This window comes from Aeromonas caviae, assembly GCF_000819785.1.
Taxonomy (GTDB): domain Bacteria; phylum Pseudomonadota; class Gammaproteobacteria; order Enterobacterales; family Aeromonadaceae; genus Aeromonas; species Aeromonas caviae.
On the sequence record NZ_CDBK01000050.1, the window covers coordinates 1 to 56,448 of the forward strand.

At 62.9% G+C, this 56,448-nt stretch carries 47 protein-coding genes and 1 tRNA gene; 22 read left to right on the forward strand and 26 right to left on the reverse strand.

What is annotated here, in order from left to right; genetic code table 11:
• Positions 1 to 137: 137 nt before the first annotated feature.
• Positions 138 to 902 (forward strand): substrate-binding periplasmic protein, encoded by a 765-nt coding sequence (locus BN1120_RS08545; RefSeq protein ID WP_042015628.1) that lies wholly within the window; start codon positions 138 to 140, stop codon positions 900 to 902.
• Between the two features lie 101 nt (positions 903 to 1,003).
• Here BN1120_RS08545 and asnC read toward each other — a convergent pair whose 3' ends face one another.
• Positions 1,004 to 1,465, reverse strand: a complete 462-nt coding sequence (gene asnC / locus BN1120_RS08550; RefSeq protein ID WP_041214272.1) for a transcriptional regulator AsnC — start codon at positions 1,463 to 1,465, stop codon at positions 1,004 to 1,006.
• 154 nt (positions 1,466 to 1,619) lie between these two features.
• On the opposite strand from asnC, the gene asnA reads away from it, so the two are divergent.
• Positions 1,620 to 2,612, forward strand: a complete 993-nt coding sequence (gene asnA, locus BN1120_RS08555; protein ID WP_042015629.1) for an aspartate--ammonia ligase — start codon at positions 1,620 to 1,622, stop codon at positions 2,610 to 2,612.
• Positions 2,613 to 2,840: 228 nt separating this feature from the next.
• Here the strand turns inward: asnA and BN1120_RS08560 are convergent, their stop codons facing one another.
• The 4 genes from BN1120_RS08560 to rluD form a co-directional block, all read right to left on the reverse strand.
• The gene (locus BN1120_RS08560) at positions 2,841 to 3,665 is read right to left on the reverse strand and encodes an MBL fold metallo-hydrolase (RefSeq protein ID WP_042015630.1); all 825 of its coding nucleotides are present in this window, start codon (positions 3,663 to 3,665) and stop codon (positions 2,841 to 2,843) included.
• Positions 3,666 to 3,725: 60 nt separating this feature from the next.
• The gene (gene clpB / locus BN1120_RS08565) at positions 3,726 to 6,299 is read right to left on the reverse strand and encodes an ATP-dependent chaperone ClpB (RefSeq protein ID WP_039039623.1); all 2,574 of its coding nucleotides are present in this window, start codon (positions 6,297 to 6,299) and stop codon (positions 3,726 to 3,728) included.
• 249 nt (positions 6,300 to 6,548) lie between these two features.
• Entirely contained in the window at positions 6,549 to 7,286 is a 738-nt protein-coding gene (gene pgeF / locus BN1120_RS08570; protein WP_042015631.1) for a peptidoglycan editing factor PgeF, read from the reverse strand.
• A 119-nt stretch (positions 7,287 to 7,405) separates the two neighbouring features.
• Positions 7,406 to 8,386 (reverse strand): 23S rRNA pseudouridine(1911/1915/1917) synthase RluD, encoded by a 981-nt coding sequence (gene rluD / locus BN1120_RS08575; RefSeq protein WP_010675991.1) that lies wholly within the window; start codon positions 8,384 to 8,386, stop codon positions 7,406 to 7,408.
• A gap of 116 nt (positions 8,387 to 8,502) precedes the next feature.
• On the opposite strand from rluD, the gene BN1120_RS08580 reads away from it, so the two are divergent.
• Positions 8,503 to 9,258, forward strand: coding sequence for an outer membrane protein assembly factor BamD (locus tag BN1120_RS08580; RefSeq protein ID WP_042015667.1), 756 nt, complete (start codon positions 8,503 to 8,505; stop codon positions 9,256 to 9,258).
• A 72-nt stretch (positions 9,259 to 9,330) separates the two neighbouring features.
• On the opposite strand, the gene BN1120_RS08585 is transcribed toward BN1120_RS08580, so the two are convergent.
• From BN1120_RS08585 to yqhD, 5 genes are all read right to left on the reverse strand, one after another.
• Positions 9,331 to 10,638: an L-cysteine desulfidase family protein gene (locus BN1120_RS08585; RefSeq protein ID WP_042015668.1), complete on the reverse strand. Its 1,308-nt coding sequence runs from the start codon at positions 10,636 to 10,638 to the stop codon at positions 9,331 to 9,333.
• Between the two features lie 26 nt (positions 10,639 to 10,664).
• Positions 10,665 to 11,336: a helix-turn-helix transcriptional regulator gene (locus BN1120_RS08590; protein ID WP_042015632.1), complete on the reverse strand. Its 672-nt coding sequence runs from the start codon at positions 11,334 to 11,336 to the stop codon at positions 10,665 to 10,667.
• 328 nt (positions 11,337 to 11,664) lie between these two features.
• Positions 11,665 to 13,149, reverse strand: coding sequence for a Re/Si-specific NAD(P)(+) transhydrogenase subunit beta (gene pntB / locus BN1120_RS08595; protein ID WP_010675995.1), 1,485 nt, complete (start codon positions 13,147 to 13,149; stop codon positions 11,665 to 11,667).
• 11 nt (positions 13,150 to 13,160) lie between these two features.
• A complete protein-coding gene (locus tag BN1120_RS08600; RefSeq protein WP_010675996.1) occupies positions 13,161 to 14,687 on the reverse strand; it encodes a Re/Si-specific NAD(P)(+) transhydrogenase subunit alpha in 1,527 nt (508 codons plus the stop codon).
• A 506-nt stretch (positions 14,688 to 15,193) separates the two neighbouring features.
• The gene (gene yqhD, locus BN1120_RS08605; RefSeq protein WP_025202522.1) at positions 15,194 to 16,354 is read right to left on the reverse strand and encodes an alcohol dehydrogenase; all 1,161 of its coding nucleotides are present in this window, start codon (positions 16,352 to 16,354) and stop codon (positions 15,194 to 15,196) included.
• 118 nt (positions 16,355 to 16,472) lie between these two features.
• Here yqhD and BN1120_RS08610 point away from each other — a divergent pair, with 118 nt between their 5' ends.
• From BN1120_RS08610 to BN1120_RS08620, 3 genes are read left to right on the forward strand one after another with little or no spacing between them, the layout of a single operon-like run.
• A complete protein-coding gene (locus BN1120_RS08610; protein WP_010675998.1) occupies positions 16,473 to 17,396 on the forward strand; it encodes an AraC family transcriptional regulator in 924 nt (307 codons plus the stop codon).
• A gap of 1 nt (position 17,397) precedes the next feature.
• Complete coding sequence (locus tag BN1120_RS08615; RefSeq protein WP_042015635.1) at positions 17,398 to 17,919, forward strand: lipocalin family protein; 522 nt, start codon at positions 17,398 to 17,400, stop codon at positions 17,917 to 17,919.
• Positions 17,916 to 18,359, forward strand: coding sequence for a GNAT family N-acetyltransferase (locus BN1120_RS08620; RefSeq protein ID WP_042015636.1), 444 nt, complete (start codon positions 17,916 to 17,918; stop codon positions 18,357 to 18,359). The genes BN1120_RS08615 and BN1120_RS08620 overlap by 4 nt, the downstream gene beginning before the upstream one ends.
• A gap of 128 nt (positions 18,360 to 18,487) precedes the next feature.
• On the opposite strand, the gene BN1120_RS08625 is transcribed toward BN1120_RS08620, so the two are convergent.
• Positions 18,488 to 20,377, reverse strand: coding sequence for a methyl-accepting chemotaxis protein (locus tag BN1120_RS08625; protein WP_042015637.1), 1,890 nt, complete (start codon positions 20,375 to 20,377; stop codon positions 18,488 to 18,490).
• A gap of 400 nt (positions 20,378 to 20,777) precedes the next feature.
• On the opposite strand from BN1120_RS08625, the gene BN1120_RS08630 reads away from it, so the two are divergent.
• Positions 20,778 to 21,296 carry a class IV adenylate cyclase gene (locus BN1120_RS08630; protein WP_042015640.1) on the forward strand — a complete coding sequence of 173 codons (519 nt, stop codon included), beginning with the start codon at positions 20,778 to 20,780 and terminating at the stop codon, positions 21,294 to 21,296.
• 57 nt (positions 21,297 to 21,353) lie between these two features.
• Here BN1120_RS08630 and BN1120_RS08635 read toward each other — a convergent pair whose 3' ends face one another.
• Complete coding sequence (locus BN1120_RS08635) at positions 21,354 to 22,724, reverse strand: phosphatidylserine decarboxylase family protein (RefSeq protein ID WP_042015642.1); 1,371 nt, start codon at positions 22,722 to 22,724, stop codon at positions 21,354 to 21,356.
• Between the two features lie 209 nt (positions 22,725 to 22,933).
• Positions 22,934 to 23,010, reverse strand: a tRNA-Trp gene (locus BN1120_RS08640).
• Positions 23,011 to 23,212: 202 nt separating this feature from the next.
• On the opposite strand from BN1120_RS08640, the gene BN1120_RS08645 reads away from it, so the two are divergent.
• The 4 genes from BN1120_RS08645 (at position 23,213) to BN1120_RS08660 (ending at position 26,141) form a co-directional block, all read left to right on the forward strand.
• Positions 23,213 to 23,755 carry a hypothetical protein gene (locus tag BN1120_RS08645; RefSeq protein ID WP_042015644.1) on the forward strand — a complete coding sequence of 181 codons (543 nt, stop codon included), beginning with the start codon at positions 23,213 to 23,215 and terminating at the stop codon, positions 23,753 to 23,755.
• A 274-nt stretch (positions 23,756 to 24,029) separates the two neighbouring features.
• Positions 24,030 to 24,950 (forward strand): aspartate carbamoyltransferase, encoded by a 921-nt coding sequence (pyrB, locus tag BN1120_RS08650; RefSeq protein WP_010676005.1) that lies wholly within the window; start codon positions 24,030 to 24,032, stop codon positions 24,948 to 24,950.
• Positions 24,951 to 24,966: 16 nt separating this feature from the next.
• Entirely contained in the window at positions 24,967 to 25,431 is a 465-nt protein-coding gene (gene pyrI / locus BN1120_RS08655) for an aspartate carbamoyltransferase regulatory subunit (protein ID WP_010676006.1), read from the forward strand.
• A 218-nt stretch (positions 25,432 to 25,649) separates the two neighbouring features.
• Positions 25,650 to 26,141 (forward strand): arginine repressor, encoded by a 492-nt coding sequence (locus BN1120_RS08660; protein ID WP_039039633.1) that lies wholly within the window; start codon positions 25,650 to 25,652, stop codon positions 26,139 to 26,141.
• Between the two features lie 154 nt (positions 26,142 to 26,295).
• Here BN1120_RS08660 and BN1120_RS08665 read toward each other — a convergent pair whose 3' ends face one another.
• From BN1120_RS08665 to arcA, 4 genes are all read right to left on the reverse strand, one after another.
• Entirely contained in the window at positions 26,296 to 27,702 is a 1,407-nt protein-coding gene (locus tag BN1120_RS08665; RefSeq protein WP_010676008.1) for a YfcC family protein, read from the reverse strand.
• A 121-nt stretch (positions 27,703 to 27,823) separates the two neighbouring features.
• The gene (gene argF / locus BN1120_RS08670) at positions 27,824 to 28,828 is read right to left on the reverse strand and encodes an ornithine carbamoyltransferase (RefSeq protein ID WP_010676009.1); all 1,005 of its coding nucleotides are present in this window, start codon (positions 28,826 to 28,828) and stop codon (positions 27,824 to 27,826) included.
• Positions 28,829 to 28,906: 78 nt separating this feature from the next.
• Complete coding sequence (locus BN1120_RS08675; protein WP_041214259.1) at positions 28,907 to 29,833, reverse strand: carbamate kinase; 927 nt, start codon at positions 29,831 to 29,833, stop codon at positions 28,907 to 28,909.
• A 62-nt stretch (positions 29,834 to 29,895) separates the two neighbouring features.
• Positions 29,896 to 31,116 (reverse strand): arginine deiminase, encoded by a 1,221-nt coding sequence (gene arcA, locus BN1120_RS08680; protein ID WP_010676011.1) that lies wholly within the window; start codon positions 31,114 to 31,116, stop codon positions 29,896 to 29,898.
• A gap of 746 nt (positions 31,117 to 31,862) precedes the next feature.
• Here arcA and BN1120_RS21560 point away from each other — a divergent pair.
• The gene (locus BN1120_RS21560; protein WP_010676012.1) at positions 31,863 to 32,039 is read left to right on the forward strand and encodes a hypothetical protein; all 177 of its coding nucleotides are present in this window, start codon (positions 31,863 to 31,865) and stop codon (positions 32,037 to 32,039) included.
• A gap of 742 nt (positions 32,040 to 32,781) precedes the next feature.
• Here BN1120_RS21560 and BN1120_RS08685 read toward each other — a convergent pair.
• The 6 genes from BN1120_RS08685 to BN1120_RS08710 all read right to left on the reverse strand — a co-directional run bounded on the left by BN1120_RS08685 (position 32,782) and on the right by BN1120_RS08710 (position 43,117).
• Positions 32,782 to 34,515: a methyl-accepting chemotaxis protein gene (locus BN1120_RS08685; RefSeq protein ID WP_042015646.1), complete on the reverse strand. Its 1,734-nt coding sequence runs from the start codon at positions 34,513 to 34,515 to the stop codon at positions 32,782 to 32,784.
• A 57-nt stretch (positions 34,516 to 34,572) separates the two neighbouring features.
• A complete protein-coding gene (gene mglC, locus BN1120_RS08690) occupies positions 34,573 to 35,583 on the reverse strand; it encodes a galactose/methyl galactoside ABC transporter permease MglC (protein ID WP_010676014.1) in 1,011 nt (336 codons plus the stop codon).
• A gap of 15 nt (positions 35,584 to 35,598) precedes the next feature.
• Positions 35,599 to 37,119, reverse strand: coding sequence for a galactose/methyl galactoside ABC transporter ATP-binding protein MglA (gene mglA, locus BN1120_RS08695; protein ID WP_010676015.1), 1,521 nt, complete (start codon positions 37,117 to 37,119; stop codon positions 35,599 to 35,601).
• 53 nt (positions 37,120 to 37,172) lie between these two features.
• The gene (gene mglB, locus BN1120_RS08700) at positions 37,173 to 38,159 is read right to left on the reverse strand and encodes a galactose/glucose ABC transporter substrate-binding protein MglB (RefSeq protein ID WP_010676016.1); all 987 of its coding nucleotides are present in this window, start codon (positions 38,157 to 38,159) and stop codon (positions 37,173 to 37,175) included.
• 219 nt (positions 38,160 to 38,378) lie between these two features.
• Positions 38,379 to 41,465: a beta-galactosidase gene (locus tag BN1120_RS08705; RefSeq protein ID WP_042015647.1), complete on the reverse strand. Its 3,087-nt coding sequence runs from the start codon at positions 41,463 to 41,465 to the stop codon at positions 38,379 to 38,381.
• 647 nt (positions 41,466 to 42,112) lie between these two features.
• A complete protein-coding gene (locus BN1120_RS08710; RefSeq protein WP_010676018.1) occupies positions 42,113 to 43,117 on the reverse strand; it encodes a substrate-binding domain-containing protein in 1,005 nt (334 codons plus the stop codon).
• A gap of 216 nt (positions 43,118 to 43,333) precedes the next feature.
• Here BN1120_RS08710 and galE point away from each other — a divergent pair, with 216 nt between their 5' ends.
• The 6 genes from galE (at position 43,334) to bacA (ending at position 49,909) form a co-directional block, all read left to right on the forward strand.
• Complete coding sequence (galE, locus tag BN1120_RS08715) at positions 43,334 to 44,347, forward strand: UDP-glucose 4-epimerase GalE (RefSeq protein WP_042015649.1); 1,014 nt, start codon at positions 43,334 to 43,336, stop codon at positions 44,345 to 44,347.
• Between the two features lie 49 nt (positions 44,348 to 44,396).
• A complete protein-coding gene (locus BN1120_RS08720) occupies positions 44,397 to 45,455 on the forward strand; it encodes a UDP-glucose--hexose-1-phosphate uridylyltransferase (RefSeq protein ID WP_042015653.1) in 1,059 nt (352 codons plus the stop codon).
• Positions 45,452 to 46,600: a galactokinase gene (galK, locus tag BN1120_RS08725; protein WP_042015656.1), complete on the forward strand. Its 1,149-nt coding sequence runs from the start codon at positions 45,452 to 45,454 to the stop codon at positions 46,598 to 46,600. The genes BN1120_RS08720 and galK overlap by 4 nt, the downstream gene beginning before the upstream one ends.
• Positions 46,601 to 46,627: 27 nt before the next feature.
• A complete protein-coding gene (locus tag BN1120_RS08730) occupies positions 46,628 to 47,695 on the forward strand; it encodes a galactose-1-epimerase (protein WP_268877502.1) in 1,068 nt (355 codons plus the stop codon).
• A gap of 148 nt (positions 47,696 to 47,843) precedes the next feature.
• The gene (locus tag BN1120_RS08735; RefSeq protein WP_010676023.1) at positions 47,844 to 48,839 is read left to right on the forward strand and encodes an aldo/keto reductase; all 996 of its coding nucleotides are present in this window, start codon (positions 47,844 to 47,846) and stop codon (positions 48,837 to 48,839) included.
• A gap of 254 nt (positions 48,840 to 49,093) precedes the next feature.
• A complete protein-coding gene (gene bacA / locus BN1120_RS08740; protein ID WP_010676024.1) occupies positions 49,094 to 49,909 on the forward strand; it encodes an undecaprenyl-diphosphate phosphatase in 816 nt (271 codons plus the stop codon).
• 112 nt (positions 49,910 to 50,021) lie between these two features.
• Here bacA and BN1120_RS08745 read toward each other — a convergent pair whose 3' ends face one another.
• From BN1120_RS08745 to BN1120_RS08755, 3 genes are all read right to left on the reverse strand, one after another.
• Positions 50,022 to 50,687, reverse strand: a complete 666-nt coding sequence (locus tag BN1120_RS08745) for a ChrR family anti-sigma-E factor (RefSeq protein ID WP_010676025.1) — start codon at positions 50,685 to 50,687, stop codon at positions 50,022 to 50,024.
• Entirely contained in the window at positions 50,680 to 51,249 is a 570-nt protein-coding gene (locus BN1120_RS08750) for a sigma-70 family RNA polymerase sigma factor (RefSeq protein WP_010676026.1), read from the reverse strand. Before BN1120_RS08750 ends, BN1120_RS08745 begins: the two co-directional genes overlap by 8 nt.
• Positions 51,250 to 51,373: 124 nt before the next feature.
• Positions 51,374 to 51,940, reverse strand: coding sequence for an LON peptidase substrate-binding domain-containing protein (locus BN1120_RS08755; RefSeq protein WP_010676027.1), 567 nt, complete (start codon positions 51,938 to 51,940; stop codon positions 51,374 to 51,376).
• A 314-nt stretch (positions 51,941 to 52,254) separates the two neighbouring features.
• Between BN1120_RS08755 and argS the strand changes: the two genes are divergently transcribed.
• The 4 genes from argS to hslU form a co-directional block, all read left to right on the forward strand.
• Positions 52,255 to 54,000, forward strand: a complete 1,746-nt coding sequence (gene argS / locus BN1120_RS08760) for an arginine--tRNA ligase (protein WP_010676028.1) — start codon at positions 52,255 to 52,257, stop codon at positions 53,998 to 54,000.
• A 3-nt stretch (positions 54,001 to 54,003) separates the two neighbouring features.
• Positions 54,004 to 54,852: an SPOR domain-containing protein gene (locus tag BN1120_RS08765; RefSeq protein WP_042015660.1), complete on the forward strand. Its 849-nt coding sequence runs from the start codon at positions 54,004 to 54,006 to the stop codon at positions 54,850 to 54,852.
• A gap of 186 nt (positions 54,853 to 55,038) precedes the next feature.
• The gene (gene hslV, locus BN1120_RS08770) at positions 55,039 to 55,572 is read left to right on the forward strand and encodes an ATP-dependent protease subunit HslV (RefSeq protein ID WP_005340772.1); all 534 of its coding nucleotides are present in this window, start codon (positions 55,039 to 55,041) and stop codon (positions 55,570 to 55,572) included.
• A 95-nt stretch (positions 55,573 to 55,667) separates the two neighbouring features.
• On the forward strand, positions 55,668 to 56,448 hold a 781-nt coding region (gene hslU, locus BN1120_RS21700), incomplete at its 3' end, for an HslU--HslV peptidase ATPase subunit (RefSeq protein WP_042015662.1).

The following is a 56,448-nucleotide window of genomic DNA, read 5'->3' on the forward strand; positions in this document are numbered from 1 at the left end:
CCCCCCTCCCACCGGCACCGTTCGTTTGTCCCCTCCCCATTTCAGGGTTTGCCATCCGTGGTCGTCTCTAGTTAGATAGGTGCCGGTCACAGTCCCTGCCGGATGCGACCCCGTCCCGAGTGCTCAGGAGATGTAACGTGCGACGCTTGCTCGTATTCTGCTTGCTGCTGCCCTGCTGGCTGTCAGCCAGGGAGCTGGTCATTGGTGGCATCCTGGAGCCCCCTCTCAAGTGGCTGGATGCACAGGGACACCCTCGCGGGCTGGACGTTGATCTCGTCACCGCCATCTTCGGCACGCTCCATACCCCCATCAGGATTGAACTCATCGATTCGGGAGCCAGGCTCACCCGCAATGCCGAAAGCGGCTTCTATGACCTGCTGCTGACCCACTCCTACAAACCGGAGCGGGAGGCCTATCTGCTCTACCCCAAACAGGCCCATATGCTCCATAGCTGGCACTTCTTCATACGCAAGGAGTCCGCGGGCCGGATCCACTATGACCATCTGACGGATCTCAAACCCTGGCGTATCGGTGTCACCCGGGACTTCTCCTATACCCCCGAGCTCGCGGCAGCCATGACAGACCCGAGCTATCACTTCCAGGAGATCCCCATCAACCAGCTGCAACTGCGCAAACTCATCGCCGGTCGCATCGACGTGGTGCCCATGTCCCTGGTCACCGCCTTCACCCAGATAAGAGAGGAGGGACTGGAAGGCAAGCTCGACTACCTGCCAAAACCCCTCAAGACCAGCCCCTACTTCAATGTCTGGACCCGTTCCCGGGCCAATGCCGACACCCCGGCCCTGATGGCCGCCTATGATGCCGAACTGCTGCACATGAAGCGGGACGGCCGGCTCAAAGCCCTCTACGACAAATACGGCATCCCCTATATCGAACCCTGATCCACCGTTCAGGGTGTCATCTCCCGCAGGGTCGAATTCTGCTGCGCGGACAGGGTCTATCACGGGAGAGGGGTCTCTACGCCCCCCTCAGACCACCCGACTCAAGGCTTCACATCCCGCAGGATCGGGTTTTGCAGCGAAATCAGCGTCTCGGTGGACTGGATCTCGTCGATGGTCTGGATCTTGTGGATCAGTACCGTCTGCAACTCGTCGATGGAGCGGGTCATCACCTTCATGAAGATGCTGTAGTGGCCCGTGGTGTAGTAGGCCTCCACCACCTCGTCCAGCGCCTGCAGTTTGGCGAGGGCCGACGGGTAATCCTTGGCGCTCTTGAGGTTGATCCCGATGAAGCAGCAGACGTCGTAGCCCAGCTTCTTGGGGTTCACCTGCACCCGCGTTCCCTCGATGATGCCCGCCTGCTTCATCTTCTCTACCCGCACGTGGATGGTGCCCGGGCTCACCAGCAGTTGTTTGGCCAGCTCGGCGTAAGGCAGGCGCGCATTCTCCATCAGGGCGGAGAGGATGGCCTGATCGAGATTATCGATCCGATAATTTTCTGACACTTTTTTGCGCTCCTTTTAATGATTCATCATTAATTGATGGCTTATTTTGAAGAAAAAAACACACAAAGCCTATTTCAATTATCGAATATTGAATTTAGTTGGCATTCTGTTGAAGAATCACCGCATTCAACGGATTCACGACAGGTAATTCAGCATGAAACAGCACTACATCCGCAGCCAACAGCAGATCAGCTTCGTCAAAGAGATGTTCTCCCGCCAACTCGCACTGCAACTCGGCCTGATGGAGGTACAAGCCCCCATTCTGAGCCGGGTCGGTGACGGTACCCAGGACAACCTCTCCGGCTGCGAGCATGCAGTGCAGGTCAAGGTGAAAACCCTGCCGGAGCACAGCTATGAGGTGGTCCACTCCCTGGCCAAGTGGAAGCGCCAGACTCTGGGTCGCTTCGGTTTCGGCCCGGGTGAAGGCATCTACACCCACATGAAGGCACTGCGTCCGGACGAGGATCGTCTCAGCCCCATTCACTCCGTCTACGTCGACCAGTGGGACTGGGAGAAGGTGATGCCGGGCGAGCGCCGGGATCTCGCCTATCTGCAGGAGACGGTGCGCGGCATCTGGGCCGCCATCAAGGCCACCGAGCGCGCGGTCTGTGCCGAGCATGAGCTGACCCCCTTCCTGCCAGCGGATATCCAGTTCCTGCACAGTGAAGAGCTGCTGACCCGCTACCCGGACCTCGATGCCAAGGGACGCGAGCGCGCCATCGCCAAAGAGCTGGGAGCGGTCTTCCTCATCGGTATCGGTGGCGCCCTCTCCCACGGCGAACGCCACGACGTGCGAGCCCCGGACTACGACGACTGGAGCAGCGAGAGCGAGCTGGGGCTGGCGGGTCTGAACGGTGACATCCTGGTGTGGAACCCGGTGCTGGAAGACAGCTTCGAGATCTCCTCCATGGGGATCCGGGTGGACGCAGAGGCCCTGCGCCGCCAGCTCGCCACCACGGGGGACGAGGATCGCCTGCAATGTGACTGGCACCAGGCGCTGCTGGCGGGCGAGATGCCCCAGACCATCGGTGGCGGCATCGGCCAATCCCGCCTCGCCATGCTGCTGCTGCAAAAAGAGCACATCGGTCAGGTCCAGGTCGGCGTCTGGCCATCTGAAATGAAGGCTGCCATCCCAGGCATGCTGTAACGAATTGATTTGATTGCCTCTGTCCTCCTATCGCGGCAACACGGCGGGGGACAGACGCGATAGCGAAGCTGGTCAGCCGGGGTGGAGAGCGTATCCCGACTGACTGTAAGGCGGGCATGGTCGCTGACTGTGCCTGCCGACCCTGGGGCTTGCCCCTGCGATCCGCTCAACCCACGTCAGATCGCATCGAATACATTCCTCCCGGCAATCTTCGGATTGCCGCTTTTTTTACGCCGAAAAACTGTGCTCAAAACCCGCCCCGATCTGGTGCTGGCGCGGCAGCCCCGCCTTTCTGCTGCCGGTGCAGTGGCAGGCAAACAACCGCTCCACCGCCTCTTCCTGCAGATAGGCTCCGAGCGCCACCGCCCGCTGCGGGCCGGAAAACTTCAGGTGCAGGCCGCCGATGACGGCGTGGATCCGCTCGTCGCCACACACCTCCTTGGCACACTCGATGATGTTCTCGACCCCGGCGTGACCGCAGCCGATAAAGACGATGAGCCCCTGCTCGCTCTTGTAGGCCAGCGCCGAGTCGTCGCTGATGAGGTCTTTCTCCACCCGCCCACCCCGCACTATGTAGCCGAGTAGCGAAGGCGCAGCCCGGTCGCGCCGCACAATGCTGCCGAGGAACACCAGACGATCCGAGAGCCACATCGGCTCGGACGAGCAGTGGGGAAGCAAGCCTCTGGCCGACAGCGACTCCCGATCCAGCGCCCCCGACAGGCGATAGAGGTTGCGCCGCCAGAAGGGCAGCGACAGGAAGTAGCCCCGCTCGCAGAACACGTCCGGACAGGCGATGAGCGGGATGGGTCTTGGATAAGCGGGCAGCGAGCCGACCCCGCCCACATGGTCGTAATGACCGTGAGAGAGCACCACATGGGTGAGAGAGGCGAGATCGATCCCCATCACGGCGGCGTTGTGGCACAGCGCCCGGCCACGGCCGCTGTCGAACAGCACCCTGAGGCCGTCACACTCCAGCAGCAGCGCCAACCCTCGCTCGGGCAGACAGCCAGGCAGATGAACGTCGTCATCCACCAAAACGGAAAACGTCAGCATCTCAATCCCTCAGAAAACAAAACGCAGGCACGAGGCCTGCGTTTTTCATCGACAATCCCATTACTGGGTCATGGTGAGGCCGTTGCTGTCGGCCCCCAGCCGCAGTGTCTTGCCCGGGATGACCCGACCGCTGAGCAGGGCCTGGGCCAGCGGGTTCTCCACCTTCTGCTGGATCGCCCGCTTGAGGGGGCGCGCCCCGTAGACGGGATCGAACCCGGCATGAACCAGCTTGGTCAGCAGCTCCTCGCTCACCTCCACCTCGAAGCCCTGGGACTCCAGACGGCTCATCAGGCTCTTGAGCTGGATGCGGGCGATGGACTTGATGTGCTCCTCACCGAGCGGGTGGAACACCACGGTCTCGTCGATCCGGTTGATGAACTCCGGCCGGAAGCTGCGGGTCAGCACCTCCATCAGCATGGCCTTCATCTCGTCGTAATCCTTCTCGGAGTGGTGCTCCTGAATGAGATCAGACCCGAGGTTGGAGGTCATGATGACGACCGTGTTGCGGAAGTCCACGGTACGCCCCTGACCGTCGGTCAGGCGGCCATCGTCCAGCACCTGCAACAGGATGTTGAACACGTCCGGGTGGGCCTTCTCCACCTCGTCCAGCAGGATCACCGAGTAGGGGCGACGGCGCACCGCCTCGGTGAGATACCCCCCTTCCTCGTAACCCACGTATCCCGGAGGCGCCCCCACCAAACGGGCCACGCTGTGTTTCTCCATGAACTCGGACATGTCGATCCGCACCATGGCGTCCTGGGTATCGAACAGGAACTCCGCCAGCGCCTTGCACAGCTCGGTCTTGCCCACCCCGGTCGGACCGAGGAACAGGAAAGAACCGATCGGCCGGTTCGGATCGGACAGCCCGGCACGAGAGCGGCGAATGGCGTTGGAGACGGCGTCCACCGCCTCTTCCTGGCCGATCACCCGGCTGTGCAGCTGATCCTCCATCCGCAGCAACTTCTCCCGTTCCCCTTCCAGCATGCGGGCCACCGGAATGCCGGTCCAGCGGGCCAGGACGTCAGCGATCTCCACGTCGGTGACCCGGTTGCGCAGCAGGCTGGTCTCCTGCATCTCGGCCTGGGTGGCGAGATCCAGCTGTTTCTCCAGTTCAGGGATGCGGCCGTACTGCAACTCGGACATGCGGCCCAAGTCCCCTGCGCGGCGCGCCACCTCGAGATCCTGACGGGCCTGCTCCAGCGCCGCCTTGATGTGCTGAGTACCGGCGAGGGCAGCCTTCTCGGCCTTCCACACCTCTTCCAGCTCGTTGTATTCCCGTTCTTTTTCCGTCAACTCCTGATTGAGCAGATCGAGGCGCTTGCGGCTGGCGTCATCGTCCTCCTTCATCAGCGCCTGCTGCTCCAGCTTGAGCTGGATGATGCGCCGCTCGAGCCGGTCCAGGGATTCCGGCTTGGAGTCGATCTGGAGCCGGATGCTGGCCGCCGCCTCGTCGATGAGGTCGATGGCCTTGTCAGGCAGCTGGCGATCCGCGATGTAGCGGTGGGAGAGCTGGGCCGCCGCGACGATGGCGGGGTCGGTGATCTGCACATGGTGGTGCAGCTCGTAGCGCTCCTTCAGGCCACGCAGGATGGCGATGGTGTCCTCCACCGAGGGCTCCTCCACCAGCACCTTCTGGAAACGGCGCTCCAGCGCGGCATCCTTCTCCACGTACTGCCTGTACTCATCGAGGGTGGTGGCCCCGACGCAGTGCAGCTCGCCGCGGGCCAGGGCGGGCTTGAGCATGTTGCCCGCATCCATGGCACCCTCGCCCTTGCCGGCACCGACCATGGTGTGCAGCTCGTCCACGAAGAGGATGACGCTGCCCTCCTCCTTGGCCAGATCGTTCAGAACCGCCTTGAGCCGCTCCTCGAACTCGCCGCGATACTTGGCTCCGGCCACCAGGGCCCCCATGTCGAGCGACAGCACCCGCTTGTTCTTGAGCCCTTCCGGCACTTCGCCATTGATGATGCGCTGGGCCAACCCCTCGACGATGGCGGTCTTGCCGACGCCGGGTGCGCCGATCAGCACCGGGTTGTTCTTGGTGCGGCGTTGCAGCACCTGGATGGTGCGGCGAATCTCGTCATCCCGGCCGATCACCGGGTCGAGCTTGCCGAGTTCGGCCCGCTCGGTGAGATCGATGGTGTACTTCTCCAGCGCCTGGCGATTCTCCTCGGCGTTGGCATCCTCCACCTTCTTGCCGCCACGGACCTTGTCGATGGCTGCCTCGAGTTTTTCCTTGGTCAGCCCCTGGGCACGCAGCAGCTCGCCCAGCGTCCCCTTTTCATCCAGGGCCGCCAGCACGAACAGCTCGGACGAGATGAACTGATCCTTGCGCTGCTGGGCCAGCTTGTCGCAGACGTTGAGCAGGCGGCCGAGGCCGTTGGAGAGCTGTACGTCCCCTTCCACCCCGCTGACGCGGGGCAGGCGATCCAGCTCCTCGCCGAGGCGCGAGCGCAGGGTATTGATGTCGAGCCCGGTCAAGGTGAGCAGCGGACGAATGGATCCGCCGTCCTGATTGAGCAAGGCGCTCATCAGATGGACGGGTTCGATGAATTGGTGGTCACGACCCAGTGCAAGAGACTGGGCATCGGAAATGGCAATCTGGAATTTGCTGGTCAGGCGATCGAGGCGCATTGCACTCCCCCTTCAAGACAGACGCCGCATGCGCGGCAACAACATCGCTTTCTGACAAGGAAGATGTGGTCTTGAAGGGCAATTTCAAGGGGTGGCTGTTTATTTTTTCCTCAATAGCGGTGACCGGGGGAAAACGACCTCGCAATGGCAGCCTGCACCCTGAGCCTGCTCGGCAGCAAGACATGGTCGCGGAGGGCCATCACCAGAGAGTGAGGAGGCGCTTGTGGCAACGCGCCAGCGCCTCTTCGGCTATTTTTCCAGCCACACAAGGGAGGCCATGCGACCCGTCTGCCCGTCGCGGCGATAGGAGTAGAAGCGCTCGCTGTCGTTGAAGGTGCAGTATTCGCCGCCATAGATGGCGGTGACGCCGGCGCGGGCGAGGCGCAGTCGGGCCAGCTGGTAGATATCCGCCAGCCATTTCCCTTCGTTGAGGGATGGCACGAATGCAGTCGCCGCCTCGGCCTGCTCCGCCATGAAGGCCTCACGCACCTCGCCACCCACTTCGAACGCGGCGGGACCGATGGCCGGGCCCAGCCAGGCCAGGATCTCGCCAGGCTCGCAGCCCATGGCGGCGATGCTTGCCTCCAATACGCCCCCCTGCAGTCCGCGCCAGCCGGCATGGGCCGCCGCCACTACGGTGCCTGCCCGATCGCAGAACAGCACCGGTAGGCAGTCGGCAGTCATCACGATGCAGGCCTGCCCCGCCTCATGAGCACAGGCGGCATCGGCATCCGGTGCGCGCTCATAACGGTCGCTCACCGGATGGACGGCGATGCCATGTACCTGGTTGAGCCAGTTGAGAGTGCCGGGGATCCCCGCCACCTGCTGCAGTCGGGCGCGGTTGGCCTCGACCCTGGCCGGTGCATCGCCCACATGGGCCCCGAGGTTCAGGCCGGCAAAAACCCCTTCGCTGATACCGCCGTCCCGGGTGGTCGAGAGAGCCCTGACATTGCCCGGCGCGGGCCAGTCGGGTGTGATCCAGTTCATCTGTGGCTCCTTTCGTTCATATGAAAACGGGGCCCCTTGGCTGCAACCAGTCAAGGGGCCCCGCATCAGATCATGGAGGGCAGGTTACGGCAGGAATCGTCGCAAGGCCGCCCTCGGGATCAGTTCCAGACCAGATCGTCCGGATTGGCCAGGGTATCCGCCCGCAGCACTTCCATCAGCGCCACCATGTCCTGCGGCGTGGGAGAGTGCCACTCCATCACTTCACCCGTGATGGGGTGCGCCAGCTTCAGCATGGTGGCGTGCAGCGCCTGACGGTGGAAACCGCGCAGGGCCTCGGTCAGTTCGGGGGTGGCGTTGCGCAGCAGACGCAGACGGCCACCGTAGGCGGGATCCCCCACCAGCGGATGCTTGATGTGGGCCATGTGGACACGGATCTGGTGGGTACGGCCGGTTTCCAGGCGCAACCGCAGACGGGTGTGACCACGGAACTTCTCGTGCACCCGGTAGTGGGTGACGGACTCGCGCCCGTTGGGCACTACGGCCATGTGGGTACGCTGGGTCGGGTGACGACCGATGGGGGCATCGACGGTGCCGCCGGCGGTCATGTGACCGATGGCAATCGCCTCGTACTCACGGGTGATCTGGCGTGCCTGCAGGGCTTCCACCAGGTGGGTCTGGGCGGGAATGGTCTTGGCCACCACCATCAACCCCGTGGTGTCTTTGTCCAGACGGTGCACGATACCGGCGCGGGGGACCTCGGCGATGCCGGGGTAGCGGTGCAGCAGGGCGTTGAGCACGGTGCCGTCCGGCGTACCGGCGCCCGGATGAACCACCAGGCCGGCCGGCTTGTCGATCACCAGGATGTGTTCATCTTCATAGACGATGTTCAGCTCGATGTTCTGGGCATCCCAGCGGGTGTCGTCTGCCAGTTCCACATTCACATGTACCTGCTGCCCGGCCACCACTTTCTCGCGCGGGGTATTGGCAACCTGACCGTCCAGGGTCACTCTGTCCTGTAAAATCCACTCCTTGATGCGGGTCCGGGAGTAGTCGGGAAACAATTCGGCCAGGGCCTGGTCGAGTCGTTGCCCGAATTGGTGATCCTGAAATTCGCCTGTCAGTTCAATATGCTGGCTCATGTATGGTCTCTTGAGCGGGGGTATCAATTCGAAATAATCCGGGTATTCTAGCTTTTCTTTTAGCCAAGCATAACGGATACTTTGCCAATTTCGTGGAAATGGACCGGATGTTGTTGATGGGAAAGAAGTCTCACCTGCTGTTGTCGCTCGCCTTGGTCGCTACCCTGATCACTGGCTGTTCCAGCACCAAACCCAAGGTTCCCGACGAACCGCCGGAAGTTCTGTACCAGAAAGCCCGCATCAAACTGGATACCGGCAACTACCTCAATGCCATCGAACTGCTGGAAGCGCTGGACTCTCGTTACCCGTTCGGTGCCTACTCCAACCAGGTTCAGCTCGATCTCATCTATGCCTACTACAAGCAGGATGATACCGCCCAGGCGATCGCCAACATCGACCGTTTTATCCGCCTGAACCCGGCGCACAAGAACATCGATTACGTCTTCTATATGCGCGGCCTGACCAACATGGCGGCGGATTACAACTTCTTCCAGGATTTCCTCGGCATCAATCGGGATGACAAGGACCCCTCCTACGCCCGTCAGGCCTTCCAGGACTTCAAGACCCTGCTGCAAAACTACCCCAACAGCAGCTATGCAGCCGATGCCCGTGCCCGCATGATCGGCCTGAAGAACCGTCTTGCCCGCTATGACCTGGGGGTAGCCGAGTACTACGTCAAGCGTGACGCCCTGATCGCCGCCGCCAACCGCGCCAAGCTGATCGTCGAGACCTATCCCGACACGGTGGAAACCGAGAAGGCGCTGGAGATCATGGTCAACGCCTATGACACCCTGAAGATGCCGACCCTGGCCCAGCATGCCCGAGAAGTGCTGGCCAAGAACTACCCGGACAACCGTCTCGGTCGCGGCTGAGTAGCGAACGGACAATGAAAAACCGGAGCCACTGGCTCCGGTTTTTTTATGGCCGACGGCGGCACTCCGGGGTCACTGGTCCTTACCCTGCTGCTTGGCCCGCATGATGTTGATGATCTCGATGTCGGTATCCAGCATCCCCTCCCTGGAGAGGCGACCCAGGTTGGCGATGGTCTGATCCACATCGTCCGAGACGATCCCCTCGCTCTGGGGCACGCGCAGGTTGTTGATGGCCATCAGCGAGGATTTCACCGCCGCCGAGGTGGAGGTGGAGACCTTCATGGAGCAGGCGCTGCCGGCGCCGTCGCAGATGATGCCGGAAACATCCCCAATCATGTTGTTGATGCAGTGGCTGATCTGCTCGAACTGGCCCCCCAGCAGCCAGGTGATGGCGGCCCCCGATCCCATGGCGGCGGTACTGGCGGCACACAGGGCGGAGAGCTTGTTCTGGTAGGCCTTGATGTAGATGGCCACCAGGTGGCTCATCACCAGGGCACGGGCCAGCTGCTCGTCATCGGCCTTGAGAAAGCGGGCGGCGGCGACCACCGGCATGGTGGCGGCAATGCCCTGGTTGCCGGAACCGGAATTGGACATGGCGGGCAGCATGGCGCCATCCATCCGCGCATCGGAGGCGGCAGACGACAGGCGCATGGCCAGGGTCATCAGATCGTCGGAGAGTAGCTTGCGCTCCACCTGATCGGTGAGGATCTTGCCGATGCGCAGGCCATAGCCCTGCAGCCCTTCGTCCGCCAGCGCCTGGTTCATGGTGGCCGCCTCGCGGATGAAGTCGATCTCGACCAGCGGCACCTCCAGGGCGAAGGCCACGATCTCCTTCAGGGTCATGGCGGGCTTGTCGGCCTTGGCGGGCTGGATCTGCACCCCGGGGGCGCTGTCCTGCACCATCAGCACCTCGCCATCCTTCTCCATCAGCACGATGCGGGTGTGGTCGGTACAGATCACCACCCGGGCGCTGTGCCCCTCCACTTCGGCCAGCACCTCGGCGTAGAGCACGTCGGGCACATCCTTCACATCCACCTCTATGGTGGGCAGCAGCCCCTTGGCCGCCTCGACCTGATCCGGCGTGAGGCTCTTGAGCACCTCCAGCCCGGCATCCGGGTTGCCACCGGTGATGCCGACGGCGGCGGCCACCGGCAGGCCGATCATGCCGGTGCCGGGCACCCCGACCCCCATGCCGTTCTTGAACAGATTGCCGCTGACCCAGACGCGGGTGCGGGTCGGTACCTGCCCCAGCAGCTTGCGGCAGTTGGCCGCCGCCAGGGCGACCGACATGGGCTCGGTGCAGCCGAGGGCCGGCACCACTTCACGCTTGAGCAGGGTAATAAAGTCGGTCCATTGTGCGTTCATTGCGATGTGTCTCATGTTCATGGCGCCCGCGTGCGGGCTCGTCATTGTTGTTCGGCCAGTTCCGCCTTGTGATTGCGGATATGCAGGTAAACGGTATGGCGGGAGATGCCGAGCAGCTCGGCCACCAGTTGGGCGGCATCCTTGATCTCGAAGATGCCCATGTCGTAAAGCCGGTGCACGATCGCCTTGTTGCGCACGCTGCTGCCCAGCCCGGGATCCCTGTCCACCTTGGTGATCACCTGCGCCACCAGATCATCCACCGAGCTGGCGAAGGTTTCGGTGCCGTGGGCAGGGGGCACTGCGGGCGGGGCAAAGGTGTCGAGCAGGCTGCCAAGGGGCGTGTCCAGACTGAAATTCACGCACAGCATACCGATGGGTTTGCCCTCGCGGTTGCTGATGGTGATGGACGAGGACTTCAGCAGGGAGCCCTCCCGGGTGCGGGAGAAATAACTGCTCCACTGACTGCCGGCGGCACTCTGCAACTTGTCGAGCGCGAAGTCGGTGACCGGCTCTCCCTCCTGGCGGCCGGTGATGTGGCCGTTGGCAATCTTGATGACGGAGGCATGCAGGCTGTCAAAGGCGTGCAGCACCACCTCGCAGCCCGGGCCAAACAGGGCGGACAGCGCCGCCACCGCAGGCTCGAAGCTGGCGATCAGATGGCGCTCTTCATCGGTCAGTGTGCTGGCGTCGCGCAAGGGGGCTACCTCGATCATGGGGTCATCCGGTCAACGTTGGGCAAGGATAATCAAAGCGGACTCAAATAAAATTGAGCAAAATCGCTTTTTGCGCGGGCATTATGCCCGACTGGTGTGACAACACCACAAAATGTGAGCAAAATCACGGAGAAAATGACAAAAAGGCCCCATAGGAGGCCTTTAAGGTGGTTTTTTTGGTGCTTTTGCTCAACTTTAATTGAGCCAGGACTCGTCAGTCAGTCCGGACAGGCAGGCACCACCGCCTGTCTGTTCCCTGCCACGGTCATCCACTCTGGTCATAAAAAAAGGGGGCCGAAGCCCCCTTTTTGTCTCATCCGGTCAACGCTTACAGCGCCTTCAGGATGGCCTCGACGCTGGCCTTGGCATCGCCAAACAGCATCTGGGTGTTCTCCTTGAAGAACAGCGGGTTCTGGACACCGGCGTAGCCAGTGTTCATGGAGCGCTTGAAGCCGATGACATTCTGCGCCTTCCACACTTCCAGCACCGGCATGCCGGCGATGGGGCTGCCCGGATCTTCCATGGCGGCCGGGTTGACGGTGTCGTTGGCACCGATCACCAGCACCACGTCGGTGTCGGCGAAGTCATCGTTGATCTCGTCCATTTCCAGCACGATGTCATAGGGGACTTTCGCTTCCGCCAGCAGCACGTTCATGTGACCAGGCAGACGACCGGCCACCGGGTGGATGCCGAAGCGCACCTTGACGCCGCGATCACGCAGCTTCTGGGTGATCTCGGCCACCGGGTACTGGGCCTGCGCCACCGCCATGCCGTAGCCCGGGGTGATGATGACGGAGCTGGCGTTCTTCAGCATGTCGGCCACGTCTTCGGCGTTGGTCTCGCGGTATTCGCCCAGCTCCTGCTCGGCGGTGGAGGCCACGCCGTCGGAGCCAAAGCCTCCTGCGATCACGGAGATGAAGGAGCGGTTCATCGCCTTGCACATGATGTAGGAGAGGATGGCACCGGAGGAACCCACCAGGGCACCGGTGACGATCAGCAGGTCATTGGAGAGCATGAAGCCCGCCGCCGCCGCCGCCCAACCGGAGTAGGAGTTCAGCATGGAGACCACCACCGGCATGTCCGCACCACCGATGGAGGCGACCAAGTGCCAGCCGAAGGCGAAGGCGATCAGGGTCATCACCAGCAGGGCGAAGGTGGAGCCACCGGCGTTGACGAAGTGGATCATCAGTGCGATGGAGACCACCACGGCCAGCAGGTTCAGCTTGTGGCGGTGCGGCAGCATCAGCGGCTTGGAAGAGATGAGGCCACGCAGCTTGCCGAACGCCACCACGGAACCGGTGAAGGTCACGGCACCGATGAAGACGCCCAGGAACACTTCCACCAGGTGGATGTTCAGCATGGCGCCGGAGAGGTGCTCGACCTGGGCGACGCTTGCCGCCTGCTCGAACGCCGCCCGGGCGGCTGCCAGGGTCGCATCCAGGTTGGAACCGACGGAGACCACCACTTCAGCGGGGGCGGAGGGGTGCAGATCGATGAAGCTGTTGAAGCCCACCAGCACCGCTGCCATGCCCACGAAGCTGTGCAGCACGGCCACCAGCTCGGGCATCTCGGTCATCTCGACCTTGAGGGCCAGCCGCACGCCGATGGCGCCACCGATGGCCATGGCCAGGATGATCCAGTGGACGCCACTGGTTTCCGGGTTGAAGACGGTGGCGAGCAGGGCGATGGCCATCCCCGCGATACCGAACAGGTTGCCATGCTTGGCCGTTTCTTGCTTCGACAGTCCCGCGAGACTGAGGATGAAGAGCACGGCGGCAACGATATAGGATGCTGTTACCAGTCCTTGAGACACGTTAAACCCCCTTAATCCTTACGGAACATCTTCAGCATGCGCTGAGTGACGGTGAAGCCACCGAAGATGTTGATACTGGCAATCAGCACGGCGACAAAGGCCAGCACGGTGACCAGGGTCGACCCTTGTCCAATCTGCAACAGCGCACCGACCACGATGATGCCGGAGATGGCATTGGTGACCGACATCAGCGGCGTGTGCAGGGCGTGAGAGACGTTCCACACCACGTAGTAACCGACCACGCAGGCCAGGATGAAGACGGTGAAGTGGGAGAGGAAGGCGGCAGGCGCCACGGCAGCCACCCAACCGAAGGCGGCGATGCCGAGGGCACCGAACACGAACTTCTTGTTGGAGGGCTTGGCCTCTTCCTTCTTGGCGGCCGGTTTGGCGGCAGCCGGTTTCTGCGGGGCGGCAGAGACGGAGATGGCGGGGGGCGGGAAGGTCACTTCACCGGCCTGGACCACCGTCATGTTGCGCTGTACCACGTCTTCGAAGTCGATGGCGACGTTGCCGTCCTTCTCCTTGCACATCAGCTTCATCAGGTTCACCAGATTGGTGCCGTAAAGCTGGGAGGATTGGGCGGGCAGGCGGCCCGGCAGATCGGTGTAACCGATCACCTTGACGCCGTTGTCGGTGACATGCAGTTCACCCGGTACCGTGTATTCGCAGTTGCCGCCGGCCTGGGCCGCCATGTCCACGATGACGGAGCCCGGCTTCATGCTGTCCACCATTTCCTTGGTGATGAGCTTGGGTGCCGGTTTGCCCGGGATCAGGGCGGTAGTGATGATGATGTCCACTTCCTTGGCCTGCTGGGCGAACAGCTCCATCTCGGCCTTGATGAACTCTTCGCTCATCACCTTGGCGTAACCGTCGCTGGAAGCGCCATCTTCGCCGCCGAAGTCCAGCTTGAGGAATTCCCCACCCATGGACTCGATCTGCTCGGCCACTTCCAGACGGGTATCGAAGGCACGCACGATGGCACCGAGGGAACCGGCGGTCCCGATGGCGGCCAGACCGGCCACACCGGCACCGATGACCAGCACCTTGGCGGGCGGAACTTTACCGGCGGCGGTGATCTGGCCGGTGAAGAAGCGACCGAACTGGTGCGCGGCTTCCACGACGGCGCGATAGCCACCGATGTTGGCCATGGAAGAGAGGGCGTCGAGGGACTGGGCACGGGAGATCCGCGGCACCATGTCCATCGCCATCACATTGATGTTGCGCTCGGAAAGCTTCTTGACCAGCTCGGGGTTCTGGGCGGGCCAGATGAAGCTCACCAGGGTGGCACCATCCTTAATTTGTGCGATTTCGGCCTCGGTCGGCGCGTTGACCTTGAAGACAAGGTCGGCTTGCCAGACGTTCGGTACCACGCTGGCACCGGCAGCCTCGAAGGCGGCATCATCGAAGCTGGCTCGCAGGCCGGCACCGGCCTCGATGGCAACCTCGAAGCCGAGCTTTTTCAGCTGCTCGACAGTGGCCGGGGTCGCTGCGACCCGGGTCTCACCGGCGAGACTCTCTCTCGGTATTCCAATCTGCATGACTATTCCCTGATGGTTAATAAACAATCATCGCCAAGTCTCTCATGTCTGAGGGGACAAGGCATGATCAAAGTGCAGGTCACGGGCCCTTTGTTATGAAAATCAGCAGGCTTCACCTCGACCTCCTGTCACGGTCAGGCCCCCGCTTTTCAGGCGCGAGGGTGATTAGTATCAAATTTTGGAGTTTTATTACAACCACGGCCCCGGGCGGGCGGGTACAGAATTCAGCCCATCCCGGACCATGATTAAAAAAAACAAACCAAATTAGGGGCTTATACCAGCAAAAAGCGCTAAAAAAAGTGATCCAACCAGTCAAAAAAAATGTTTAACCCGGCCTCTACCTTAGCGTTTTTTGTTCTTACGAAATCTGCCGTTGGCTCATCTGATGAGATGAAAAGGGAAAAAGTAACCATTTTGCAACGATCAGGGGGCCGCGTCCCCGCCTGCTGGCGGGTTCGGGCCCCCTGGTGCAACCGGGCCTTGGGCCCGGTTCAGGCGCGCTCTGCTTACCAGGCCGCCTCATAAATATGCCGGCTCTGGGCCAGGTCGATGTCGCCGTGCTCACCCAGGGCGGTCATGCCGTGCTCTTCGAGCTTGGCCAGCAGGGCGTCGATCCGGGCGTCGGCCACGTAATCCCGCAGCCGGGTCTTGATCCCCATCCGCTCGAAGAAGTCGCGGGTGGCGGCGATGGCCCCGTCGATACGCGCCTCGTCACTGCCGCTGCGCAGATCCCAGACCCGCTCGGCGTATTGCAGCAGCTTGGCGCGCTTCTGCTCGCGCTTGGCCTGCAGCAGGGCGGGCAGCACCACCGCCAGGGTCTGGGCGTGGTCCAGACCGTGCAGGGCGGTGATCTCGTGGCCCAGCATGTGGGTGGCCCAGTCCTGGGGCACACCGGCTCCGATCAGGCCGTTCAGTGCCAGGGTGGCGCTCCACATGATGTTGGCACGCACGTCGTAGTTTTCCGGCTCCACCAGCGCCTTGGGCCCCTCTTCCGCCAGGGTCAGCAGCAGCCCTTCTGCGAAGCGATCCTGCACCTTGGCATCCACCGGGTAGGTGAGGTACTGCTCCAGGGTGTGGATGAAGGCATCCACCACCCCATTGGCCACCTGACGGGCGGGCAGGGTGTAGGTGAGCACGGGGTCGAGCACGGCGAAGCGCGGCATCACGAAGGGCGAGAAGAAGTGCTGCTTGTCCCCTGTGCTCTTGCGGGTGATGACGGCGCCCATGTTCATCTCGGAACCGGTGGCCGGCAGGGTCAGCACGCTGCCCAGAGGAATGGCGGAGGCCACCTCGCCCCCGACGGTCTCGAGGATGTGCCAGGGATCCCTGGCCGGATCGTAGTGAGCGGCCGCGGCGATGAACTTGGAGCCGTCCAGCACGGAGCCGCCACCCACCGCGAGCAGGAAGTCGACCTTCTCGGCGCGGGCCAACTCGACCGCTCCCATCAGGGTCTCGTAGGTGGGGTTGGGCTCGATGCCGCCAAATTCAAACAGGGTCAGGCCGGCCAGCTCGCTGCGGATCTGGTCCAGCAGGCCGCTGCGCACCACGCTGCCACCGCCGTAGGTGACGAGGATGCGGGCGTCGCTGGGGATCTGGCCGCGCAGCTGGGCCACCTGGCCCTTGCCGAACAGCACCTTGGTGGGGGTGTGCAGGATGAAGTTGTTCATGGGATCTCCCGGGGTGGTCGTAGTCGGTAAGGTATGGGTTGCATTTTTCTCTTATAACCCCCTACCATCAAGGTAGCTTTCTGCCGATTTCTTGCCTATTTCTACTGAGCCTGGATAAATGAGTACAAATCAGCCCATCGCGGCGACCCACCAGTCCGCCCTCGCCAGCCGACTCGCCGCCCTGGCACCCCACCCGGGGATCACCGCCGCCCCCGTGCCCGGCGTGCACCTCATCTACACCACGGAGCATCACGACCGCATCCCGGTGCTCTACCGCCCGCGCATGATCATCATCCTGCAGGGGCACAAGGTAGGCTATCTCTCGGACTTCACCTTCCGCTACGACCCCGAGCACTACCTGATGATGACCCTGCCGCTGCCCTGCGAGTGCGAGTGCTTCGCCTCCCCCGAATCCCCTCTGGTGGGGCTCTCGGTGGAGATCGACGTGGCGGCGCTGCAGGCCCTGCTGCTGGAGATGGGGGACGCGGCCCCCGCCCCGGCGGAGCCGGGTCGCGGCGTCGTCTCCGTGCCCCTCTCCGAGACCATGCTCTGCGCGGTGGAGCGCCTCATCGACGTGATGGACAAACCGCTCCACGCCCGGGTGCTGGGGCCCCAGATCGTGCGCGAGATCCTGTTCCACGCCCTGCACGAAGGGGGGGCCCCCGCCCTGCTGGCCATGGCCAGCCGTCACAGCCAGGTGAGCCAGATAGCCCGGGTGCTGCGTATCATGGAGCAGCGCTTTACCGAGAACCTGACGGTGGAGGAGCTGGCCCGGGAGGCAAACATGAGCGTCTCGGCCTTCCACCACCACTTCAAGGCGGCCACCGCCACCTCGCCCCTGCAGTACATCAAGACCCTGCGCCTGCACCGGGCGCGGCTGATGATGCTGCACGACGGCCTCAAGGCCGGGGTGGCGGCGGACAAGGTAGGCTACGAGAGCGGCTCCCAGTTCAGCCGCGAATACAAACGCTTCTTTGGCAACACCCCGAGCGAACACGCGGCACGCTTCCGCTCGGGACAACTGCGTATCGTGGAGGGATGACATGCGCACACTGATCCTGCTCGTTCTGACCCTGCTGGCCACCGCCTGCACCGGCATTCCACCGGGACACCAGGTGGTCAAGCCCTTCCAGCTCGACCGCTACCTGGGCACCTGGTACGAGGTGGCCCGCCTCGATCACGGTTTCGAGCGCGGCCTGAACCGGGTCACCGCCAGCTACAGCCTGCGGGATGACGGCGGTGTCAGGGTGATCAACCGGGGGCAGGACGAACAGGGGGAATGGCGCGAGGCCGAGGGGCGCGCCTACTTCGTGGGCGACAGCGACGAGGGGCGCCTCAAGGTGAGCTTCTTCGGCCCCTTCTACGGCAGCTACAACGTGCTGGCGACGGACTATGAGCTCTCCCTGGTGAGCAGTTACAACCTCCAGTACCTCTGGATCCTCTCCCGCACGCCCCATCCTCCCAAAGAGAAGGTAGAGGCCCTGGTCGAGCGGGCCCGGGGGCTCGGCTTTGCCACCGACCGGCTGATCTGGGTCAGCCAGGATCCGGCGGGGAACGCCCCATGAGGATCTTCCAGGCCACCCCCGGGGACATTCCCCGGGTCACCCCCCTGTTCGTGGAATACCGGGCGTTCTACCGGCTGCCTGCCCGGCCCGAGGCCGCCGAAGCCTTCCTGCTGGAGCGCTGCACCGCCGGGGAGTCGGTGCTCTTCGTGGCCCAGAGCGAGGCGGGAGAGGTGCTGGGATTTGCCCACCTCTATCCCCTGTTCTGCTCCCTCGCCCTGAAGCCCATCTGGCTGCTGTACGATCTGTTCGTGGCGCCGGCGGCCCGCCAGCAGGGGGTGGCCCAGGCACTGCTGGCGCGGGCCGATCGCCACGGCCAGGAGACGGGCGCCGCCTTCCTGATGCTGAGCACCGCCACCGACAACCGGCAGGCTCAGGCCCTCTACGAAGGGCACGGCTACCAGCGGGACAACGAGTTCTACAGCTACATCAAGCCCCTCTGAGCCCCTGGCCTGGCCGATTGCAGGGCCAGGACCCGGCATTATTCAGCGGGTGCATGGCGAAATAATATCCATACACAGGATGAATAAAGGCGACCCCGGAGTCGCCTTTGTCACATCCGGGTCCCAGCCTAGAGCCGGAAGCGCCCGATCTCCTGCTCCAGCCGCTCGGTGAGAGACTTGAGCTGGGCCGCCTGGGCGGCCTCTTCGCCAGCCTGGGCCGCCAGCGCCTGGGAGACGTGGCGGATATTCTCGGTGTTGCGGCTGATCTCGCCGGTCACCGAGGTCTGCTCCTCGGCCGCCGCCGCGATCTGGGTCGCCATGTCGCTGATGGCGCCGATGGCCTCGTTGATCCTGCCCAGGCTGAGATTCGCCGCTTCGGCGTCCTCCACGCTGGTGCCCGCCAGCTGGCGGCTGGTCTCCATGCCGCCCACCGCCTTGCGGGTGGTCTGCTGCAGCGCCTCGATCATCTGCTGGATCTCGGCGGTGGAGTCGTGGGTGCGGCGCGACAGCACCCGCACCTCATCCGCCACCACGGCAAAGCCGCGCCCCTGCTCCCCGGCCCGAGCCGCCTCGATGGCGGCGTTCAGGGCCAGCAGGTTGGTCTGCTCGGCGATGCCGCTGATGGTGGCCAGAATGCCGCTGATCTGCTGGGCGTGGCCATCCAGCTCGTGGATGGTCTGGCTGGCGTCGGAGACCTCCCCCGCCAGCCCCGTGATACTGCGCTGGCTCTGGCCGACCTGGGACTGGCCGGCCACCGCGAGGCGCACCGCATCGCCGGCGGTGTTGGCGGCAAACTCGGCGTTGCCGGCGATCTCCTGGGTGGCGGAGGCCATCTCGGTCACCGCGGTGGCCACCATGACGATCTCGTCCTGCTGCTGGCGCACCCGCTGGCTGCGGGCCTCGGCCCCCGCCGCCTGGGTGCGGGACTGGGCCGCCAGCTCGACGGTGACGTCCCGCAACCGGCTGACAATGCCGTGCAGTCGCGCCACGAACTGGTTGAAGTTCTGGGCCAGCTGCCCCACCTCATCCTGGCTGCGGGTGGCGATCTGCACCGTGAGATCCCCCTCCCCGTGGGCGATGTCGGCGAGCGCCCTGGAGACCCGTCCCAGATCCGCGAACAGGTAGTTGAACATGGCGATGAGCAGGGCACCGAACACCAGCAGCAGCACCAGGGTCAGCCCCACCAGTTGCCACAGCAGGGAGGCGAGCGGCGCCTCCAGCACCTCCTTGTACATCACCATGGCGAGCAGCCAGTCGGTGCCGGGCACACCCTGCACCGAGAGCAGCACCTCGCGCCCGTTCAGGTTGGCGCCGTGCAGCTCGCCGTCGCGGCTCCACGCATCCAGCGCCGCCCCGGTGAGGCCGGGATCCAGCTCCGCCACCTGCTTGAGCGCCAGCTCCTTGTTCGGGTGGCCGACGATGAGGCCGGTGCGGTCGAGCAGCATGGCGTAGCCCTCTCCCTGCACCTTCATGGCCAGCACCTCGTCGATGAGGGCGTCGAGGGAGAGATCCGCCCCGGCCACCCCGATCACCCGGCCCTGATGGCTCACCGGCTCGGCCAGGGTCACCACCATCTGCTGCATGGTCACGCTGACATAGGGCGGCGTGACGATGAGCTTGCCCGCCTTGTCGGCGTTCTGGTACCAGGGGCGGGCCCTGGGGTCATAGTTGGCGGTGTTGAGGGCGGGATCGTGGCGGGTCATCTCCCCCTGCGCCGAACCAAAATAGGTGAGGCCGAAACCGCCGGAGGTGCGGGTCTGCAACAGGTGGGGCACCAGGGCCGTGTCGGGGTCGCGCGCAATGACGGCGGCCAGGGCGTCGACCGCGTGCTTGCGATCCTCAAGCCAGTTGCCGATGGCCACTGAGTGGGCGTGGCCGTAGTTGACCGCCTCGCTCTGGATGGCGTCAAGGGTGCGGGATTTGAGGGTGTGGAAGGCGACAATACCGAGCAGGGCTGCCATCAGCAGCACTACCCCCAGGCTGGCCGCGAGCAGCTTGCCGCGCAACGAGAGAGTCATGACAACGAATCCTTGTGGTAGCCGGGGGCCGGGAATACCCCCATCTTGGTAGTTCTATCGGCACAATCATGAACGGTCTTTAGTGAATCCTGATATTTTTTCATCTATCAACAACAGAACGCACTACCAGCAACAGACTGTTCACTATTCCATGCTGACACCCGCAGGCACCACAAGGCGGCCATGAGGTCAGGTCGCGGATGACGGGCAGGCACCGGCAGAGCAGGCCAGCACCCGCTGACCTGTCTCTTGAGGGCGGTTTCAGGCGTCTGAAAAGAGGGTTGGCGGGCAGGGTTGAGCATCCATCAGGAACCGAGCTGGTGCTCCCCCTGTTGCCCCCCTCTCGACAACGTGGGCTGTGCTAGATTGGGTATCCCGTTTTCAAGGAGAACCCGCTGCCATGCCACGAAATATCGAGATCAAAGCCCGCATAGCCGGGGTCGATGACCTTATCCCCAGAGCCGCGGCCATCGCCGACAAGGGCCCCGTCGACATCGCCCAGGACGATACCTTCTTTCGCTGTGAATCGGGCCGCTTCAAATTGCGGACGCTCTCCCCGTCGGCAGGCCAGCTCATCTTCTACCGCAGGCCTGATCAACAGGGTCCGAAGGAGAGCTACTACCACATCACGCCAACGAACGAGCCGGACAAGCTGCGGGAAACGCTCACCCTGGCTTGCGGCCAGATTGGCAGAGTGCGAAAACAGCGGACCCTGTTTCTGGTGGGCAGAACCCGGATCCATCTCGACCGGGTTGAAGGGCTGGGTCACTTCCTCGAACTGGAAGTGGTGCTGGAAGATGACGAGCCGCGCGAGGTGGGGATGCAGGAAGCTCACGACATCATGGCGCGTCTCGGTATCGAGCACTCCCGGTTGATCGAAGGCACCTATCTGGATCTCCTGCTGCAACGACAACCCTGAGGGATTCACAACAACAAGGCCGCCTCAAGGGCGGCCTTTTACTGTCCGGCGGCTGGGTTATTTGACCCGCGCCAGCGCCGTGTTGATCCTCAGGTTGGTCGCCTCCAGCCCCGGCTGCTGGCCGTAGAAGTCGAACGCCAGCTCGACACCGGGGCGAAACAGCAGGCAGTGGGTGGAGCCGCCGAAGTGGAACATGCCGAGCTGCTCCCCCTTCGCGATCCGCTGCCCCGGCTGCACCGTCACCTCGCAGCTCGACACCTCCGCCATGCCCACCGGCACCACGCACATCAGGCCGATTTTGGGGTTGTCCGCCTCGATGAAGATGAGTGCCCGGGTCGCCACCGCGGTGAGGAAGGGCTGCGACTGGTTCGGGGCGCTGGGGTCGGGCCCCGCCGGGCTGTCGAAACCCTGGTGGCGGTTGGCCAGGTAGTAGCTGCCGTTGACCACCTTGACCGAGCGCACCGTGCCGCTCACCGGGCTGTGCCAGCGGTGATAGCTGAGGGCGCTGAGGAAGGCCTGATAGAGGGTGCCCCCCTCGAACGCGGCGGCGCGCGGGTCGAAGTCCAGCAGGTTGTCCAGGGAATAGGGCTGCCCCTTGAGCCAGAAGGCGTCCTGCCGTCTTACCCCGGTCACCACCTGCAGCGGGGCCGACTCGCAGGCGTTGGCGATCACGCTGTCATCGTCCGGGGCCGTCACCGGCCGCACGCCGGGGCAGAAGCGGCGGGTGAAGAAGTCGTCCCAGCTGGCGAAGCCCTCGTATTCCTCTCCCGGCGCGGTGTGGAAGATCCCCTCGAAGCGCTCTGGGGTGGGGTTGTCGCCGGCCCCGAGCGCCCCCTGCGCCACCTTGACCATCTCCCGTTTCGCCACCTCCCCGAGCCAGGGGACGATCAGGGTCTGGCGATCCAGGGGGCTCACCGACTCGGTCAGCACATAACGGGACGCGGAACTTTGCAGGAAGTCGGCCCAGTAACCGAGGATCTTGCGCAGTTGCTGGTTCACCAGCGCATTGGCAAAGAAGTCATACCCGGCGGCCGTCGCCATGGGCCAGTTGAGCAGGGCATTGATGGGGAATCCGATCAGCCCGGCGGGCTCCTGGGTCTGCACATCCTGATAGGCTTCCGGGGCCGTGGTCATGATGCCGTTGAGCAGTTGCAGGAACTCATCGAAGCTGCGCACCTGGACCTGACCGAGCGGCGTGCTGTGCTCGTGCTGCCACGCCTCGTCAAACATCCCCTGGGCCTGCTGATGCAGGAGAGGATCCTGCTCCACCAGCGCCTTCAATCCGGCGATCGGGGCCACCAGCGGGCGAGGCTGGCGGGTGACCGCCTGACGCAGCCGCTGTACCCAGCGCGCCACATGGGCCTGATCCCGGGGGACCCAGCCACCGGCATGGGCATGGGGGTGACGCGTATCCACTGCCTTGTTCATCGCTCTCTCCTTGTTGAAGCGCCTTGGGCCCGCCGGATGCGATGCGCCTGAGGGCGCCATCTGGCAGGAAGCAAGGTGTAGCACAGGGGAAAAGCGGCCTCCATTGGCAGAAATGGCAGCGGCGAAGCGGGGAAAAAGAGGCTAACGGAGGCGGTGGCAAACGCCGGAAATGCGAAAGGCCAGCTCAATGAGCTGGCCTTTCTGAAAAATGGCAGGGGCGGCAGGACTCGAACCCGCAACCATCGGTTTTGGAGACCGCTGTTCTACCAATTGGAACTACGCCCCTGCAACAAACGAGGCGTAGTATACAAAGCGGAGGTCAAAGGTAAAGGCTTTTTTTCTCACTTTCGATGCGATCGAACAAATGACGAGCAGATCCCCGCAATTCCAACAAGGAGCGGGGGTAAGCTGCTGTATTTGCAGCCCCGACGGGGTAGGAATGGGACACAAATGGGGGTAGGGTGAAACCAGGCTCAGGGAGGCTGCCCATGCTCAATTACCGACTGCTGCAACAGCTTGCGCCCCTCAACTTCCGGGATGAGCGCAAGACGGAGACCCTGGCCGACTATCTGGACAGAGTCTCTCCCCTGGTGCCCTCCATTCCCTCCAATGTGCTCGCCCAGTGGATTTACCGTCATTGGCGCGGTTTTGAATCCAACTGGAGCTTTATCGATCTCGCCAGCCACCAGTTCGAGTGCGAGCACTGGCCCACCGCGCAGATTATCGAGCAGATAGACTCCCGCCACATGGAGGTGATCGATCGCTGGGGCGAGATGCTGCGCAGCAACCGCTACGTGCGCCGCTCCTGGCTCGGCGATGACATGCTGCACCGGGGCACCTGGTCCGAGCCTGTCATCGTCCTCGCCACCGCCCCGGGCACCTGCTACCCGGACGGTCACCCCCTGCCCCATCCCTACTGCCTGCTGGAGGGGCACCACAGGCTCGGCTACCTGCGCAGCATGGCCGCCGATGGCGCCCCCTTGCAGGCGCAGCACGCACTCTGGATTTGTCGACCCGTTCGCGACACTTAAACGTTTTTCCGACCAAATCCTGCCTCTGAAATAAATTTTTGACAATTCAAAAACCAGCCCTATAATCGGTGCGGTTTTGAAAAAGGTCGGGACAGGACAATGCCGTTTTTGATGAAAAAAGCAGCCTTGCAGACGGGTGGAACGCACCAGAGCGGCCCCGTTGTTTCCGGTTCCCGTCCCACAGATCCCCCGTTTTTTTTGAAAAGAGCCCCTGTTTCAGGGGCTTTTTTTTGTGCCGGAAAAACCTTCATTGATGCCAAAGGGAATGCAGACGATGACCAATCCACTCTATAACAAACACGTCATCTCCATCTCGGATCTGACCCGGTCCGACATGGAACTGGTGGTCGCCACCGCACAGCGGTTGAAGGCCGAACCCGACAGCCGCCTGCTGAAAGACAAGCTGGTCGCCAGTTGCTTCTTCGAAGCCTCCACCCGCACCCGTCTCTCCTTCGAGACCGCGGTCCAGCGCCTGGGCGGCAACATCATCGGCTTCGCCGACGGCGGCAACACCAGCGCCAAGAAGGGCGAGACTCTGGCCGACTCCATCAAGATCATCAGCTCCTACACCGATGCGGTGGTGATGCGCCACCCGAAGGAAGGGGCAGCCCGTCTGGCCTCCGAGTTCTCCCGGGTGCCGGTCATCAACGGCGGTGACGGCTCCAACCAGCATCCCACCCAGACCCTGCTCGACCTCTTCTCCATCCACGAGACCCAAGGCAAGCTGGACGGCCTCAACGTCGCCTTCGTCGGTGACCTGAAGTACGGCCGCACCGTCCACTCCCTGGCCCAGGCCCTGAGCCTGTTCAACTGCCGCTTCTTCTTCATCTCCCCGGAGGCGCTGGCCATGCCGGACTACCTCTGCGAGGAGCTGGAAGAGAAGGGCATCCGCTTCAGCGTGCACGAGACCATGGAAGAGGTGATGCCGGAGCTCGACATCCTCTACATGACCCGCGTCCAGAAGGAGCGCTTCGACGAGACCGAGTACAAGCACATGGCCGCCAAGTTCGTGCTGGAGCTGGCGACCCTGGAAGGGGCCAAGCCCACCATGAAGATCCTCCATCCCCTGCCCCGGGTTGACGAGATCGAGGTCGCCGTCGACAAGACCCCCCACGCCTACTACTTCCAGCAGGCGGAGAACGGGGTCTATGCCCGCCAGGCACTGCTGGCACTGGTACTGAACGAAACCGTCTAAGGGAAAGGGGAACATCATGTCCGAGAAGAACCAACTGCAAGTCGAAGCCATCCGTCACGGCTCCGTCATCGACCACGTCCCCGCCGGCCAGGGCATCAAGATCCTCAAGCTGTTCCAGCTGATCGAGACCCAGGAGCGGATCACCGTCGGCTTCAACCTCAAATCCGGCGCCCTCGGCAAGAAGGATCTCATCAAGATCGAGAACACCCGTCTGACCGAGCAGCAGGCCAACCAGCTCGCCCTGTTCGCCCCCAAGGCCACCGTCAACATCATCGAAGACTTCGTGGTGGTGAAGAAGCACCAGCTGGCGCTGCCGGAGTTCATCGAAGGGGTCTTCCACTGCCCCAACTCCAACTGCATCTCCCACAACGAACCGGTGGAAAGCTACTTCCGGGTGCGCGAGGTGAAAGGGGCGGTGCGGATGAAGTGCAAATACTGCGAGAAGTCCTTCACCCAGGACATCGTCAGCGAACGCTACTGATTTCCTGCCGACAAAAGATATCCATGTGGGCCCCATCGGGCCCATTTTTGAACCCTGTCACATCACTTATTCCCCCTTTGGTTATAATTTGCCATCCCGTAATGGATATACCTCGCTCATCCCCTGCTTGAGTGCTCCTCATTAGTGTTTTTCGCTATGAAAAGCCGGAACGACAGACTGGGCGAGACCGCCATCGCTCATCGCCAAAGGAAGTCGCCATGGTCAACACCCTCAGCCGCCCAGCAGAACCAGAGTCCGACCTGGCCCAGCTCGACGCCTGCCGCCAGATCATCGGCCAGCACTGCTACAGCACCCAGGAGGAGATCCGCCGCGAGCTCTCCGCCCGCGGTTTTGCGGACATCAGCCAGTCCACCATCTCCCGCCTGCTGCGCCGTCTCGGGGTCGCCAAGGCCCAGAACGCCAACGGCAAGAAGGTCTACACCCTGGTGGACGAGCAGCTGGAGCCCGCCGGCAGCACCCGCTCCATCCACGACATGGTGCGCGCCGTGGTCCACAACCAGCAGATGGTGCTGGTGCATACCACCCCGGGGGCCGCTACCGTGGTGGCTCGCCTGCTGGATCGCAACGCCAATCCCGAGATCCTGGGGGCCGTGGCCGGCAACGACGTGGTACTGATCGCCCCGCGCCACATCAGCCGAACCCGCCAGGCTCACGCTGCCGTGGTGCGCACCCTGGAAAACGCCCGCTGACCCCTGCTGGATGCCAGAAGGCGACCCCGGGGTCGCCTTTTTGTTGCCCGCGCGGCAAGGAGTCAGACCACGGGAGAGGCCGGGCGCCCCGCCTTGCCAGCCATAAAAAACGGGAGCCCCAGGCTCCCGTTGTTGTCCCTATCTCTGTCGGCATTCATGCCAGCACGGCGCCCAGGCTCAGGCAGAGCACGATCAGCACGGTCAGCATGCCGAGCAGCGGGGCCACCCACTTCAGCCAGCGCACATAGGGCACCTTGGCAATGGCCAGCCCCCCCATGACCACGGCGGAGGTCGGGGTCACCAGGTTCACCAGGCCGGAGGCGGACTGGTAGGCGGTGACCACCAGCTCGCGGCCCACGTTGGCGAAGTCGGCGAGCGGCGCCATGATCGGCATGGTCAGCACCGCCAGACCGGAGGAGGACGGCACCAGGAAGGAGAGCACCACTTCCAGCACGAACATCACGTTGATGAAGACGATGGTGGAGAGGCCGGTCACTATCCCCTCTGCACTGTGCAAAATGGTGTGGGTGATCATGCCGTTGTCCATCACCACCACGATACCGCGGGCGATACCGATGATGAGGGCCACGCCGAGCAGGTCACGAGCACCGTCGATGAAGTTGGAGGTCAGCTCCTCCTCGCTCATGCGGGAGATGACGCCGACGATGATGGCGGCAGCCAGGAACACGCCGGAGATCTGCGCCATCCACCAACCCAGCACGGCCACCCCGTAGATCATCACGGCGAAGGCGGCGACGAAGATGCCCAGCACGATCTTGCGGGTGGTGGTGAACTCCAGCATCTGGTCGCTCTTGTTGCCGAGGAAGTGGGCACGGTTCTCTTCCCACTTGTCGGCCACCAGGGACTTGCTGGGATCACTTCGCACCATCTTGGCGTAACGCATCACATAGGCCACGCAGATCAGCCAGCCGGCCACCAGCATGGCGACCCGCAACCAGATGCCGTCGGTGAAGGAGATGCCGGCCGCGTTGGCGGCGATCACGGTGGCGAACGGGTTGATGGTGGAGCCCAGGGTACCGATACCGGCTCCCAGCAGCACGGTGGCGGCAGCCACGACAGGGTCGAAGCGGGCCGCCATCATCACCGGCACCAGAAGGGTGTAGAACGGCAGGGACTCTTCGGCCATGCCGTAGATGGTGCCCCCTGCGGCGAACAGCGCCATCAGGATGGGGATCATCCACTCTTCACGGCCACGCAGGCGATCGGTGACGCGCTCGATACCGGCATCGATGGCACCTGTCTTGGTCACGATGCCAAGGAAGCCACCGATGATCAGGATGAAGAGGGAGACGTCGATGGCGCCAGCCTCATAGGTGTCGTGGTTGTAGAGACCGTCGATGGGTGCCAGCAGCACGTCGACGATCCCCTGGGGATTGGCATCCACCAGTTTGTAGGTACCGGCCACCGGCACTTCCTTGCCGAGGGCCTCGTTCATGGTCATTTCATATTTGCCGGCCGGCACTATCCAGCTCAGGGCGGCCACCAGGGCGATCAGCACAAACAGTATCGTGTAGGCTGACGGGAACTTGAATTTGGTCATGGTCCAGCTTCCTTCTGTGGGTGTGGTATCCATGCAGGCTGCGGGTCGTAGGGTTGGAGGTATTATGCCGCTGTCACATGGTTGAAAAGCCGGGGGTCACCCCCCGGCACCACTGACGACGTCAGTCGCCCAGCGTAGCCACCATCACTGCCTTGATGGTGTGCATCCGGTTTTCCGCCTCGTCGAACACGATGCTGTGCTCGGATTCGAACACGTCCTCGGTCACTTCCAGGCCCTTCATGCCATATTTGTCGGCCACTTCCTTGCCCATGGTGGTCTCATCGTTGTGGAACGCCGGCAGGCAGTGCATGAACTTCACATCCGGGTTCTTGGTGGCGTTGATGACGTCCATGTTGACCTGATACGGGGTCATCAGTTTCACCCGTTGATCCCAGGCTTCCTTCGCTTCACCCATGGAGACCCAGACGTCGGTGTAGAGGAAGTCGGCACCCAGCACACCCTCTTTCACGTCTTCGGTCAGGTGGATGCGCGCACCGGTCTCTTCGGCGATGAGGCGGCAGGTGGCAACCAGCTCCTCTTCCGGCCAGAAGGCTTTCGGCGCCACCAGACGGATGTCCATGCCCATCTTGGCGGCACCCACCATCAGGGAGTTGCCCATGTTGTTGCGGGCGTCACCCAGGTAGGCGAACTTGATCTGATCCAGACGTTTGCCCTTGCCGTGCTCCAGCATGGTCATGAAGTCCGCCAGGATCTGGGTCGGGTGGAATTCGTTGGTCAGGCCGTTCCAGACCGGCACACCGGCGTGGGCCCCCAGCTCTTCGACGATCTCCTGGCCGTAGCCGCGGTATTCGATGCCGTCATACATGCGGCCCAGCACCCGGGCGGTGTCCTTCATGGACTCCTTGTGACCGATTTGGGAACCGCTCGGGCCGAGGTAGGAGACCTGGGCGCCCTGGTCGAAGGCCGCCACTTCGAACGCACAGCGGGTGCGGGTGGAGGTCTTCTCGAAGATCAGGGCAATGTTCTTGCCGACCAGATGCTTGCGCTCATAGCCACCGTATTTGGCTTTCTTCAGGTCGATGGCCAGATCGATCATGTATTGGATTTCGCGCGGGGTGAAGTCCAGCAGTTTCAGGAAGTTACGGTTACGCAGATTAAAAGCCATGATGAGTTCTCTCTATATTTGTTCAGACCAATTTGGCAGTGTTATTGACTACGCAGTTGTTCAGACCAGAGCCTTGGCTCAGGCATTGACGGTATTGGTGGCGACGATGTTGGTGCCGGCTTCCCCCTTGAGGATGGCGAGGCCATCTTCCAGGGCGCCGATGCCGACCATGCCGCCGGTCGCCTTGACGAATTCGCAGGAGGCTTCGACCTTGGGCCCCATGGAGCCGGCATCGAACTTGACCCCGGCCAGCTCGTCCGGGCTGGTGACCCGCAGCGGACGCTGGGTCGGCTTGCCCCAATCCAGATAGACGGCATCGGCGTCGGTCAGGATCAGCAGGGCGTCGGCCTTGATCTGCTTGGCCAGGTAGGCGGCAGACATGTCCTTGTCGATGACGGCCTCGATGCCGGTCAGGCTCTGGCCATCCCAGGTCACCGGGATGCCACCACCACCGGTACAGATGATGAGGTGACCCTGGGCAATCAGGGTTTCGATGGCGTCGCCTTCGACGATGCGCTGGGGCAGCGGGGACGGCACCACGCGGCGGAAGAACTTGCCGTCTGCCTTGACCACCCAGTGCTTCTCGGCAGCCAGGGTGCGGGCTTCCGCCTCTTCGTAGACGGGACCGATGAACTTGGTCGGGTTGGCAAACGCCGGATCCTGGGGATCGACCTGCACCTGGGTCAGCAGGGCGGTGACGTTGCGGCTCGGCATCAGGTTCTTCAATTCCTGGATCAGCATGTAACCGATCATGCCCTGGGACTCGGCACCCAGCACATCCAGCGGATAGGGGGATACCTTGGTGTAGGCGCTGTTCTGCAGGGCCAGCAGGCCGACTTGCGGGCCATTGCCGTGCACCAGCACCACGTTGTAATCCTCGGCGATGCGGGCGATGGTCTTGGCGGCGGTAGCGATGTTCTTGCGCTGGATGTCGGCTTCCAGAGGTTCACCGCGGCGGAGCAGGGCATTGCCCCCCAGGGCGACGACGACAGTTGGTTTTTTCATGGGTGTTACTCTCGAGTTCGGGTGTGTGTGGCGCCAGCCTCTGCCGGCGCCACGCCGTCTTGTCAGATGCCGTCGCGTTCCATCGGGCAGCTCATGCAGCGGGCGCCGCCGCGGCCACGTCCCAGCTCTTCACCCGGGATGGGCAGCACAGTGATGCCGGCCTTGTCGTACTTCTCGTTGGTGTAGGTGTTGCGCTCGTAACCCACCACCACGCCGGGGCGCACGGTCAGCACGTTGTTGGCGTCGTTCCACTGCTCCCGCTCGGCCTCGAAGCTGTCGCCGCCGGTGGTGATGAGCCTGAGCTGATCCACCCCCAGCGCCTTCTCGATGGCGGTCACGAAGTAACCCTCTTCCTTGATGTTCATCCCGGTGGCACCGCCCGGGGTCAGGCTCCAGCAGTTCACATCCTTGCGGATGACTTCCGGATAGACGGAGAAGGTGTCGACATCCATGTGGGTCATGACGGTGTCGAGGTGCATACAGCTGCGGTGTTTTGGCAGCTCCATGGCGATGACCTGCTTGGCCTGACCGTGCTTGAACAGGCTGCGGGCCAGATGCTCCACCCCTTGCGGCGTGGTGCGCTCGGACATGCCGATGAGCACGGCGCCACGGCCGATGACCAGGACGTCGCCCCCTTCGATGGTGGAGTTGTCGTAGTCGCGCTCCTCGTCACCGAAGTACTTGATGAACTCCTGACCGGCAAACTGCGGGTGCCAGCGGTAGATGGCCTTCACGTGGTTGGTCTCGCGACGACGGGCGGCCTTGGCCATGGGGTTGATGGAGACGCCGCCATAGACCCAGCAGGAGGTATCGCGGGTGAAGAGGTGGTTGGGCAGCGGTTCGATGATGAAATCGGTCGGGGCATGCATGCCGACCACCATGTTGACGCCGCTGTAGGGCATCTCGGAGTAGGTGAGGCCGCCGGAGAGGATGCGGGCCAGCTCGCGGTGAGGCATGTCCGCCAGGAAGCAGCGCACGTCGTTGGCCAGGGCAGTGCCGAGGCGATAGTCGGAGACCTGGTGTTGCAGCAGCCAGGCTTTGGCTTCCGGCACGTCCAGGGTTTCCGCCAGCAGATTGGTCAGGAGGAAGACTTCGACATTCTGATCGCGCAGTACCTGAGCGAATTTGTCGTGCTCCTGACCGGCACGTTCCACGGACAGGACGTCGTCAAACAGCAGATCCTGGCAGTTGGAAGGGGTCAGACGCTTCAGACTGAGGTTGGGGCGGTGCAACATGACACGGCGCAACTGGCCAACTTCAGAACCCACATAAAATTTGCTCATGATGATATTCCGTCTAGCAGTGGTCCCTGCGAGTGATTGAATAGATTCCTTCTATTCAGGCTCGTGGCTAAGGCGGGATATTCTTTATGTAGGGTACTCGGCTTGTGTTCTATCCTGCCCTTGCCTTTCGACGCAGAGATTAGGTCTGGCAACTCCACCAAACTTGGACATTGATCACATTCACCCGAGACTGCATAAATTCAGAAGTTAATTTATGATGGAGTTTACATATCTGACATTTCCCTCACCCTCCATCCGGCATAAATACGCAATAAAGCCCCAATATATTCCACAAAGAGCGCAATTTCATTCATCTACGGTATCCACAAATGGATAGCCACCAATAAAAAACATCAAATAAATCAATGCATTAAAACCAAAACACTCATTTTTTGAATAAAGTTCACCCACCTTTGAATTTATCCTCGCTTATCATCCCGTTTGCTTCCACATAAATAATCACCTGCTCCTTTATCGCTGAATAATCCATCTCTTGTCCCAGATCATGGCGGCCCGTCCGGGCCAGATGGCGAGCCTCATCGCCAAGTCGTGTGCACTATCTCTTTTATATGGATATGCATTTTGCACGCATCCTGATGGCGACTTTTTCACCGACCGGTGTGCAACCGGGATTCAAAGTTTTTTCATTAGTTGAATTTTTTCAGTCACCTTGCACCGATTTCGGGTTCGCCTTAACTCAAAAAGTGATGCTTGTCACATTCGTTCCCGTCACCAAGGAGATAACCATGAAGATCCCGTCGCTGTTTCTGCTCGTCGCCCTGGTCCTGCCCATGACACCGGCCCTGGTGCATGCCCAGGGAGCCCCCGCCATGCCGCTGGTGGTCTGTCACGTTGACCAGGCACCCCAGATGCTGGTACCCGCCTACCTATGCCAATGGTACGGTGGCAGCCAGCACCCCTGACCCTCTCGCCCAAGGGGAGGCGATCTCCTCTTGGGTCACCCCCGCTTTCCCTCCTTTATCTCCTGAATGGGATCCGGACCACGCCACCTGCATCATGCCCGTTGCCCTCCTCCACCCTCATCTGCGATCGACACTGACCGGTCTCCCCGGATTCTGAACCGCAGTTAAACGCCTTGTGAGATATTCGCCATCGACTGCGTAAGCAAAGTGCCAACAAAATTCTCGCCATAGTCGGAAGATGCGCGTAAAAAAACAGCATGAGAGATCATTAAAACCATGATTTTAAAAAAGATAACTTCATTATCCTTTCGCGGGAAACCAGTTTGAATAAAACGTTTTTCAGCATGTCATTGTCGCCCTGCGCGAAATCCTTATAGTTACTCCTGCACGGACGCAATGAAGTCGGTCAGGAAGACTGGCTGCCAGGGTTGGGCAAATGGACTCACCACAGGATGTGGTAAAGGACACCTCCCAGGACGGAGAAAGTGCGACGGGAACGGATGACTCGTCAGGCCATGATGGCTAAAGGACACCTCAAAGGATTGGGAAGGGGAAACCTAAAGGAAGAGGTATAGTCAGGGATTGCAGGGAGCAACTTCGTTCAAGGATATGAGCGATAAGACTATCGGGGGCGACGCAAGTCGCCCCCATCTTTTTTGGGTATTTTTCACGTCTGCCCGCTGATGGGTCACCCCGGCCACGATATTGCTGGCCAGGGTACCCGGGACTCGCCCAGCCGGCGCTATTCCAGCCGGAAGTGCCCCACTATCTCCCGCAGCCTGTCATAGGTGCGCTGCATGGCATTCGAGCTGTCCACGGTGCGCTCGCCATTCCCCTTGAGCTGGGTGATCACCTCGGCGATGGCACTCATGTTGCGATTGATCTCCTCGGCAACGGCACTCTGCTCCTCCGCGGCCGTGGCGATATGGCTGATGAGATCGTTGATCTCCACCACTTCTCCCGCCATCAGATCCAGCGACGCATTCACCTTGCTGGTGTTTTCCGCCGCATCCTGGCAGCTCTGCCGGGTGTTGCCCATGGCGGCCACCACGGTCTGGGTACCCCGTTGCAGCCGGGTCAGCATGGTCTGGATCTCGGCAGTGCTCTTCTGGGTGCGTCCCGCCAGAGAGCGCACTTCGTCCGCCACCACCGCAAACCCCCGCCCCTGCTCACCAGCCCGGGCCGCCTCGATGGCGGCGTTGAGGGCCAGCAAGTTGGTCTGCTCTGCGATGCCACCGATGACCCCGAGAATCGAGCCTATCTGCTGCACATCCTGCTGCATGGCTTCGATGGAGTGTGCCGTGGCCTCCACCTCCGTCACCAGCGCAGTGACGCTGGCCATGGCCTGATCCACCACCTGACGCGACTGGTTGGCCAGTTGCTGGCTCTGGCCGGTCAGCTGGGCAGTATTGGCCGCGCTCTCCGATACCGAGACGGCAGTACGGCTCATCTCGTTGATGGCGGTGACAACCTGTTCGGTCTCCCGCACATGCTCCGCCAGCAGGCCCTGGGCTGACCCCGTCTGCCTCGCCAATGCCGATATCCCTTCATTGAGCTGGCCGCTCGCTTGTCTCACCTCCCCCATCATGCCCTGCAACTGCTCGATGAAACGGTTGATGCCCGCCGAGATCTGGCCGAGATCATCCTTGCTGGTCACAGTGAGCCGGCGGGTCAGATCCCCATTGCCCTGGGAGAGCTCCTGCACCAGGTCGCGCAAGGAGAGGATGGGTCTATAGGCTAGGTTGAGGGCCCCCATGGAGAGGGCCAGTACCAGCGCCGCCACCCCGAGCAGGGCCAGGGTGATCTTGCCGTTGAGCGCCTGGGTCATGGCCCGGATATAGTCGAGATCCACATAACCGGTCAGGGTCCACTCGCTGCCGCGAATATCCAGCTTGTTGGGGCGGCTCTCGCTCTCTCCCTGGGGCTTGCTGCTGTAGAGCACCTGTCCCTGACTGTCGGTGAGGGAGAAGTAACGCCCTTCCCCGCTTACCTTGGTCAGCAGCGTCTTGAATTCGCTCATGTCGAGGTAGTAGAGGTAGGCGGAGTCGGCACCGCGCGGCACCAGGATGGAGATGACGGGTTTGCCGTCCAGCTGCTCCAGCGGGCTGACGGTGATCTGGTTGTTGGCGGCGGGGATCAGCTTGCGCAGGGCGTCAACCCTGGCCTTGTCGTCGATGACCCCGTTCGCGTCGAATGCCATGTCGCCAATGAGCTTGACGATGTTGTGAAAGCCGGTCTCCTGCAGCGCCTTCTTGACGCTGGTCACCCCAAGGTTGAGGTTGGCGGCCAGCAGCACCTTCTGGTTGATGTCACCCGCCAGCTTCTCCCTGACCAGGGTGATCTGCTCGTTGATGTTCTGGGTGGCCTGGGTGCGGATGTAGCCGCTGATGAAATGGTTGACGCTGAACCAGGCGGTACCGATGGTGACCAGAATGGCGAGCAGCAACAGCACGTTGATTTTGACTTTGAATGCCATGGTATGGGTCCCTCCAAAGAGAAAGGGCCGGGATGACCCGGCCCTCCCTGCCAATGCTTACTTCTTCTTGGCGTACTTCATGGAGTCCAGGGCTACCGCCAGGATGATGATGCCGCCCTTGATGATGAACTGCCAGTAAGGGCTGACACCGATGTAGGTCAAACCATAGTTGATCAGCGTGAAGATAAGTACGCCGGTGATCACACCCGCGACAGTTCCCACACCGCCGGCAAACGAAACGCCCCCCACCACGCAGGCCGCGATGGCATCCAGCTCGTACATGAAGCCGAGGTTGTTGGTGGCACTGCCGATCCGCCCCGCTTCCAGCATGCCGCCGAAGGCGTAGAAGACACCGGCCAGGGCATAGATGACCACCAGGTTGACGGCGACGTTGACGCCGGACACCTTGGCCGCTTCCGGGTTGCCACCGATGGCGAAGATGTTCTTGCCAAAGCGGGTCTTGTTCCACAGCACCCAGACGAAGACGCTGGCGATGGCCGCATAGAAGGTCAGGTACGAGAGTTTGAACCCGCCAATCCGGATGAAGCCCTGCGCAAAGTTGGAGAAGCGAGGGTCAAACCCGGCCACCGGGGAAGCCCCAACGGAGTCGAAATAGAGGGAGTTGATGCCGTAAACGATGATCATGGTGCCCAGGGTGGTGATGAAGGGCGTCACGTTCAGGTAGGCGACGATCAGGCCGTTGACCAGACCAATCAGGGCCCCCACCACGCACACCAGCAGGATCACCGCCGGAATGGGCACCTCCCCCAGGGTGGGGAAGACCTTGTTGACGTTGGTCAGGGCCTGCAACATGGTGGCCGCGATCAGCGCCGCCAGACCGACCTGACGACCGGCGGACAGGTCAGTACCCTGGGTGATGATGATGCCCGCCACCCCGAGGGCGATGATGACCCGTACCGAGGACTGGGTCAGGATGTTGCTGAGGTTGGTGAGGCTGAGGAAGGAGGGCTCCTTGATCACGATGATCATGAGCAACACCAGCAACACCACATAGATGCCGTTCTCTTTGAGCGCCTGCATCAGATTGAAATTTTTAGCCGACTCCATAATGTCTTCCTGTCTTTATAGGTACAGAGATGCCAGGCGCAGGATCTCGCTCTGGTCAGTTTCTTTGGTGTTGACGATCCCCGCGACCCGGCCATTGCTCATGACCATGATGCGGTCCGTGATGCCGAGCAGTTCCGGCATTTCGGAGGAGATGATGACGATGCCCTTGTCCTTCTTCGCCAGCTCCAGGATGAGCTGGTAGATCTCGAACTTGGCGCCGACGTCGATACCCCGGGTCGGTTCATCCAGCATCAGGATCTCGGGCTGGGTCAGCAGCCAGCGACCGATGATCACCTTCTGCTGGTTGCCACCGGAGAGGGAGCCGATCTGGGTCTGCTGGGTCGGTGTCTTGACCCGCATGGAGTCGATGACCCACTGGGTATCGCTCTTCATCTTGTTGTCGCTGAGCAGCCCCATGGATCCCTTGTAGTTGTCCATGTTGGCGATCAGGGAGTTGAAGGCGATGTCGAGGCGTGAATAGATCCCGGTGGAGCGGCGCTCCTCGGTCACCAGGGCGAAGCCGTTCTGGATCGCCTCGTGGGCGTTGTGGTTCGCCACCTCTTTGCCGTGCAGCTTGATGGTCCCTTCGCTGCGATCGCGGATGCCGAACAGGGTCTCCACGATGTCGGTGCGCTTGGCCCCCACCAGACCGGCGATGCCGAGGATCTCCCCCTTGTGCAGGTTGAAGGTCACGTCCTTGATGGAAGGCTGGTTCTTGGCCGTCAGGTGCTCGACCTCGAGGATCACCTCTTTGGGCTGGTTGGTTTTTTCCGGGAAGCGCTGGGTGAGCTCGCGGCCGACCATCATGCCGATGATCTGATCCATGGTCATGCCCTTGAGGGGCTGGGTCGCCACCCACTGGCCATCCCGCAATATGGTGATCTCGTCACAGAGCTGGAAGATCTCTTCCATCTTGTGGGAGATGTAGACGATGCCGCACCCCTTCTCCTTGAGCTTGTTGATGATCTTGAAGAGGTGGTTGACCTCTTTCTCGGTCAGGGAGGAGGTGGGTTCGTCCATGATGACGATCTTGGCGTCATAGGAGAATGCCTTGGCAATCTCGATCATCTGCATCTGGGAAACCGACAGGGTGCCGACCTTGACCCTGGGGTCGATGTCGATGTCCAGCTCCTCGAAGATATGCTTGGTGTCCTGATACATCTTGCCGTGGTCGACAAACAGTCCCTTGGTGGGATAGCGGCCGAGCCACATGTTGTCCATCACGGTGCGTTGCAGTACCAGGTTCAGCTCCTGGTGCACCATGGAAACGCCATTCTCCAGCGCCTCTTTGGACGAGGTGAAGTTGATCTCCTGTCCCTTGAAGAAGATCTTGCCCTGATCCTTCTCGTAGATGCCGAACAGGCACTTGAGCAGCGTGGACTTCCCTGCGCCATTCTCGCCCATCAACGCATGCACAGAATGAGGACGGACCCGTAAATTGACATTATCGAGTGCCTTGACGCCAGGAAAGCTCTTACTGACGTCAATCATCTCCAACAGCCATTCTGATTGTTGCCGTGTTGTCATATCAGCCATCACATCTGGTTGAAAAAAGGGCAAGGGGATCTCCCTTGCCCTGAGGGGAGGAATTACTCGAATTGGGACAGGTTGTCTTTGTCTACGCCCACGTAGGCAACGCGGACGACCTTGTTGTCGATCTTCCAGTTGGTGCCTTCACCGGCCGGCTTGCCTTCGGCCAGGTTCTTGGTCAGCTCGAAGGTGGCCTTGGCCTGGTTGGCCGCATCGTTCAGCACGGTACCGGCCATGGCACCGCTCTTGACCATGGCCAGGGCTTCCGGCAGGGCGTCAACACCGAACACCGGGATGGCGGTCTTGCCCTGGGCCTTCAGGGATTCCACGGCGCCCATCGCCATGCCATCGTTGTTGGCGATGACCACTTCGATCTTGTTGGCGTTCGGACCGGAGATCCAGGCGTCCATCTTGTCCTTGGCCATGGCGGTATCCCACATACCGGTATCCATGTGCAGCTGCTCGGTCTTGATGCCGCCATCGTTCAGGGTCTTGACGACGTAGGTGGTGCGGGCTTCCGCATCCGGGTGGCCAGGCTCCCCCTTGAGCAGCACGAACTGGATGACGCCATCCTTGTTCAGATCCCACTCGGGGTGCGCTTTCCAGTGCTTGGCGATCAGCTGGCCCTGGATGATGCCGGACTCCTTGGAGTCGGTGCCAACGTAGTAGGCCTTGTCATAGCTGGCCAGGTCGGCCGCGCTCGGTTCCTTGTTGTAGAAGACCACGGGGATCTCGTCCGCACGGGCTTTCTCAATCACGACAGGGGCCGCCGCCGGGTCAACCAGGTTGATGGCCAGGGCCTTCACGCCCTTGGCCAGCAGCACGTCGATCTGGTCGTTCTGCTTGGACTGGTCGTTCTGGGAGTCGTTCATCAGCAGTTCCACACCCGGGGTGGCCGCCGCTTCTTTCTCGATGGCCTTGCGCACCACGGCCATGAAGTTGTCGTCGTACTTGTAGACGGTGACCCCGATACGGGTATCGGCCTGGGCTTGGGCTCCCGCCATCAGTCCCATCAGCAAGGTGGCAACTGTCGTGAGTTTTTTCATTGTTATGCTCCGATCTCTATCTGTTTTTTGTAGGGAATGCTGTACACCGTTTGAGCTGGCGCCAGCCTAATGTAATCAGTTTGTTGTGAGGCGGTCTGTGATCCTGGCAACAAAATGAAAACGTTTACACTCTGTTACATAGCCGTAATATTGTTAAAAATTAAATAGTTACGTGAGAAACCGCCTTTGAGTCTCGCCATCTCGCGACGGCGGGTCCGGCTAGCTCAGACGGCAGTGCCACTGATAACGCCCCGGCAACAGCCAGAACTCGGGCCGCACGCTCTGGCTCCAGGAGTCGTCGCCTCCCACCCCCATGTGGAAGCCATCGAGGCACAGGTGCGTGCCCCCCAGGGCCACCAGATCGGTCTGGTGACGGGCTTCGGCCAGCTGCTGCTGACTGTAGCGGCTGACACTGAAGTGGAAGCGCCCCTCCACCGCCAGATCCCCCAGTTGCAGTGCGCGGGTATCGCAGCGCAGTCCGTTGTCGGTGGGGAAGACATAAGGGGTGTGCAACGCCTCGATGGGCAATTGCCAGCGACCGAGATCGGCGGCGAGCCGGCGATCCGGGTAATTCTCGTGGGGGCCAAGCCCCAGCCAGCTCACCGGGGCACCTTCGGCCGGTTCATCGGCCAGCCAGAGCCGGGCACCGATGCGCGGCAGGGAGGGCATATCGGCGGCCACCTCCACCTCGATGGCGAGGTGCATGGCGCCCTCCCCGTCCACCCTGTGATGCCAGCGGGTCAGGATCTTCGGTTCGTCACCCACGAAGTAGCCGTGGTGCGCCGTGATGAAACCCAGCTCCGGACTCGCCTCCAGGCCGAGACAGCGGTGCTGCAGATCATTGAGTCCGGCCTCCTGCCAGCGGGCAATCCAGGCGTTGGGATCGGCATGATCCGCCTCGCTGGTGCCGATATCGTTGTCGAGCGGCGCCCGATAGAAATGATCGGCGATGGCGTCGCGCAGCCGCTCGCGACCCTGCTTCTGCCAGCTGACGATGCGACCACTGGCCTTGTCGAGCTGCCACAGGGAATCTGCGGCGCCAAGCACCCAGTGATCACGCTGCTCGGTCAGGCTGACCGCCGGGCTGACCGCCGGGCAGGCCGACGGCAGCGCCAGGGGCGCGGGCAACAGGCATTGCTGGCGAGCCACCTCGTGACCCGCTCCGGCCCAGGCCGTGGCGGTGGGCTGCACGATGGCGAGATCCAGCCAGGCGAGCGTCCCCGGCGCAAAGGCCGGCAGTTGCTCCAGCAGGGTCAGCGTCACGCTCCCCCGGGGGGCCAGCTCGAGCGGGCATTCACCCTGGCTCACCACCACGCCGTCTTCACACAGACGCCACCGCAGAGTCTCGTTGTCCGTCTCGCGGAACAGGTATTCGCTGCGGATCTCCACCGTCAGCGGCTGGCGACCCTGCAGGGTAAGAACAAAGGGCTGCTGGGCACGCCGGGCTTCAAACAGGGAGGGATGGGGGGTGCGATCGGGGAACAGCAGGCCGTTGCAGCAAAACTGGCGATCGTTGGGAGTGTCGCCGAAATCGCCACCATAGGCCCAGAAATGGCGGCCATCGTCGGTCTGCTTGTCCAGCCCCTGATCGACCCAATCCCAGACAAACCCACCCTGCAGCCGCGGATGATCGCGAAATGCCTGCCAGTAATGGGCATAGCCCCCCAGGCTGTTGCCCATGGCGTGGGCGTATTCGCACAGGATCAGCGGCCGGGTCTCTTCCGGCAGGCCGATCCACTTGGCCAGCGCCCACTTGGGCACCGCCGGGAAGGGTTGATCCTGGTGGGTACGGGCATACATGGGGCAGATGATGTCGGTGGCCGGGGTGTCGGCCCCGCCCCCTTCGTACTGCACCGGGCGGCTGGGATCCGCCCCCTTCACCCAGCGATACATGGCGTCGTGGGCCGGACCATAACCGGATTCGTTCCCCAGGGACCAGATGATGATACAGGGGTGGTTGAAGTCCCTGGCCACCATGCGGGTGACCCGCTCCAGGAAGGCGTTGCTCCAGGCGGGATCCCGCGCCAGCCGCCCCATGGGGGTCATGCCGTGGGTCTCCAGGTTCGCCTCGTCCACCACATAGAGGCCGAGTCGGTCGCACAGGCGATAGAGCTCGGGGTGATTGGGATAGTGGGAGCAGCGCACCGCGTTGAAGTTGTGCCGCTTCATCAGCAGCAGATCCTGCTCCATGTCGGCCGGGGTCACCACGTGACCCGTGGCGGGATGGTGTTCATGGCGATTGGCACCACGAATCAGCAGGGGCTGACCGTTGACCCGCAGCAGGCCGCCACGGATCTCCACCGCCCGAAAGCCCACGTCATGGGCTTCGCTCTCGAGGACGCTTCCCTGCTCGTCCAGCAGGGTCAGGGTGAGGCGATAGAGGTGCGGGGTCTCGGCGCTCCACTTGTGTGGGGCCGTTACCGTCAGGCACAGCTCGGCGCGATCGTCATACACCCCTTTCTCGTCGATGGCCTGGGTGCCGATCTGCTGGCGCAGGGTCGCGACCCGCTCGTCGCCATCATAGAGGTTGGCCTCCACCGACAGACCGGCTCCGTTGGCCGCCTGCAATTCAACCTTGAGGCGGGCATCCCGGTAGCAGGCGTCGAGCTCGGGCGTCACCCGGATATCCATCAGATGACGGGCCGGTTTGTGCAGCAGGCTGACGGAGCGGAAGATGCCGCTCATGCGCCACATGTCCTGATCTTCCAGATAGGAGCCGTCAGACCAGCGCAGCACCAGGACGGCGAGGCGGTTGGCCCCGGCCTGAAGGAAGGGGGTCAGATCGAATTCCGCCGGCAGCCGGCTGTCCTGGGAGTAGCCGACCCAGCGGCCGTTGCAGAAGAGGTGAAACGCGCTGTCCACTCCGTCGAAGATGATCCGGGTCTGCCCCTCGGCCAGCCAGTCCGCAGCAACGGTGAACTCGCGGGAGTAGCAACCGGTGGGATTCTCGGCAGGCACCCGGGGCGGGTCGCAGGGAAAGGGGTACTTGATGTTGGTGTAGATGGGCACATCCGTGACGGGTCGCGCCCCCGGATAGGCCGCAGCCAGTTGCCAGTTGCCCGGCACCTTGATGGGGCAGGCATCCGGCAGATCCTCCACCAGCCACTGCTCCGGCACCCGCTCCGGGGCCTCGAACCAGGAGAACTGCCACTCGCCGTCCAGCAGCAGGCGGGAAGGTGACAACCCCCCTATCCTGGCTTCCCCTTCACTGCGCCAACTGGACAAGGGGGTATGGGCTGGCAACCGGTTCACGGCGGTGATCCCCTGGGTCTGCCAATCCTGACGGGCCACTATCTCCCTGAGCATGCTTCACTTCTCCCTGCATTCACGCTGAAAACCACTGCAGTGTAGGAGAGTTTTGCCCGGTGATCGGCGATCCCGCTCACACAGATGTAAACGATTACACTCGTTTTGTTAAGTAAAACGGAGTAAAAATCGGATAAATCCGAGTAAATAACCCCACGGGGGAAAAGCGGACCTTCGGAAGGGCAAAAGATGCCCGGGAGTGTGAAACCGGGAGGCAATGGCCGAACCAGCTGAGCAAGCCATGGCAAAGACCCGACATCACGCCCCCCCCGCTCCATCAGGTGCTGGAGCGCCTCAACCCGGTTCCGGGCACGCACGCAGCCCGGCCTCTCGAAGGAGTGTGCAGAGGCCACGAGAGCCCCTGCCCGGCGCAGAGAAAAGCCATGACGGGCGTCTGGCAGGATCTGGCAAGAAGTGAGGCTCGGCAGACCGGGGGAGAGGGGCTCGTGACAGACGAGCGGGAAGAACTGGCGAGTTCGGCAGGCAGGGAGCGTGAGGGGACGGTTGTCACTCCTCAGACAGTCCTTTATGGTCTGCGCTAGCCATGCTCTGAGCTACCTATCGTCTGAGCTATGGGGGCGCTTTATATGCTGCAGTACGGGTTCGCCAGGTGCAGCGCTTGCGCCGACGGGGCGCAAGCGCTGCGATCAGGACCTGACGGGAGCGACCGAATGGCGGTTGATCAGGGTGGGGGTATAGATGCGGCTCTGCACCGATTCGCTCTCCCCTGCGGCGAGTTGCAGCGCCAGCTTGGCCGCCTGGGCCGCCATCAGCTCGATGGGATAGCGCATGGTGGAGAGCTTGGGTCTCAGGTATCTGGCGTAGATGATGTCATCGAAGCCCACCACCGACACCTCTTCCGGCACCTTGAGGCCGTTGTCCGCCAGCACGGAGATGGCCCCTGCCGCCATGGCGTCGTTGTAGGCCACCACCGCCGTGATGGGCAACCCCTTGGCCAGCAGGTTGAGCATGGCGCGCTCGCCCCCCTCTTCATTGGGCATGCCGCTCTCCACCAGCTCGGGATCGGCGAAGACCTCCGCCTCCGCCAGGGCATCCTGATAGCCCTGGTGGCGCAACAGCGCATCCTCGATGGCGTGATCCGAGCTCAGGAAGGCGATATGGCGGTGGCCGAGATCCAGCAGATGACGGGTGGCGGTCGCCGCACCCTGGCGGTTGTTGAGGGCGATGCAGCGCCCCCTCAGACTCGGAATGTCGCGGTTGATCAGCACCATGCCGGGGGCGCGCAGGGCGTAGTCGACCAGCTCCTCGTCGCCGAGCGCCTTGCTGTGCACCACCAGTGCCTCGCAGCGTTTGCCGATGAGCAGCTCGATGGCCTCCCGCTCCTGCTGGGCGCGGTGAAAACCATTACCCATCAACAGGTGCAAGCCCTGCTCCACCGCCACCGCCGCGACCCCTTTGACCAGGGCGCCGAAGAAAGGATCCGCCACGTCACCCACCACCACTCCCATGGTGTCACAGGTCTGGCTGACCAGGGCCCGCGCGTTGGCGTTGGGGGTATAGCCCAGCTCGGCCATGGCCTTCAGCACCACCTCGCGGGAGGCGGCACTGGCCTTGGGTGAGTTGTTCATCACCCGTGAAACCGTTGCCACTGACACATTGGCCAAACGGGCGACATCCTTGATGGTGCTCATGCTGTTTTCACTTATTTCACGCTGCAACTGGCCGCATTATACCGTTCAATGTCACTGATAACAGGGGGAAAAATCAGAACTTGCCACATTGGTCGATGAAAACAAGTGTAATCGTTTACACATATTTGTTAAGCAGCTCACAGTTTGCCCGTCAGCCCCTCGGCTAGACTCCTGCTCAGGCTTTCCTGATGCGAGGAGTTGAGGGTGGAACAACGGATGAAAGTACTGGTCACCGGCGGTTGCGGCTACATCGGCAGCCACACCTGTCTGGCCTTGCAGGCCGCAGGCATGGAGCCCGTGGTGGTGGACAACCTCTGCAACAGCAAGGCGAGCGTCCTGACCCGTGTCGCCGCCATCAGCGGGCACGAGCCCCGCTTCTACGAGGGGGACATCCGTGACCCGGCCCTGCTGGATCGCATCTTCAGCGAGCAGCACATCGACGCCGTGATCCACTTCGCCGCCCTCAAGGCGGTCGGCGAGTCGACCCGCATCCCGCTGGACTACTACGAGAACAACCTGAGCGGCACCCTGGTATTGCTGCAGGCGATGAAACGGGCCGGGGTACGCAATCTGGTGTTCAGCTCGTCGGCCACCGTCTACGGCGATCCCGCCAGCACCCCGATCCGGGAGGATTTCCCCCGCAGCGCCACCAACCCATACGGCCGATCCAAGCTGATCATCGAGGAGATCCTCGAGGATCTGCAGCGGGCCGAGCCCCACTGGAGCATGACCCTGCTGCGCTATTTCAATCCCGTCGGCGCCCACGAGTCCGGCACCCTGGGGGAGGATCCCCAGGGCATCCCCAACAATCTGATGCCGTTTTTGACCCAGGTCGCCATCGGCCGACGCGACTGCCTCTCGGTCTTTGGTAACGATTACCCAACCGTCGACGGCACCGGGGTGCGCGACTACATCCATGTGATGGATCTCGCCGAAGGGCACGTCAAGGCTCTGGAACACTGCGCCGGACGGGGCGGTGTCCACGCCTACAACCTGGGCACGGGCCAGGGCCAGAGCGTGTTGCAGATGGTCGCGGCGTTCGAGGCCGCCTGCGGTCGGCCCCTTCCCTACCGGATCGAGCCACGGCGCCCCGGCGACATCGCCGAGTGCTGGGCCGATCCCGCCAAGGCCGCTCGGGAACTGGACTGGCACGCCAGCCGGGATCTCGCCGCCATGTGCGCCGACAGCTGGCGCTGGCAGTCCGCCAACCCCAATGGTTACGAGGCGTAGGCCCTGGCCTGCGCCTTCGGATGTATTCAACTCACACACTGGAGTGATGATGTTCAACCCCGTTGATCACCCCCACCGCCGCTTCAACCCGCTCACCGGCCAGTACGTGCTGGTCTCCCCTCACAGGGCCAAGCGCCCCTGGCAAGGCCAGGTCGAGAAGGTGAGCCTGGCGCCGAGCCAGGCCCATGATCCCGACTGCTTCCTCTGTGCGGGCAACACCCGGGTGACCGGCGATATCAACCCCGACTATCAGGGCACCTTCGTCTTTACCAACGACTTCGCCGCCCTGATGCAGGACACCCCGGCCGCTGACGCGGCGCCGGATCCCCTGCTGAAGCTGGAAGCCGCCCGGGGCACCAGCCGGGTCATCTGCTTCTCGCCGGATCACGGCAAGACCCTGCCCGAGCTGCCCCTGCCCGCCATCGAAGGGGTGATCACCACCTGGATGGACCAGGTGGCCGAGCTCTCTGACCAGTGGGAATGGGTCCAAGTCTTTGAAAACAAGGGCGCCGTCATGGGCTGCTCCAACCCTCACCCTCACGGCCAGCTCTGGGGCAGCGACTTCCTGCCCAACGAGATTGCCCGGGAAGAGGCGCACCAGCGCGCCTGGCTGGCCGAACACGGCCGCCCCCTGCTGCTGGACTATGTAGAGCGGGAGCTGGCGGATCGCTCCCGCATCGTGGTGGAGACCGCCCACTGGCTGGCGGTGGTGCCCTTCTGGGCGGCCTGGCCGTTCGAGACCCTGCTGCTGCCCAAGGCCCATGCCCCCTCCATGCTGGATCTCACCCGGGAACAGCAACAGGATCTGGCCATCGCGCTCAAGGAGCTCACCAGCCGCTACGACAACCTGTTCCAGTGCAGCTTCCCCTACTCCATGGGCTGGCACTTCGCCCCGCCCCGTTCCGACTGCCCCGAGGCGTGGCAACTGCACGCCCACTTCTATCCTCCCCTGCTGCGCTCCGCCACGGTGCGCAAATTCATGGTGGGCTTCGAGATGCTGGCCGAGACCCAGCGCGATCTTACCCCGGAACAGGCGGCGGAACGGCTGCGCGCCCTCAGTCCCATCCACTACAACGACCAGAACCAGTCCAACGAGGAGGCCCTATGACCCCGAGCCAGCGCGTCAGCGCCGTGTTTGCCGAGCAGTTTGAGCAACAACCCGACCTGCTGGTCCGGGCTCCAGGCCGCGTCAACCTCATCGGCGAGCACACCGACTACAACGACGGCTTCGTGCTGCCCTGCGCCATCGACTACGAGACCTGCGTCGCCATCGGCCTGCGCGGCGACAACCTGGTCGAAGTGATCGCCGCCGACTACGACAACCAGCGCGACCGGTTCAGTCTCGATCAACCCATCGATCACCACCCCAGCCAGCGCTGGAGCGACTACATCCGCGGCGTGGTGAAACACCTGCAGGCACGGGGCCACGCCCTGCGCGGCCTTAATCTGGTGGTCTCCGGCAACGTGCCCCAGGGGACGGGTCTCTCCTCCTCCGCTTCCCTGGAGGTGGCCATCGGCCAGGCCTTCAAGGAGGCCCAGGGGCTGGCCATCAGCCAGGCGGAAATCGCCCTCAACGGCCAGCAGGCGGAGAACCAGTTCGTCGGCTGCAACTGCGGCATCATGGATCAGATGATCTCCGCGAGCGGCAAGCAGGATCACGCCCTGCTGCTCGATTGCCGCTCCCTGGAGACCCGGCTCATCCCCATGCCCACCGATCTGGCGGTGCTCATCGTCAACTCCAACGTGCGCCGCGGCCTGGTGGACAGCGAATACAACACCCGTCGTCAGCAGTGCGAAACCGCCGCCCGTCACTACGGGGTCAAGGCCCTGCGCGACCTGGATCTGGCCACGCTGGAAGCGGGCAAGGCCGGTCTGGACGAGGCCTGCTATCGCCGTGCCCGCCACGTGGTCGGCGAAAACGCCCGCACCCTGGCGGCGGCCGATGCGCTGGCACAGGGCGATCTGGTGCGCCTCGGCGGGCTGATGGGCCAGTCCCACGCCGCCATGCGCGATGACTTCGAGATCACCGTGCCCCCCATCGACGGCCTGGTGGAGATCATCAAGGCCCGGATCGGCAGCGAAGGCGGTGTGCGCATGACCGGCGGCGGCTTTGGCGGCTGCGTGGTCGCCCTGCTGCGCCCCGAGAAGGTGGCCGAGGTGATCGCCGTGGTGGAGGCGGAATACCCGGCCCGTTTCGGCCTCAAGGCGGACTGCTACGTCTGCCGTGCCAGCGCAGGGGCCGGCAGACTGTAACGCACGCCTGACAACGGGTGACGCCCCCTGCCCGGCACTCGCGACGCCGACAGGGGGCGACGGGATCACGACGGGGAACCGCAAACCATGATGAGATTCGAGCTGGAAAACGAGGAGGGACTGCGGCTGCGCGGTCTCGCATACGGGGCCACCCTCACCTCCCTCACCCTGCCGGTGGCGGGAGAGCGGCGGGAGGTGCTGCTGGGTTGCGCCGACGAGGCCTACCTCACCCAGCAGGTATGGCTGGGGGCCGTGGCGGGGCGCTTTGCCAACCGCATCGGCGGCGCCCGCCTTGAGCGGGAAGGCCAGTGCTGGACGCTGGACGCCAACCAGGGGGCCAACTGCCTGCACGGCGGGCGCGACGGGTTCCATCGCCGCACCTGGCAGATCAAGGAGCAGGAGGCGGACAGGGTCAAGCTGGCGCTCCTCTCCCGGGCGGGGGATCAGGGCTTTCCCGGCAATCTGAGGGTGAGCCTGGAGTATCGGCTGGAGCAGTGCGATCTGGTGGTCGACTTCTGCGCCAGCACGGACGCCCCCAGCCCGGTCAGCCTCACCAGCCACGCCTACTTCAACCTGGATGGCGGTGGCGACATCCGCCACCACACCATCAGCCTAGACGCCGACCGCTACCTGCCCACGGATGACCAGAGCCTGCCGCTGGCCATCGCCCCGGTGGAAGGCCCCTTCGATCTGCGCGCCCCCCGCCCCATCGGCCAGGCGTGGCTGGACCACCCCCAGCAGCAGTTGGCCAAGGGGTACGATCACGCATTTCTACTCAACAACAGCGATTTTGAGCCTGCTGATGAGCCGTTTGGTGGGTCCAGCCAGCCATGGGCCGCCCGGGTGATCTCGGGGGATGGCAAGCTGACCATGGCGGTCTACACCAACCAGCCCTCCCTGCAGTTCTACAGCGGCAACTGGCTGACCGGCACACCGGATCGTCAGGGCCGACCCTACCGGGATTACGACGGCTTCTGCCTGGAGGCCCAGCAATTGCCCGACAGCCCGAACCGGCCCGCCCTCGGCGATCCCTGGTTGCTGCCGGGGCAGCGTTATCGCCACCAGACCCGTTATCGCTTTATTCCTGCCCCCTGACAGCCCCGCTCGGGCAGACGAAGGGGCCCGGGCGCGCCGCCACGTCATGGCAGCCCCGGCCCCGATGGCACCGCCGAATCAGCCGGGGTGAGGCCCGCCGCAGGGCACGTCGCTCCTCATTGCACACCAGCCAAGGAACCGCACCGTGATGGATGACAACTACCTCGCCGCCCCCGACCGCTACCAGCGCCAGCCCTACCGACCGGCGGGCCGCCACGGCCTGCGCCTGCCCGGCATCGGTCTGGGCCTTTGGCACAACTTCGGCGCCGGGAGCGATCCCGCCACCGCGAAGGCCATGGTGCATCAGGCGTTCGATCTGGGGATCACCCACTTCGATCTCGCCAACAACTACGGGCCCCCACCGGGATCTGCCGAACTGACCTTCGGCACGCTGCTAAAGAGGAGCCTGGCTCCCTATCGGGACGAGCTCATCATCGCCAGCAAGGCGGGCTACGTGATGTGGGACGGCCCTTACGGCGATGGCGGCAGCGCCAAGTACCTCTTCGCCAGCCTGCACCAGAGCCTGCGCCGTCTGGGCCTCGACTACGTGGACATCTTCTATCACCACAGGCCGGATCCCCGCACCCCGCTCGAGGAGACCTGCCAGGCACTGGCCCTGATGGTGCGCCAGGGCAAGGCGCTCTACATCGGCCTCTCCAACTACCCGGCTCCGCTCGCGGCCAAGGCTGCCGCCCGGCTGGCGGAGCTCGGCACCCCCTGCCTGGTCAACCAGCTCAAATACTCCCTGTTCCAACGCGATATTGAGCCCGACACCCTGCCGGCCTGCCGGGAGCACGGCATGGGGGTGGTCGCCTTCTCGCCCCTGGCGGGGGGGCTGCTGAGCGATCGCTACCTGGCGGGCATTCCCGCGGATTCCCGCGCCGCCAGTGCCAGCCCCTTCCTCACGGCGGACCAGATCACCGAGGAGAAGCTCGCCACCGTCCGCGCCCTGCATGCACTGGCCCTGCAACGGGGTCAGTCCCTGTCGCAACTCGCACTGCAATGGGTGCTGCGCGACCCCGTGGTGAGCTGCGCCCTGATCGGCGCCAGCCATCCCCAACAGATAACGAGCGCCGTCGACGCCCTGGGGCAGCCCCCCCTGGACGATGATCTTCAACAGAAAATCCTGTCCATACTGGCCTGACAGCACAAAGAGATCATAAAACAGAGGTCAACTGGCGTGACTGACCTGTCAGAACGTGACGGGGCCGTCATGGCTTCTGACAGCATGCGGCAAGCCGCGCCCTGCATGGTCCGCCAGCGCCCTTTCCCGGCCGGAACAGGGCGCTGAAATCCCCAATATTCACTGGTTGCCCGCGCGATTTTCCGCCATCATTGGCCGCCCCGACCCGTTCGGGGTTGATTTTATCCAGACCCCATAACCAAGAGATCTGCACCATGACCGAATCCTACGCCCTGTTCGTCGCCTTTGTGCTGGGCATAGTGGAAGGCCTGACCGAGTTCCTCCCCGTCTCCTCCACCGGCCACATGATCATCGTCGGCCACCTCCTCGGGTTTGAAGGACCCAAGGCCGCCACCTTCGAGGTGGTTATCCAGCTCGGCTCCATCCTGGCAGTGGTCGTCATGTTCTGGCGCCGCCTGTTCGGACTCATCGGCATTCACTTCGGTCAGAAACCGACCCCGGGCCACGCGACCCTCTCCCTGGTGCACGTCATCCTCGGCATGCTGCCTGCCGTGGTCGTCGGGCTGGCTATCCACAGCTGGATCAAGGCCAATCTGTTCGGGCCGGAAACCGTGATGTATGCCCTGGTGGCCGGTGGCATCCTGCTCATCATCGCCGAAAAGTTCCGCCCCGCCGTGACCGCGGAGACCCTGGACGACATCAGCTACAAGCAGGCCTTCGGCATCGGTCTGTTCCAGTGCCTGGCACTCTGGCCCGGTTTCTCCCGCTCCGGTGCCACCATCAGCGGCGGCATGCTGATGGGCATCAGCCGCCACGCGGCAGCGGAATTCTCCTTCATCATGGCGGTACCCATGATGATCGCGGCCAGCGGCCTGGATCTCTACAAGAGCCGCGATTTCCTCTCCATGGCGGACTTCCCCATGTTTGCGGTGGGCTTCGTCACCGCCTTCGTGGTGGCCATGGTCGCCATCAAGACCTTCCTGGCGCTGATCCGTCGTCTCGACTTCATCCCGTTCGCCATCTACCGCTTCCTGCTGGCCTTCGTCGTCTACCTGGTCTTCGTGGCCTGATGGGCTTCGCCGCCAAGCAACACAAAAGGGACCCGAGGGTCCCTTTTTTGTTGCCGTGATACCGCCTCAGTCGCGCAGCAGCCCGCTATCGCCGAGCCGCCGTGAGCCCAACTCAATAGAGGTGCTGGCTGATGCCGTTGAGCAGCCGTGACAACCCCTTGGTGAACTGCACGGGGGCATCCTGCACCGTGTAGCAGAGGCAGCCGTCCGGGGTACGGGGGCTGTGGGCGTGGCTGGCGTCACGCCAGATGAAATCCCCCGCCTGATAGCGGGTGTCGCCATCCTCGATGGTGCCCGCCAGCAGCAGGGTCAGCTCATATCCCTTGTGGGTGTGCTCGGGGATCCGCCCCCCCGCCTCGATGTGCAGCAGGTTGGCGCGCGCCCCCATCTCGTCCAGGGGCAGGCTGACCTGACGGATGGCCCCGAGATGACGCCACCTGGGGGCATGATGCCGTGCCAATGCCCGCGGCAGCCGGTAACTGTGACCCGCCACCCTGAGCTCTGGCCTCGGGCTCTCGGGAAGGGCGAGCGCCGCCTCCGTCGCCACCGGCTGTTGCAGTATGCCCGCCAGCATGGCATCGAATCCGGCGGGCAGCGCCTCGTCCGGCGCGTCAGGGGCGAGATGCTGGCACGCCAGCGCCTCTTCAAATTCCTTCACCCGGGCGGCGCACTCGGGGCAGAACTCGCAATGGGCGGAGACACCGACGGCCAGCGGCAGGGGCAGCTCGTCGGCGGCGAAGGCGCGCAGCATGGGTTCAGTCGGATGGGTCTTAATCATGGCCTTGCTCCACTTGTTCCTTCAGTTTCTGTAGTGCCAGCCGCAGCCGGGACTTGATGGTGCCAAGGGGCACGCCGAGCCGGTCGGCCAGCTCCTGCTGGGAGAGCTCCTGCAGGTAGATGCCGCGCACCACCTGCTGCTGCGGCTCCGGCAGCGTGGCGACATAGTGGGCCATCTGGCGGGTCAGCACCGCGTCTTCACCGCCGCTCAGGTGCTCCTCTTCGGCCCGGAACTCCAGCAGCGGCCAGATCTCCTCGGCGCAGAGCTCCTCCTTGCTGGCGCGGCGGCGACGCAGCATGTCAAAGCTCTGGTTGCGCATCACTGTGTAGATCCAGGTGGTGGCGGCGCCCTTGTCGGGGTGATAGAGCCGTGCCTTCTGCCAGACCAGCAGCATGGTCTCCTGCACCAGTTCCATGGCGTTGGCTTCGCTGCCGAGGTGGCGCAGCCCGTAGCTGCGGATGCGCGGCGCGAAGTGGTGGAACAGGGTGGCGAAGGCAGCCTTGTCGGCACGCTCGGCCACCCGGACCAGCAAAGATGTGAGGTCGCCGTCTGGGTTGTCCATGGGGGGCGATGTCCTGCGTGGAGCCGATTGTGGTTGGCCAGTATATGCCATTGCGCCATCCCTCGCGTGTGGTGTTCACCCCCAATACGGTGAGCGAGGAAAAAGGATCACCGGGAAGGGGAATTCAATGGCTCGCGACCAGCAGACCGCTCAGCAGGGAGAGGGTGGGCTGGTTGTCCTTGGCCGCCACCAGCCACTGTTTTTGCTCCACCGGGATGGGCAGCACCTCCAGCCAGCGCTGGGCGACCCAGCTCGCATCCTCCCAGTCCGGCTCCGGATAGAGGGCCGCGTACTCCGGATAGTCGTTGAACACGTCCTGCAACGCCTTGGCCAGGGAGTGCTGATCCGCCTGGAGCCTGCCGCTCTGCCAGGGGGGCAGGGGCTCCACCTCGCCGACCCGCAGACCGTCCTCTTCCTGCCAGAGATCCGTGATGCGCACCCGCTCCACCCCGAGCACCGTGATGCCGAGCAAACCATCGGGCAGCAGATCGAAATCGATGATGCGCACCCGGGTGGCGATGGGGTACATGTTGCGCAGCGCGTCGGGCTGGCGGGGGTCCAGCATGCAGAGCGCGAACTCCCGCTCCCGGGACTCGGCGATCATGCGCTGGTATCTGGGCTCGAAGATGCGCAGCGGCATGATGCCGCCCGGCAGCAGGTGAGCGGAGAGTGGAAACAGTACCAGTGTCATGGGAATCATCCTCCAACGGCGTCCTCAAAGGATACGACCGCCACGGGAAGCGGGATCATTCAGATCGAATCGGTATAAATAACCCTGTCATAATCAGGGAAAAATAGCCTGGACAAGCCGTTTCGTTATGCAGTAGAAATGGATAACCACCACTTATCCAAATCAATATCCTGCAATGTGGTGGAAAACGCAGTGAAATATCCGCCACACCTACGGGTGCGGGCCGTTCCTATAGTTTTCTCGGCCCGATGCGGGTAAAATTCACGCCCTTATCCAGTCAGTCACTTTTCGACGCGCAACCTCGGTGGTCAGTTATGAAAGAGCATATTCATCATCTACTTGAACAAACGGTAGCCAATCTCAAGTCCGCAGGCGTCCTGCCCGCCGACCTGGAAGCCCGGGTGCAAGTAGACCGATGCAAGGAGAAGGCTCACGGCGACCTGGCCACCAACCTGGCCATGCTGCTGGCCAAACCGGCCCGCAAGAACCCCCGCGAGCTGGCCGCTGCCATCATCGAGCACCTGCCTGCCTCCGATCTGATCGCCAAGGTCGAGATCGCCGGCCCCGGCTTCATCAACTTCTTCTTCGACCCGAGCTGGCTGGCCGGTCAGGTGGAAGCCATGGTGACCTCCGACAACGCCAACGTGAAACTGCCGGCGCCGCAGACCGTGGTGGTGGACTACTCCGCCCCCAACGTGGCCAAGGAGATGGCGGTGCACCACATCCGCTCCACCGTGCTTGGTGACGTGGCCGCCCGCGCCCTCGAATTCCTGGGCCACAAGGTGGTGCGTGCCAACCACATCGGCGACTGGGGCACCCAGTTCGGCATGCTGATCGCCTATCTGGAGAAGATGGCCAACGAGCACGCCTCCGACATGGAGCTCAAGGACCTGGAAGCCTTCTACACCCAGGCCAAGCGTCACTACGACGAAGACGAAGCCTTCGCCGAGCGCGCCCGCAACTACGTGGTGAAACTGCAAGGTGGCGATGAGTACTGCCGCACCATGTGGAAGAAGCTGGTCGACATGACCATGGAGCAGAACCAGCGCAACTACGACCGTCTGAACATCTCCCTGTCCAACAAGGACATCATGGGCGAGTCCATGTACAACGACATGCTGCCGCAGATCGTTGCCGACCTGAAAGCCAAGGGGCTGGCAGTCGAGAGCGAAGGGGCCACCGTGGTCTTCCTGGACGAGTTCAAGAACAAGGATGGCGAGCCCATGGGCGTCATCATCCAGAAGAGCGACGGCGGTTTCCTCTACACCACCACCGACATCGCCTGCGCCAAATACCGTTACGAGAACCTGGGCGCCGACCGGGTCATGTACTTCATCGACTCCCGTCAGCACCAGCACCTGATGCAGGCCTGGACCATCACCCGCAAGGCGGGCTATGTGCCGGAGTCCGTGCCCCTCGAGCACCACGCCTTCGGCATGATGCTGGGCAAGGACGGCCGTCCCTACAAGACCCGCTCCGGCGGCACCGTCAAGCTGGTTGACCTGCTGAACGAAGCGGAAGAGCGCGCCAGCGCCCTGCTGGAGAGCCGCAACAGCGACCTCTCTGCCGAAGAGAAGGCCCAGGTGGTGCACGCCATCGCCATGGGCGCGGTCAAGTATGCGGATCTCTCCAAGAACCGCACCACCGACTACATCTTCGACTGGGATCTGATGCTGTCGTTTGAAGGCAACACGGCGCCGTACCTGCAATACGCCTACACCCGTATCCAGTCCATCTTCCGCAAGGCCGGCGTCGATGCCGATACCCTAAGCGGCAAGGTGGTCCTGAGCGAAGACGCCGAAGAGACCCTGGCCCAGAAGCTGATCCAGTTCTCCGACGCGGTCAACGGCGTGGCGGACAAGGGGATGCCGCACCTGCTCTGTACCTATCTGTACGAGCTCTCCGGCAACTTCATGACCTTCTACGAAGCCTGCCCGATCAACAAGGACGGCGTGGACGAGGCGACCCGCCAGAGCCGTCTGCTGCTGTGCGCCGCCACCGCCAAGGTGCTCAAGCTGGGCCTGGGCGTGCTGGGCATCCACACCCTGGAGCGCATGTAATAGATGGCGACCCGGGATTACGTCGGCAACAGCCCGAGACGACGGGCGGGTGGCCGTAACATCAAGAAAGCGGCCCCTCGCCGCTTTCCTGTTATCCCGGCACTGCTGGCCGGGGCCCTGGTCGTCGGTTTCGGCGCCTTCCTCTACCTCATCAACGGCAAGGGCGCCGATGCCCCCACCATCGAAGAGCAGGTGAAGGCCAACAAACCCAAGGCACAGGGCAATACCCTGCCCCAGGAGAAGTGGAGCTACATCGAGCGGCTGGAGAACAAGCAGGTGGACATCATAGAGCCGCCGCCCCAGCCGGGCGTGCTGCCGCCCCCGCCCGCCGAGACCATGACCCTGCAACCGGAGAAGCTGCCCAAGCCGGTCGCGACCGACATTCCCCAGCCGGGAACCCCCATCGGTCAGGTGAAGCCCTATCAGCCGCAACCGGTGCAGCCGACCAAGCCGGCCACCGGCGCCCCGGTCGCCAGCGCCCGGGAGCAGGTGATCGACCAGAAGGCCGAGCGTGAGCGGATGGAGCGGGAGATCCGCGCCGAACTGGAGCGGGAGCGTGCCGAGGCCGCCAGGGCCAAGGCGGCGACCCAGGCTACCCAGACCGCAGCCGCCGACGGCGGCCGCTACATGATGCAGTGTGCCGCCCTGCGCTCCCAGGATTCCGCAGAATCCCTCAAGGCGCGCATCGCCTTCACCGCCGGGCTCTCCTCCAGTCTGCAGGTGGTGAACGGGGCCGGTGGCGCCGTCTACAAGGTGATGGTGGGCCCCTTCAACGGCAAGGCGGCGGCCGACGCGGCCAACCGCAAGCTGCAGGGCTCGGGCATCAGCGGCTGCATCCCCAAGAAGGGGTGATCGCTGCGTCCATGCACAGGGCCGGGTGGCAACACCCGGCCCTGTTTCTTTTGGCGCCATCCCGCGCCCACCCGATCCCTCCTCCGCGATCCGTGCTCGGCACAGGCTTGAAAAGCCGTTTTGCCATCCCCATCTTTTCCTCCATGCACAGTCAGGCCGTCATTCGGCTCAAGCGAGGTAAGTAAAGTGACTACCATAGTTTCAGTTCGCCGCAACGGTCAGGTCGTCATCGGTGGCGATGGCCAGGTTTCTCTTGGCAACACCGTCATGAAGGGCAACGCCCGCAAGGTTCATCGCCTCTACAACGGCAAGGTACTGGCTGGTTTCGCCGGCGGCACCGCCGACGCCTTCACCCTGCTCGAGCGCTTCGAAGCCAAACTGCAGGCCCATCAGGGCAACCTGGAGCGCGCCGCCGTGGCGCTGGCCAAGGACTGGCGCACCGATCGCGCCCTGCGCCGCCTCGAGGCGCTGCTGGCCGTCGCCGACGAGCACAAATCCTTCATCATCACCGGCAACGGTGACGTGGTGCAGCCGGAGCACGATCTCATCGCCATCGGCAGCGGCGGCAACTTCGCCCAGTCCGCCGCCATCGCCCTGCTGGAGAACACCGAGCTGGATGCCAGGACCATCGTCGAGAAGTCCCTCAAGATTGCGGGCGACATCTGTGTGTTCACCAACGGCAACCACACCATCGAAGTGCTGGATTATTCAGCTAAATAAGTCGGCGAAATAGGGCCGCCAAATAAGGCCGCCTTGCCAGACACCCCATTTTCCAAGGGGTGGGCCCTGCCCGCCCCGGATACAGGAACGCCATCATGTCCGAGATGACCCCGAGAGAAATCGTCCACGAGCTGGACAGACACATCATTGGTCAGGCCGACGCCAAGCGCGCGGTCGCCGTCGCCCTGCGCAACCGCTGGCGTCGGATGCAGCTCTCCGAGGAGATGCGCCACGAGGTGACCCCGAAGAACATCCTGATGATAGGCCCCACCGGTGTCGGCAAGACCGAGATCGCCCGCCGCCTGGCCAAGCTGGCCAACGCCCCCTTCATCAAGGTGGAAGCGACCAAGTTCACCGAAGTAGGCTATGTGGGCAAGGAAGTGGACAGCATCATCCGCGATCTGACCGATGTCGCCATCAAGCTGGTGCGCGAGACCGAGATGGAGAAGATGAAATACCGCGCCGAGGAAGCCGCCGAAGAGCGCATCCTCGACGCCCTGCTGCCCAACCCGCGCAACAGCTGGGGTGAGGAAGAGAAAGCCGACAACTCCAACACCCGCCAGATCTTCCGCAAGAAACTGCGGGAAGGTCAGCTGGATGACAAAGAGATCGAGCTGGATCTGGCCGCCTCCCCCATGGGTGTCGAAATCATGACCCCGCCGGGCATGGAAGAGATGGCCAACCAGTTGCAGGGACTGTTCCAGAACCTGGGCCAGAACCAGAAGAAGAAGCGCAAGATCAAGGTCAAGGAGGCCATGAAGGCGCTGATCGAAGAGGAAGCGGCCCGCCTGGTCAACCCGGAAGAGCTGAAGCAGAAGGCCATCGCCTCCGTCGAGAACAACGGCATCGTCTTCCTCGACGAGATCGACAAGATCT

Excerpts from the sequence above, each read along its gene's own strand:
- asnA (WP_042015629.1), top strand. The coding sequence starts at position 1,620 with ATGAAACAGCACTACATCCGCAGCCAACAGCAGATCAGCTTCGTCAAA.
- BN1120_RS08560 (WP_042015630.1), bottom strand. The coding sequence starts at position 3,665 with ATGCTGACGTTTTCCGTTTTGGTGGATGACGACGTTCATCTGCCTGGC.
- clpB (WP_039039623.1), bottom strand. The coding sequence starts at position 6,299 with ATGCGCCTCGATCGCCTGACCAGCAAATTCCAGATTGCCATTTCCGAT.
- pgeF (WP_042015631.1), bottom strand. The coding sequence starts at position 7,286 with ATGAACTGGATCACACCCGACTGGCCCGCGCCGGGCAATGTCAGGGCT.
- rluD (WP_010675991.1), bottom strand. The coding sequence starts at position 8,386 with ATGAGCCAGCATATTGAACTGACAGGCGAATTTCAGGATCACCAATTC.
- BN1120_RS08580 (WP_042015667.1), top strand. The coding sequence starts at position 8,503 with ATGGGAAAGAAGTCTCACCTGCTGTTGTCGCTCGCCTTGGTCGCTACC.
- BN1120_RS08585 (WP_042015668.1), bottom strand. The coding sequence starts at position 10,638 with ATGAGACACATCGCAATGAACGCACAATGGACCGACTTTATTACCCTG.
- BN1120_RS08590 (WP_042015632.1), bottom strand. The coding sequence starts at position 11,336 with ATGATCGAGGTAGCCCCCTTGCGCGACGCCAGCACACTGACCGATGAA.
- BN1120_RS08600 (WP_010675996.1), bottom strand. The coding sequence starts at position 14,687 with ATGCAGATTGGAATACCGAGAGAGAGTCTCGCCGGTGAGACCCGGGTC.
- yqhD (WP_025202522.1), bottom strand. The coding sequence starts at position 16,354 with ATGAACAACTTCATCCTGCACACCCCCACCAAGGTGCTGTTCGGCAAG.
- BN1120_RS08610 (WP_010675998.1), top strand. The coding sequence starts at position 16,473 with ATGAGTACAAATCAGCCCATCGCGGCGACCCACCAGTCCGCCCTCGCC.
- BN1120_RS08615 (WP_042015635.1), top strand. The coding sequence starts at position 17,398 with ATGCGCACACTGATCCTGCTCGTTCTGACCCTGCTGGCCACCGCCTGC.
- BN1120_RS08620 (WP_042015636.1), top strand. The coding sequence starts at position 17,916 with ATGAGGATCTTCCAGGCCACCCCCGGGGACATTCCCCGGGTCACCCCC.
- BN1120_RS08625 (WP_042015637.1), bottom strand. The coding sequence starts at position 20,377 with ATGACTCTCTCGTTGCGCGGCAAGCTGCTCGCGGCCAGCCTGGGGGTA.
- BN1120_RS08630 (WP_042015640.1), top strand. The coding sequence starts at position 20,778 with ATGCCACGAAATATCGAGATCAAAGCCCGCATAGCCGGGGTCGATGAC.
- BN1120_RS08635 (WP_042015642.1), bottom strand. The coding sequence starts at position 22,724 with ATGAACAAGGCAGTGGATACGCGTCACCCCCATGCCCATGCCGGTGGC.
- BN1120_RS08645 (WP_042015644.1), top strand. The coding sequence starts at position 23,213 with ATGCTCAATTACCGACTGCTGCAACAGCTTGCGCCCCTCAACTTCCGG.
- pyrB (WP_010676005.1), top strand. The coding sequence starts at position 24,030 with ATGACCAATCCACTCTATAACAAACACGTCATCTCCATCTCGGATCTG.
- pyrI (WP_010676006.1), top strand. The coding sequence starts at position 24,967 with ATGTCCGAGAAGAACCAACTGCAAGTCGAAGCCATCCGTCACGGCTCC.
- BN1120_RS08660 (WP_039039633.1), top strand. The coding sequence starts at position 25,650 with ATGGTCAACACCCTCAGCCGCCCAGCAGAACCAGAGTCCGACCTGGCC.
- BN1120_RS08665 (WP_010676008.1), bottom strand. The coding sequence starts at position 27,702 with ATGACCAAATTCAAGTTCCCGTCAGCCTACACGATACTGTTTGTGCTG.
- argF (WP_010676009.1), bottom strand. The coding sequence starts at position 28,828 with ATGGCTTTTAATCTGCGTAACCGTAACTTCCTGAAACTGCTGGACTTC.
- BN1120_RS08675 (WP_041214259.1), bottom strand. The coding sequence starts at position 29,833 with ATGAAAAAACCAACTGTCGTCGTCGCCCTGGGGGGCAATGCCCTGCTC.
- arcA (WP_010676011.1), bottom strand. The coding sequence starts at position 31,116 with ATGAGCAAATTTTATGTGGGTTCTGAAGTTGGCCAGTTGCGCCGTGTC.
- BN1120_RS21560 (WP_010676012.1), top strand. The coding sequence starts at position 31,863 with ATGAAGATCCCGTCGCTGTTTCTGCTCGTCGCCCTGGTCCTGCCCATG.
- BN1120_RS08685 (WP_042015646.1), bottom strand. The coding sequence starts at position 34,515 with ATGGCATTCAAAGTCAAAATCAACGTGCTGTTGCTGCTCGCCATTCTG.
- mglC (WP_010676014.1), bottom strand. The coding sequence starts at position 35,583 with ATGGAGTCGGCTAAAAATTTCAATCTGATGCAGGCGCTCAAAGAGAAC.
- mglA (WP_010676015.1), bottom strand. The coding sequence starts at position 37,119 with ATGGCTGATATGACAACACGGCAACAATCAGAATGGCTGTTGGAGATG.
- mglB (WP_010676016.1), bottom strand. The coding sequence starts at position 38,159 with ATGAAAAAACTCACGACAGTTGCCACCTTGCTGATGGGACTGATGGCG.
- BN1120_RS08705 (WP_042015647.1), bottom strand. The coding sequence starts at position 41,465 with ATGCTCAGGGAGATAGTGGCCCGTCAGGATTGGCAGACCCAGGGGATC.
- BN1120_RS08710 (WP_010676018.1), bottom strand. The coding sequence starts at position 43,117 with ATGAGCACCATCAAGGATGTCGCCCGTTTGGCCAATGTGTCAGTGGCA.
- galE (WP_042015649.1), top strand. The coding sequence starts at position 43,334 with ATGAAAGTACTGGTCACCGGCGGTTGCGGCTACATCGGCAGCCACACC.
- BN1120_RS08720 (WP_042015653.1), top strand. The coding sequence starts at position 44,397 with ATGTTCAACCCCGTTGATCACCCCCACCGCCGCTTCAACCCGCTCACC.
- galK (WP_042015656.1), top strand. The coding sequence starts at position 45,452 with ATGACCCCGAGCCAGCGCGTCAGCGCCGTGTTTGCCGAGCAGTTTGAG.
- BN1120_RS08735 (WP_010676023.1), top strand. The coding sequence starts at position 47,844 with ATGGATGACAACTACCTCGCCGCCCCCGACCGCTACCAGCGCCAGCCC.
- bacA (WP_010676024.1), top strand. The coding sequence starts at position 49,094 with ATGACCGAATCCTACGCCCTGTTCGTCGCCTTTGTGCTGGGCATAGTG.
- BN1120_RS08745 (WP_010676025.1), bottom strand. The coding sequence starts at position 50,687 with ATGATTAAGACCCATCCGACTGAACCCATGCTGCGCGCCTTCGCCGCC.
- BN1120_RS08750 (WP_010676026.1), bottom strand. The coding sequence starts at position 51,249 with ATGGACAACCCAGACGGCGACCTCACATCTTTGCTGGTCCGGGTGGCC.
- BN1120_RS08755 (WP_010676027.1), bottom strand. The coding sequence starts at position 51,940 with ATGACACTGGTACTGTTTCCACTCTCCGCTCACCTGCTGCCGGGCGGC.
- argS (WP_010676028.1), top strand. The coding sequence starts at position 52,255 with ATGAAAGAGCATATTCATCATCTACTTGAACAAACGGTAGCCAATCTC.
- BN1120_RS08765 (WP_042015660.1), top strand. The coding sequence starts at position 54,004 with ATGGCGACCCGGGATTACGTCGGCAACAGCCCGAGACGACGGGCGGGT.